At 36.9% G+C, this 57671-nt stretch carries 35 protein-coding genes (2 of these 35 running past the window's edge); 11 read left to right on the top strand and 24 right to left on the bottom strand.

The window, feature by feature from the left end; translation table 11 throughout:
- The 8 genes from CSW08_RS13655 to CSW08_RS13620 form a co-directional block, all read right to left on the bottom strand.
- A protein-coding gene (locus tag CSW08_RS13655; protein ID WP_157831491.1) for a Gfo/Idh/MocA family protein crosses the window boundary here: on the bottom strand, window positions 1–900 show its 5' portion. The gene continues 345 nt to the left of window position 1, outside the view; 900 of the gene's 1245 nt are visible here — the first part of the coding sequence; its start codon is at window positions 898–900; the stop codon falls past the left edge of the window.
- 378 nt (window positions 901–1278) lie between these two features.
- Window positions 1279–3240: a glycoside hydrolase family protein gene (locus CSW08_RS13650; RefSeq protein WP_106660425.1), complete on the bottom strand. Its 1962-nt coding sequence runs from the start codon at window positions 3238–3240 to the stop codon at window positions 1279–1281.
- Window positions 3241–3387: 147 nt separating this feature from the next.
- The gene (locus CSW08_RS13645) at window positions 3388–4596 is read right to left on the bottom strand and encodes a glycoside hydrolase family 172 protein (protein ID WP_203226899.1); all 1209 of its coding nucleotides are present in this window, start codon (window positions 4594–4596) and stop codon (window positions 3388–3390) included.
- A 546-nt stretch (window positions 4597–5142) separates the two neighbouring features.
- On the bottom strand, window positions 5143–5709 hold the full coding sequence (locus tag CSW08_RS13640) for a GTP-binding protein (protein WP_106660423.1): 567 nt from the start codon (window positions 5707–5709) through the stop codon (window positions 5143–5145).
- Between the two features lie 58 nt (window positions 5710–5767).
- Window positions 5768–8431, bottom strand: a complete 2664-nt coding sequence (locus CSW08_RS13635) for a GH116 family glycosyl hydrolase (protein ID WP_106660422.1) — start codon at window positions 8429–8431, stop codon at window positions 5768–5770.
- A gap of 340 nt (window positions 8432–8771) precedes the next feature.
- Window positions 8772–10058, bottom strand: a complete 1287-nt coding sequence (fucP, locus tag CSW08_RS13630; protein ID WP_106660421.1) for an L-fucose:H+ symporter permease — start codon at window positions 10056–10058, stop codon at window positions 8772–8774.
- 16 nt (window positions 10059–10074) lie between these two features.
- On the bottom strand, window positions 10075–11844 hold the full coding sequence (locus CSW08_RS13625; RefSeq protein ID WP_106660420.1) for an L-fucose isomerase: 1770 nt from the start codon (window positions 11842–11844) through the stop codon (window positions 10075–10077).
- A gap of 8 nt (window positions 11845–11852) precedes the next feature.
- Window positions 11853–13088 (bottom strand): DUF6786 family protein, encoded by a 1236-nt coding sequence (locus CSW08_RS13620; RefSeq protein WP_106660449.1) that lies wholly within the window; start codon window positions 13086–13088, stop codon window positions 11853–11855.
- A 790-nt stretch (window positions 13089–13878) separates the two neighbouring features.
- Here CSW08_RS13620 and CSW08_RS13615 point away from each other — a divergent pair.
- The gene (locus CSW08_RS13615) at window positions 13879–14910 is read left to right on the top strand and encodes a formylglycine-generating enzyme family protein (RefSeq protein ID WP_238987268.1); all 1032 of its coding nucleotides are present in this window, start codon (window positions 13879–13881) and stop codon (window positions 14908–14910) included.
- Window positions 14911–14995: 85 nt separating this feature from the next.
- Here the strand turns inward: CSW08_RS13615 and CSW08_RS13610 are convergent, their stop codons facing one another.
- The 6 genes from CSW08_RS13610 to CSW08_RS13580 all read right to left on the bottom strand — a co-directional run bounded on the left by CSW08_RS13610 (window position 14996) and on the right by CSW08_RS13580 (window position 27628).
- A complete protein-coding gene (locus CSW08_RS13610; protein ID WP_106660419.1) occupies window positions 14996–15544 on the bottom strand; it encodes a YceI family protein in 549 nt (182 codons plus the stop codon).
- A 262-nt stretch (window positions 15545–15806) separates the two neighbouring features.
- Window positions 15807–16904, bottom strand: a complete 1098-nt coding sequence (locus CSW08_RS13605; protein WP_238987267.1) for an SGNH/GDSL hydrolase family protein — start codon at window positions 16902–16904, stop codon at window positions 15807–15809.
- 20 nt (window positions 16905–16924) lie between these two features.
- Complete coding sequence (locus tag CSW08_RS13600; RefSeq protein WP_157831490.1) at window positions 16925–19984, bottom strand: DUF5107 domain-containing protein; 3060 nt, start codon at window positions 19982–19984, stop codon at window positions 16925–16927.
- A 492-nt stretch (window positions 19985–20476) separates the two neighbouring features.
- Window positions 20477–22555 carry an alpha/beta hydrolase family protein gene (locus CSW08_RS13595; protein WP_106660416.1) on the bottom strand — a complete coding sequence of 693 codons (2079 nt, stop codon included), beginning with the start codon at window positions 22553–22555 and terminating at the stop codon, window positions 20477–20479.
- Window positions 22556–22604: 49 nt separating this feature from the next.
- Window positions 22605–25481, bottom strand: coding sequence for an exo-rhamnogalacturonan lyase family protein (locus CSW08_RS13590; RefSeq protein ID WP_106660415.1), 2877 nt, complete (start codon window positions 25479–25481; stop codon window positions 22605–22607).
- A 257-nt stretch (window positions 25482–25738) separates the two neighbouring features.
- Window positions 25739–27628 (bottom strand): alpha/beta hydrolase, encoded by a 1890-nt coding sequence (locus CSW08_RS13580; protein ID WP_106660413.1) that lies wholly within the window; start codon window positions 27626–27628, stop codon window positions 25739–25741.
- Window positions 27629–28336: 708 nt separating this feature from the next.
- Here CSW08_RS13580 and CSW08_RS13570 point away from each other — a divergent pair.
- A complete protein-coding gene (locus CSW08_RS13570; RefSeq protein ID WP_106660411.1) occupies window positions 28337–29536 on the top strand; it encodes a glycoside hydrolase family 88 protein in 1200 nt (399 codons plus the stop codon).
- 144 nt (window positions 29537–29680) lie between these two features.
- Here CSW08_RS13570 and CSW08_RS13565 read toward each other — a convergent pair whose 3' ends face one another.
- The 6 genes from CSW08_RS13565 to CSW08_RS13540 form a co-directional block, all read right to left on the bottom strand.
- Window positions 29681–30640, bottom strand: coding sequence for a mannonate dehydratase (locus CSW08_RS13565; RefSeq protein ID WP_106660410.1), 960 nt, complete (start codon window positions 30638–30640; stop codon window positions 29681–29683).
- A gap of 76 nt (window positions 30641–30716) precedes the next feature.
- Window positions 30717–32489: a sodium:solute symporter family protein gene (locus CSW08_RS13560; RefSeq protein ID WP_106660409.1), complete on the bottom strand. Its 1773-nt coding sequence runs from the start codon at window positions 32487–32489 to the stop codon at window positions 30717–30719.
- Window positions 32486–33202, bottom strand: a complete 717-nt coding sequence (locus CSW08_RS13555) for an SDR family oxidoreductase (RefSeq protein ID WP_106660408.1) — start codon at window positions 33200–33202, stop codon at window positions 32486–32488. Before CSW08_RS13555 ends, CSW08_RS13560 begins: the two co-directional genes overlap by 4 nt.
- A gap of 221 nt (window positions 33203–33423) precedes the next feature.
- Complete coding sequence (locus CSW08_RS13550) at window positions 33424–34455, bottom strand: glycoside hydrolase family protein (protein WP_157831489.1); 1032 nt, start codon at window positions 34453–34455, stop codon at window positions 33424–33426.
- A gap of 77 nt (window positions 34456–34532) precedes the next feature.
- Window positions 34533–36053, bottom strand: coding sequence for a SusD/RagB family nutrient-binding outer membrane lipoprotein (locus CSW08_RS13545; RefSeq protein WP_203226898.1), 1521 nt, complete (start codon window positions 36051–36053; stop codon window positions 34533–34535).
- 72 nt (window positions 36054–36125) lie between these two features.
- Window positions 36126–39347, bottom strand: a complete 3222-nt coding sequence (locus tag CSW08_RS13540; RefSeq protein ID WP_106660405.1) for a SusC/RagA family TonB-linked outer membrane protein — start codon at window positions 39345–39347, stop codon at window positions 36126–36128.
- A 625-nt stretch (window positions 39348–39972) separates the two neighbouring features.
- On the opposite strand from CSW08_RS13540, the gene CSW08_RS13535 reads away from it, so the two are divergent.
- The 7 genes from CSW08_RS13535 to CSW08_RS13505 all read left to right on the top strand — a co-directional run bounded on the left by CSW08_RS13535 (window position 39973) and on the right by CSW08_RS13505 (window position 47428).
- The gene (locus CSW08_RS13535; protein WP_106660404.1) at window positions 39973–41097 is read left to right on the top strand and encodes an SIS domain-containing protein; all 1125 of its coding nucleotides are present in this window, start codon (window positions 39973–39975) and stop codon (window positions 41095–41097) included.
- 199 nt (window positions 41098–41296) lie between these two features.
- Window positions 41297–42244 (top strand): carbohydrate kinase family protein, encoded by a 948-nt coding sequence (locus CSW08_RS13530; RefSeq protein WP_106660403.1) that lies wholly within the window; start codon window positions 41297–41299, stop codon window positions 42242–42244.
- A gap of 5 nt (window positions 42245–42249) precedes the next feature.
- Window positions 42250–43077 carry a class II fructose-bisphosphate aldolase gene (locus CSW08_RS13525; protein ID WP_106660402.1) on the top strand — a complete coding sequence of 276 codons (828 nt, stop codon included), beginning with the start codon at window positions 42250–42252 and terminating at the stop codon, window positions 43075–43077.
- Window positions 43078–43197: 120 nt separating this feature from the next.
- The gene (locus CSW08_RS13520; RefSeq protein WP_106660401.1) at window positions 43198–44322 is read left to right on the top strand and encodes a M20 family metallopeptidase; all 1125 of its coding nucleotides are present in this window, start codon (window positions 43198–43200) and stop codon (window positions 44320–44322) included.
- Window positions 44319–45356: an NAD-dependent epimerase/dehydratase family protein gene (locus CSW08_RS13515; protein ID WP_106660400.1), complete on the top strand. Its 1038-nt coding sequence runs from the start codon at window positions 44319–44321 to the stop codon at window positions 45354–45356. The genes CSW08_RS13520 and CSW08_RS13515 overlap by 4 nt, the downstream gene beginning before the upstream one ends.
- Window positions 45357–45376: 20 nt before the next feature.
- Window positions 45377–46432, top strand: a complete 1056-nt coding sequence (locus CSW08_RS13510) for a dihydrodipicolinate synthase family protein (RefSeq protein WP_106660399.1) — start codon at window positions 45377–45379, stop codon at window positions 46430–46432.
- Window positions 46433–46543: 111 nt separating this feature from the next.
- Window positions 46544–47428 (top strand): DMT family transporter, encoded by an 885-nt coding sequence (locus tag CSW08_RS13505; RefSeq protein ID WP_106660398.1) that lies wholly within the window; start codon window positions 46544–46546, stop codon window positions 47426–47428.
- Between the two features lie 490 nt (window positions 47429–47918).
- On the opposite strand, the gene CSW08_RS13500 is transcribed toward CSW08_RS13505, so the two are convergent.
- A complete protein-coding gene (locus CSW08_RS13500) occupies window positions 47919–51191 on the bottom strand; it encodes a VCBS repeat-containing protein (RefSeq protein ID WP_203226897.1) in 3273 nt (1090 codons plus the stop codon).
- Window positions 51192–51836: 645 nt separating this feature from the next.
- Here CSW08_RS13500 and agaR point away from each other — a divergent pair.
- Window positions 51837–52610 (top strand): transcriptional repressor AgaR, encoded by a 774-nt coding sequence (agaR, locus tag CSW08_RS13495; RefSeq protein ID WP_106660396.1) that lies wholly within the window; start codon window positions 51837–51839, stop codon window positions 52608–52610.
- A gap of 133 nt (window positions 52611–52743) precedes the next feature.
- Here agaR and CSW08_RS13490 read toward each other — a convergent pair whose 3' ends face one another.
- The gene (locus CSW08_RS13490) at window positions 52744–53970 is read right to left on the bottom strand and encodes an Nramp family divalent metal transporter (RefSeq protein ID WP_106660395.1); all 1227 of its coding nucleotides are present in this window, start codon (window positions 53968–53970) and stop codon (window positions 52744–52746) included.
- Window positions 53971–54263: 293 nt separating this feature from the next.
- Between CSW08_RS13490 and CSW08_RS13480 the strand changes: the two genes are divergently transcribed.
- Entirely contained in the window at window positions 54264–55484 is a 1221-nt protein-coding gene (locus tag CSW08_RS13480) for a hypothetical protein (RefSeq protein WP_106660393.1), read from the top strand.
- Between the two features lie 42 nt (window positions 55485–55526).
- Here the strand turns inward: CSW08_RS13480 and CSW08_RS13475 are convergent, their stop codons facing one another.
- Both CSW08_RS13475 and CSW08_RS13470 read right to left on the bottom strand, forming a co-directional pair.
- The gene (locus CSW08_RS13475) at window positions 55527–56435 is read right to left on the bottom strand and encodes an FAD:protein FMN transferase (RefSeq protein WP_157831488.1); all 909 of its coding nucleotides are present in this window, start codon (window positions 56433–56435) and stop codon (window positions 55527–55529) included.
- 239 nt (window positions 56436–56674) lie between these two features.
- On the bottom strand, window positions 56675–57671 hold the 3' portion of the coding sequence (locus CSW08_RS13470; RefSeq protein ID WP_106660391.1) for an L-serine ammonia-lyase. The gene runs 428 nt beyond the window's last position; 997 of the gene's 1425 nt are visible here — the last part of the coding sequence; its start codon lies beyond the right edge, outside the window; the stop codon is at window positions 56675–56677.

Below are 57671 nucleotides of genomic sequence, written 5' to 3'. Positions count from 1 at the left end.
GCGGCTTGGATAACCTTCATGATGAGCCATATTTCCAGTCAAAGCATTAATTCGACTATAAGGGCGAGGTGAAACAACATCGTGTTGCAGAAGGATAGATCGTCCTTTTACTGTTTTTATCAATGAACTATTCATATCCCCATGGGAAAAGTTTTTTTGATTATAGAAATCGTTATCAGGTGAAGATTGTTCAGCATATTGATGTAAAGATTCCTCTGAAGAATCCATTGACACAAGATAATCGAACCTGTCACCATTACCTATGCCCATATAATTCGCTATAGGTCCTAATCCATGGGTAGGATAGAGATTTCCATGTGTTTCGGCATGTAGTCTTAATCTCCATTGTTTATAATAAGCATTAGTTGCTGGATCATCACTTTTAACGAACAATTTTTGCAACAAGGAATGAATATAGCCTCCTTCTGCATGGGTTAATGAGCCAAAAACATTGTTATTAACCATATTTAAAACCCAAAGCTCTTCTTCCCCATAACAGCAATTCTCAAGCATCATACAATGACGTTGGGTTCTTTCAGCAGTATTTACAATATCCCATGACTCTTGGATAGTAAGTGCTATTGGTACTTCTACTACAACATGTTTACTTTGCTCCATTGAATAAACCGCCATACGTGCATGTTCGGTAGGAGGAGTAGCTACAATTATTAAATCAATATCTGTTCGTTTTACCATATCTCTCCATATTTCTTCATCTCCAAAATATAGGTCAATATCCTTTTCTTTATTGTTTAATTCATTCAAAAATTCAACAGCTCTTTTAGCCCTACTTTCTCGAGTATCAGCTATAGCAACTATCTTCGCATTAGGCTGTAACGAATTAATATTTTTTAAATGTTCGTATCCTCTATTTCCAACTCCTATAATGCCTATTCTCACCTGCTTTATCGGTGGGTGTTTTAACCCAATTACAGAGTTACCGACAGCTTCAGGTGAATCTTTAAGACTATTAATTCTATTCTGAATTTTATCATATGTAAAAGCAGCTCCTGCCGTAAATCCTAAAAAACCTGCACTCAAAGCAGAGAGCTTAATAAAGTTCCTACGATTATTTTTCATTTGATACTTTTATTTATGTTATATTTTTTAGTTAATTTATTGAATTTTAGAAATTCAGTAATCCTATCAGAAATTGAGCATAATATTGAATTGATTTTAAGCTATATGTGGCAACAAGATTAAACTATAAATAATTTAACCCTGAGTTTTTTATATTTAAATATTTTTTATGATGGTGTCTCTAAGAGTAAAACCATCTTAATTGCTTAACAAAATCTCATCCCCAAGATGATCCAAAATACGATTATAAGCTTCAGCTGCAGCACCATTACCCCAATCATATATAGTAAAATCTCCAATACCAATTCCATTGCTATTGGTTGTGCCACCATGACCATAATTTTCCATCATAAAACCATAGTCCTCTTTGTCGAAGAAGTCCCATTTTTGCTCCCACTGCTCTTTAGTTTTCGGGTTTTCTGGGCAATACATCATCACAAATGACGCTTTTAAAGCAGCAATCCCTCTTTGCATATACTCTTTATTGCCTAATTCTTTTCCGTACTTTAAAATTAATTCAGAAAATAGACTTTGTCGAGAATCATTCCATTCTCCATCAGCATTCATTACTCCAAAACCCCCTAAAGTACTTACATACATGTAAGGTGGTTGCCAGGTTGCTTGAGTCATTAACATTTCATCCAAAGTTCGCTGACCATATTGAATATATTCTTTATTCCTGGTTGCCTTATAGCAATTAAAAAGCGCCTCGGCTGTCCAATACATCGAAAAATTATTCTGCTTATACATGTTATTTCTTTCCACCTTTTTGTTGACCAAATTATTTGATCCGTAGCGGCTGCATGACCAATAGGTCTCAAAATCCTCCCACCTTCCTGTTGGGACAATATTTTTCATTACCGCTTGCATTGCCTTTAAGCCAGAATCCAGATACTTTGTATTCTTTGTAAGCTCAAAAAGTTTCAATAGAAAGGTAACTGACATGGAGGTTTCTGGAGAACGATTAAGATGTTGCATTGGCTCCAATGAATCTGTAGATATCCACCCTGGAAAAAAGCCCTCCATATCCTGGGTATTTAACAGGGCATCTGCGTAGGTAGAAGCATAATTTAATAGCCTTTCGTCTTTCTCCAACTCATCGAACCAAGTCAACATTAAATATGCGGTCCAACTCATATCGATTATGTGGTAGGGAGCCAATTTTGGGTCTCCTGTGTAGGGATTTCTATTTGAATTCCCAAAATAATGAGTTTCCCAACCTTTTGATCTATTATAATTCTTACCATCTATAACTACCTCCTCCATTTCTGTGGCGATCAATCCCTTAAAGAATCCTTTTTTTTGAGGAAATGACAGTGCAAGTTCTTTGCCCATTCTCGCCTTCTCCTTTAGGTTTGTGTTTTTTGTTCTGCTGGCGTACCTATAGAGACCCGAAGCAGATCTTAATGAGCTAAACCATACTTGGTTCCAAATAGATCGAAATTCCCGTTCGTCAATTTTATCTGGATAGTTCGGACTTTGGGTTGCATTGACAATAAAAACGGGTGCTCCAACTTTTTTACCATTCAACTCAAATTCTTGCCACACAACATCTTTCCAACTATTAAAAGCCCAATCATACGTATGTTTAACAAATAATTCGAGATCTGTACTCAATGGCATGCCAGATTCATAGAGTGGTGCCCCCCAATTTTTCCAAAAATAAGCAAGGGGCTTGCGCCAAGGATTATTAATTTCATCAGGGTTATCACTAACCATTATGGTAAAACTAAACTCAAGCTTTTGAGGGAGATATATATTTCCATTTTTTCTTTTAAAAAGAACGTGCTCGTCAACCTTATTATCACTCAAGCCTAAGGTGAGCTTATTTTTAGGTGCATCCATATCCATATACCATTTTACTGGAGTTCCATTCTTTAAAAGATCTAGATTTGGCATTACAACTAATTGCTTTCCCTCGCCGGAAACAATAAGTGCCGGAGCTCTAAAAACATGTTGAGCAATAATATGTTGATCAGTGGGTGTTAAATGCGGTGCCCAATGAAAATTTGGTCTAAAATTGGGTGTGATATCTAATCGCCAGTCATTTTGCTTTAAGGTATCCTTGATGTCAAATTTTAAATTTACCGTAACAATTGTTTCAGAAACCAGGTCTACAGTTATTTCAGGCCTATAACTACCCATAGCGGTTATTTCCATGTTACTGATAAATTTTGATATTTCTATCGGAACACTCTCAAGAATGGACGATTTATTTTCTTGATTCGTACATGAAATCAAAAACAATAAAATGACTAGGAATATGTAAATTGAAAATATCTTCATATTTTGTAAGGAAAATTGTTTTTATTCACGTTCGTTACCCCAAAGCTGCCTTTCATAACCCTTACTCTTTCTCCATGCATCTCTCCAGATATGAATATCTTGTGCCGACGGGATTGGCATCGGTTTTCGTTCCTCTTTATCTTGCAATTTTGGAAATTCAGTAAATGGTTTATCTTGGTACCAGTAAGCCACACTAGCCAAATCAAGGGTGAGATTATTGTTGTGTCCATGCTCAATGGTAAATTTGAAAGAAGAATCAAAATGAATTGGATCAGTTATATGGTAACGATATACATGAGTCCTTCCTAGCCATCCTATATCCCCATTAACTCTTGGATACCCGAAATAAGGATGTGAAAAAGGAACTTTGGGGCACCATGAAGTGTTGAAATAATCTTCAGTTCCAGTACCATGTAATGACGGCGAACTTTCGCCATCTATGTACATCATGTCATCTCCTTCTCCATACCACATTGGTGTAGGGCTATTTACATAATAATTAACTCCCACGAAATGACCCTTTCCCTTTGTTTCCATTATCAGATAATTGTCCTGCACTGACGAGTTAGCCCTAGATTCTCCCAATAGCCCCCATTCATTCTCGCCATCTGGAAGACTCTTTGTCAGTTCATGATTATACCATGCATGAAAATATAATGTATTATTGGGCAATTTATCAACTTCAATGTAATCTACATAATAATAAAATGCATCAATTTCGGTATCAGATTGGTTCTCAATTTCAATTCTCGCACTTTTATGGAATGGCATTTGAAAATAACTTACCAACGCTGCACCGTTCTTCGGCCCGGCACTAAGAGGCAATGATGAAAAATCATAGGACTCTTCCCAGCCTTGCCCAAAAAAGGCACCAATTGGTGACTCCACCGAAGGAGTTTCGCTGCCATCCCAATACATTCTAAGCACCACATCATTTCTACTCATTTCATCAGCAGTAGGCGAAATAGTTATCCATATATGATTGATAATACCGGTACCTTTTATATCACACAATGTGAAAAATTCCCCAGGTTTAATAGGGCCTTTATAGTCACTATTTTTACCCGTTTCATCATAACTGCTCACTCTCTTACTTTTAACACCTTCTTTATCCTGTGTTAAGGCCGAAAGGGAGTTAGAAGTGTCCTGTGCGACAAGGTTCATAGTAAAAAACAAGAAAATCATCGATGTGAGTTTCAATATTTGATTCATTCTAAGGTTATTCAACATGATCATAGTTTTTATTTAATGTTAGTATAGATTTTATAATGTGTTTAATTTTGTCACCTTTTTATAATTCTCGTTGAATTCTTTGAGTACAAAGAGTATAAATCCATTCCTCTTGTTTATTAAAAAAATAAATGTAATTCATTTGTCCAACTTGCCTTTCGAATAAAATTAAGTTCTATTGAATTACTCTTTGTAACGAGCCTAATGATTCTTTCGATTTTCCAACTTATAGCCTTTCTTTTTTCAACAGTTCTATGGTGTTGTACTTGTAGTTGCCAACTTAATCTGAATGTCAATAAATATAAAGGAAATACTAATGTATATACTTTATATTTATGAGAACTGCCAGGTCTTATATAAGACCCGGCAAAACTCAAAACAACTAAACTAACTAAATAACTAACTAAATTTCATAAAACTGGATAATTGTAACATTACATAATGTCAAACCCCTATTATTAAATTATCACCAAAATAAGGATTCAAAATTCCTCTAAATAATACATACCTCTTCTTCTCTATAATTTTAAACAAACAATCCTCATATTACCAAACCTCATTATGCCTATAACTTGGATTGGAATATTCTAGGATGAAATGTTTTACTGCAATAATTTCAAATCTAAAACCTTGTTCTTCAAAAGTTTTAATGACATCCTTGATAATTTGGTCATATGCGGATCCAACCTTGGTTACACAATCGTTAATAAGAATTCTTTGCAACTTTAAGGGATCTACCATAACAGAAAGAGTTCCTAAATCTATATAATTGCGATATACTGATTTTAAGCGTTGTATTAAGATTGCAGACAGATCCGTACAGCTGCCAACAGGTTCTGCCAAGATTATTTCACAATTAAAAGAGTTTACTAGACTAAAAATTGCATTAAAAAATCCTTTAAAATCACAACAAAAACAACTTCTTGAAACCTCCTCTACTTTAAATCCATCATGCTCTAAAACATAAGTGTCGACCAAACCTGCAGCTTGATCTTTGGTTATAATACCGACCTTTCTATTCTGGGATTTTAATAATTGGACAGCCATAGATATAAGTGTTGTTTTGCCTGCACCCAAGAATCCTCCAATAAGTATTAATTTTGGTTTTTCCATATTACTCTGATCATATTTTTTCAATAAATTTTCAATTCAGATCAATAAAAATTATAAGTTACACCTTAAAACGTTTTCCCGATACTATAACATTTTGTAGATCGATAGTTCCGTACTTTATGTCGATTACAGGTTTACCCTCCTTTAAACCGATATTCCCAAACCCCTTGGCAGTAGAAAGAAACGATGTAAAGTTATCCCCAATTCGGGAATCTATGTAAAGCGTTTTGTCCACAGCGTCATATTTAATCCCAGTCAATCCTTGTATAAGCCCATAACTTGACATAGCACGCGCATACCAACTTCCACACTCATATTCGTTGAACGGGTTGCGAATACGTCCGTCGTACCGATCACGACAAGTCCGTACAATTTCCAATCCCTGTTCAACTTCTCCCATCATCATAAGATGGGAAGCTACTTGATATTCGATTCCCGTCCAAACCTCATTACTATAGACAAATGGTAAGGAAAGTTTTCCTCTCTTTGGCCAAGAACACAAAAGTAATCCGCCTTCATTTCCAAGTGCATATGATGGACGTTGTGGGTTAACATGATCCGTTAGGTCTCTTTTGAGGTTATACTTATGTACAGCAATCAAATGATTTCTTGTTTTTTCTGCATCAACTGGGTCTTCCAGTCCACACATTCTTGCAATCCATCCTCCCAATATACCATCCGAAAGACACCCTTGTCCATACTGGTATTTTGGACCCTCGTTCTTCAATATTATAAGGGCTTCCTCTGAATAACTGCCACCCACTGATATTTCCGAAGCTTTTACAGGATCGGGGGCTTGAAGCCCGGTCCACTGGATCTTTTGAATAAAATATTCCCCATTATATAATTCATTCTCCATATACTTTTTCCCCTTTGAATAAAGCAGGTCATAGAATGATACATCTTTTTTCAACGATTTCCCCATTTTGCTTATCGCTAATAAAGCGCCCAAATAAAAGCTGGTGCACATTCCATCTGGCCCCCAGAATTCAATGTCATAAGTATTATGGTGCGGCTCTTCTAAAACACCTTTGTTTAGGGGATCCCAAGTTTCAACGCAATAATCCATACTGACCTTTACTAATGGGTACATCTTTTTGAGCCAATCGTTATCCCCACATATTCTCCATTCCCTATATACTTTCATTATTCCTCCCAGTTGTCCATCAGATGCAGCATGGAAATCATGCTTGGTAGGAGAAATTGGTAAATTAGACCTAAAGGTCTGATGTCCTTCTGGACTTTGACTTTCGCAGAATTCTGTATGTCTCAAGCTCCTTTCCAGTGCAGGAAAAAGATGAGGAATGGCCTGTGCATAGTTCCAAACATGTGTACATGAACCAGGGCAGCAACCGTTGTCATCACCACAACCCTCCCAACTCCATAATCGACCATCGAATTGCCTCATTACTGTGGGCGATTTAAGAATAGTCATATTCGCTGCTACGGCTTCAATTACCTCAGATGGGAGAGTACTGTTATAAAATGCATCTCTAAAAAGAGAAGATCGCTCATAGAGATTATCATAGTTGTCTCTCCAATACTTGACAACTTCTTCAATATTATTGAACTTGCTGCTATACCAAGGTTTATAGGTTTTAGATGGAATGATTTTTATGCCCTTCCCAAGACCAGAATCCATAATGGAAGAACAACAATCAACAGAATCATTACAATTTTTATTAGATGTGACATCTCCAAAATGAAGATCGGATGCCGGGACATACCAGGCCATCATCACTCGAATGGATTTTTCTTCTCCCCCCTCTAATTTAAAAGGCACAAACAGAGAAGCGCCTGGAGCCCCTTCGTCAACAGGAGCATTAGGCATAACCTTTCCTTCTTTTATTGTGTTCCAAAGCATAGTTAGTGGATCAAACCAGGCTCCACGAAACCAGCAGTGATCTACCACTGTATTTTCATCATCAGAAAATATAGCAAAATTTGTTTCTAATTGAGGTGCATCCTTTGAACCTTCCTGCCTCAGGACAAAACCTTTTATCACACCCTTAATGCTGCCCTTATGTGCACTGTCCAGAACAAAATTTCTTGAATTATAGGAAAAAACAGCCTCGATAGACTTATTGCTCCTATTCTTGAACTTATACTCTAATGCTCCTAAAGGAAGACTTGAATTATCTTCATCCGTAGGTATAAAGGGGCTCCAACCAAGCACCTCAACATTTAGGGGCAGGTCTTCGTCTTCAAGTTTAATGGTTGCGAAGGGGAAGTTTGTTCTAAAATTAGTTTTTCCAAACCGTGGTAACCCGTAGTTTGCTCCAAAGGATCCGTTCCCTGTTCCTCGTTGTCCGAACATTTTCCAATCGGGTACGGGTCCCTCGATAATTTTAGCACCTTTATCCAGATCTTTCACCGAAATGGCAGCAAACATGTTCGGTTCATGGAATATCTCTGGTCGATTACGTATGGACATGTGCGATATAGATCCCGTCCCTTCTAGACAGAACATCCCCGCACCCATTCCCCCGATTGGAAAAGCAACCCTATCTAAATGTTTCCCAAAATAGTCAACATTATAACCCCGGGTTCCCCCCGCAAATTCCTTTGAGCCCGGATAAGTAATTTTATTTTCTTCACTTTCGTATGATTGCAGCACCGATTGGGCAAGCAAGGAACTAGGTACCACTGAAGCGCTAACGCCCCCAGCAACAAGTTTTTTTAAAAACGATCGACGATTTTTGTATCTTCCTTTATTCTCCATGATTACATATAGGCTTAGACTATCAGCATATTTTTTTAAAACAATTAAATTCTGTAAGGGTACCAAAAATTATTAGTTCTATCTTCCAACCCATTATGAATTAAGTCAAAGATTTAAACTTAATAAAACATGATGAATTCCTGTCAACCCCACAAATCCTATCTCTTTAAAAATTATAATTCCTTTTTAATTTATTTCAGTAAGAATGCATGACAACATCTTAACTAGTTTACTCAGAGTTTTCTATATATACAGAGATTAATATTTAATAAACTCCAGTTAACTAGTCTTTAACTTAATTTTTTATTAATAATTTATAAAACATGGTACATTAAACGTTTCAAATTAAGCCTTTTGGTTCCAACTTTCTTTGGATTCCAGCATAAAGCAATACTACAAAAAAGCATATTAATGGGATAATAAAGGATATTTTGATACTTTGAGTCCAATCAGAAATTTGACCCTGTATCGTAGTAAATACCGCTCCTCCCAAAATAGCCATTATAAGTCCGGATCCACCTATTTTAGTGTCCTGTCCCAACCCCTGCATACCCAACCCATAAATTGTTGGGAACATCAATGACATAAATCCAGAGATTGCTACAAGAGACATTACCCCTATATACCCTCCACTATTAATTACCAAGAGAGTACTTATTCCTCCTCCAATCGCACTGATAAATAGCAATCTTCTAGGTGCTATATATTTCATTAAACCGGTGAATATAAAACGAGAAATAGAAAACAAAATCAAGGAGGCCATATAATAATTGGCCGCATTGTCCTCGTTAACTCCAAGTTCCTGCATTACATATCGAATAGTAAACGACCATACACCGATCTGCGCGCCCATGTAAAAAAACTGAGCAATTACCGCCCAACGATAATTTAACTTTTTTATGAGTCTTTTTATACTGTTCATCAGATTCAAATTAGCACTTTCATCTGAGGCTTTGGGCATATTAGTATATTTCACCATAATCCAAATAATCAAAAGACAGAGAGCCAAACTAACATATGGTCCCATTACGGAAACAAGTTCTTCTGATTGTATAGCCCTTAACTTGTCAGGCACCATACTTGCACGTTCCTCCGCACTCGAAAGGTTTAGATGGGAAAGAATAAAAAACTTGCTCAATATAACTCCCGTTATTGAACCCAAAGGATTAAATGATTGTGCTAGGTTTAACCTTCTAGTTCCAGTTTCTTCAGGCCCCATAGAGATTATATAAGGGTTGGCCGCGGTTTCCAAAATGGAAAGTCCTCCTGCTAGAACAAACAATGCCACCAAAAAATGGCTATAAGCCATGGTAATGCTTGCTGGATAAAAAAGTATCGAGCCTAGAATAAAAAGACCCAAACCCACCAATACTCCTGTTTTATAACTGTATTTTTTAATAAGAATGGCTGCTGGTAAGGCAAGCAAAAAATAGGAGCCATAAAAGGCAATTTGAATCCAGGATGTCTGGAAATCTGTCATGCTCATAATACGCTTAAAAGCCGCCAATAACGTATCAGTCATATTATTGGCCAGCCCCCACCAAAAGAAAAGACTTGTCACTAAAATGAAAGGCCATAGATTTCCTGGCTTTATCAAAGTATATTTGGTCGATATATTTTTTGTCATTTTCTTTATAAATAATTTAATACAATGATCCGTAATTACTACAGGCTCTGTAATCAGCTCCTTCTATGTCCATGCCGAAGGAGTTCCAAGCTGTAGGCCTAAAAATTCTCTCTGGAGCTACATTGTGCATACAAACTGGAATCCGCAACATGGAGGCAAGGGTTATCAAATCATGTCCAATGTGCCCATAACTAATGGCCCCATGGTTTGAACCCCAATTGTTCATTACCGAGTAGACATCGGTAAAGGCACCTTCTCCTGTCAATTCTGGAACGAACCAAGTGGTTGGCCATGTTCTGTCAGTACGTTCGTCCAAAGTGTTATGTACCTTTTCCGGAAGGTCAATTGTCCATCCTTCCGCAATTTGAATGATTGGTCCCAGACCCTTAGTCAGGTTAATTCTACACATGGTTACAGGTATCCCACCCTTTGTGAGGTAATTAGAGGAATAGCCTCCACCTTTGAAATACCCCAAGTTTGCTGGGTACCATGTGGTCGCATCGAGGCATTCCTGTTTTTCTTTTTCGGAAATTTCCCAGAATGGCTTCATCACAGGCTTTCCATTTTTCTTCATTCTTCCAGTCCCGTCTAGGGTAGCCGAACCCGAGTTAATCAAATGGATAAATCCTTGACTAGCTTTATCTTCAGGCTTCCAGCCGGTTACACGTTCCACGGCATCGGGGCTCCAATAGGTACGCACATCGGCGAATATCTGGGCAGTGTTGGTCAAGAGATAGTTGAAAAGCATTGAGACACCATTCAGGGAATCGTTCTCCGTAGCCACTATGTAAGGCATCCGTATTCCGTTCCAATCAAATGAAGAGTTGAGAATCGCTTCCGAAAAATCTCCATTGGGTAGAAAATCCGTCCATTGCCTTTGACCTTGGAAACCAGAAACCAATGCGTTGTGCCCCAAGGATTCCTCACCAAAGCCCATTTTTTTCAACTTTGGGTTACCCTCCATAAGATCACGAATAATAAGCGTCATCTTGACTACAAATTCCCAGTCACCATCTTTTTGTTTTCGAGACCTTTGTTTACCTATTTCATTATAATCTTTTCCTTCCTTGCAGTTCTTCTTAGTCCATTTTAGAGCTTTGTCGTATTCGTCCTTGTCATATATTCCTTGTTCTATCCTTCTAAAAACCTCAGTAGAGTCCACAAATTCGTTACGCATACCTAGATAGGATTGAAAAAAGTCAGGTTCCACAGCAGAGCCTACGATCCCCATGGATACGCCTCCAATAGCCAGATAAGATTTTCCTTTCATCAAGGCCACTGCCATACCGGCTCTGGCAAAACTCAAAAGTTTTTTCTTTACATCATCAGTTATAGTTTTATCGTCAATATCCTGTACATCGTGTCCATAGATTCCAAAGGAGGGCAATCCTTTTTGGTTGTGTGCCGCCAAAGTGGCGGCTAGATAGACCGCTCCTGGCCGTTCTGTCCCATTGAAGCCCCAAATGGCCTTTGGAATATGCGGATCAGTGTCCATGGTCTCGGTTCCATAGCACCAACAGGGGGTAACCGAAAGAGAAACTCCTACATTTTGGGATTTAAATTTTTTATCACAGTCCGTGGCTTCCTTAACACCACCAATGCAGGTATCAGATATGACACACTGTATGGCCGTTCCATCAGGATACCTTAAATTTTCATTGAATAAAGCCGCAATGTTTTTTGCCATGTTCATGGTCACTTCCTCCAAGGATTCCCTTACTCCTCCAAGCCTTCCATCTATTATAGGGCGGATTCCTATCTTGGGATATTCACTTCTTTCAGACATACTATTTTTTATTTGATTTTACCACTTTGAAATGCATCCTTTATAGTTTGCATACTTACACCAAAAACACTTTGTATAATTTTATTCAATTCTTCATCATCTCCTGTGAAATGAAAAACGCTGTGATTGTGTATCAGACTTTCCTCAGGCGAAAGGAAGGCGGCGGGTGAGGCACTTTCAATTTCATAAAACGGCCCCATCTGTGAACCATCTTCCAAGGGTCCGTCGTTATAGGCGTTAATTACATCTCCAACAAAAGGATTCTTTTTAGTTGTCCATTCCTGATTTAGGAAAACGGATTCTTTCTCCACATCAAAAATGGCAATGGTTAAAATATTGTTTATAGCGTCATAACTTCCCGCAACGTTTTTGGCTATTTTTGGAGAAATACCCAACTTGCCTCTTGATTTTCCATCAGCCCTGAAAAATATGGTGCTATCTAAATATTTAATCCTGTCTAATGAAATTTCCCCAAAATAATCTGTAGTGACAAATTTGTCCAAGTCTCCTTTATGGAATGGTATTAATATTACTGTATTATCGGAAGGGGGAAACATATCTAATATCCAGATACACGGTGCCCCAGTTTCTTTAGTCCATGCAAATTGCCCAGTATTTATAATCTCATTGTAAGTTTTGAATCCTACAAAATTCAAACTCCCAAGATCTATATGCAACAAATTCTCAATTTGGCTAGCTCCCAATATTTCAACCCTCCTTACAGCTTTAATATCAAGTTGAGTATCTGCGTAGTTCCTCAAGGACATTTCCTTTTCCATAGTAACACTAATTTCATTTATGTCTGTCACTTTCCAATATTCCGAGTCGATTGGAGGAGGAGTTTTCCAATTATCAAAATTCATTTTGTCACCAGGCTTAAAGAATAAAGAAAATGCACTCCCCTCGGGTCCCAGCCAAAATCTGTTTTCTCCACCATAAGCATTCATATGATCGTCTTTTTCATCAAAGGCTTTGTAATTTATCCATCCAAAACTTTTTCCATTTAACCCCGATGCTGTAGAAGTGAAAACCTTACCTTGAAATTTTGGAGAAATCACTACCTGAGAACTATCAATTTTTAGAACAACAAGTTCCTTGTCTCTTTTTTGTAAAAATTTTAAATCATAACCTAAACTTCCTTCTTTGTATATAAGTTCATCCATTTTTTGTTCATTTTTTACTTGCTGTACACAGGAAATTAGTGTTGTAATTACCACTAGGATAATATGTTTGTTAATTCTCATAAGTATATTTTTATAATGCTCCATTTACTTTAGTTTATAAATGTTTATCCGACCCTAAGATGAAATAATTATTTATACTAATAAAACAACTGCTAATCTCCACTTTTAATTAACTTCCAATAGTCCTTTAAATCAATTTTCTTGCGGGCAGGCAAACATCTCGTTCCACTCACTAATTAGTCAATACCTGCTTCCTAATTCATCTGTAAATTTCTCGTAACTTATAGTTCGGTGCTAGGCATTAGAAAGCAAAAAAAATAGTCCCTAGATGTACTTCCCTTTATTCTTCGTCATTATATTAAGACAATAAGTATAAAATGAAAAAAAACCTTTTCATAAATTTAAGCTTTTAAAACAACTGTACATTAATTAAAAATGACACTTATTTTTTCAAAAATATGCATAATCATATAAATAACAAAAAAAAATGCACATTATCTTATTTTTTATTTATTATTATTTATAAAACCTTTAATTTTATTTATAAAACCTTTTTTAGTTAAATATAGTTAACGAAGTTTTATCTTACAATCACTTATACATTTTTAACATAATTATTAATCCAGTTTCTGTATTCAAATACTCCCAAGTAAAAATATTAACAGACTTATTACTCAATTCAGCCAAGGGTTTTCTTGTATAAATCCGTAATCAACAAGTATATAATAGTATTTATTATCAATGACTTATTTAAAGAAATTTAAATTTTAGGAGGATTATTATGACTTTGATACACTTGATTTGAATTATTTGTAATATTTTTATAACCTCAAACAAAAAACATTCTAAAGTGTATAAAACAACACAACAATCAGATAGCACCACATACCTTATTTTTTTTCTTCTTTTCCTTTCTATTATTGGACTTGAATCCTGTAAAACTTATAATCCCATGGTTGATAAGCAAGATAAGCAGCCAGAATCCCGAGAGGGATATAAAGAAGAAATCCCTGCCACTGATATCACTTTCGATATGGTTATGATTCCTAAAGGAACTTTCATAATGGGGAGCCCAGATTCACAGAAAGACAGAAATGTTGATGAAGGCCCTATGAAAAAAGTTGAAGTGGACGCATTTTATATGGGAAAATATGAACTGGTCTGGGAAGTGTTTGAACTTTTCTATACGCAAAACCAAAAGCACTTCCAGACATTGGAGACAGATAAGCTTCATTCTGTTGATGCCATCACGAGACCCAGCCCTCCTTATGAAGACCCATCAAACGGCATGGGAAAGGCAGGATATCCGGCAATAAGCATGTCCACTTATTCCGCGCTGGTATTCTGCAAATGGTTAAGCACCATAACTGGTCGGTTTTATAGATTGCCGACTGAAGCGGAGTGGGAATATGCTGCTAAAGCGGGCACAAATACGGCCTATTCATTTGGGGACGAAGTGACCGACCTAGATAAATATGCCGTTTATTATAAAAACTCTAAAAACCAATACGCCAAGGTTGGAAGCAAACTACCCAATCAATGGGGGCTCTATGATATGCACGGCAATGTGTCCGAATGGACAATGGATGAGTATAGGGAAGATGCCTTAGCCATTACGGAAAGCAAAAACCCATGGGTCAAACCTACGTCAATCCATCCAAGGGTTATAAAAGGTGGATCATGGAAAGATGACGCACATCATCTAAGATCTTCGGCAAGATTTGCCTCTAGTTTAATATTACAAAAAAGAGACCCACAGATACCAAAAAGTTTTTGGTGGAATACCGATTCAAGTTTTATTGGTTTTAGATTGGTGAGCCCTAAAACAGAACCCTCTCCTGAAGAACAAAAACAATTTTGGAAGACCGTTTTGGATGAATAGAACATGAACGTGTAAGCAACAACCTTCCATAAAATGCTTTGCTTACTTATTACTAAAAAAGTAACTGTTGATAGGAATAGTATTCCTATTCAAAAATCAGATTAAAATCAATTGTAACTAACTCGCCAACGACGATTTGTCCAAACATGGCGGTTGGGGGCTCTATATTAAAATCCCGAAGCTTGATCTCTTTAAAACCTTTAAGAATATAGCCCCCTCCAAACTGTTTCAATATTGATTTAATATCAATTTCTAATCCTACCCCCGCAATGTTAAGTATGCCAGTAACGAGATAAGTATTCTCCATACCGTCCATCTTCTTTACCACTTTAGACTCGAAATAAATATTTGGGCACTCTTCTTCCTTTAGGGCAACATGCATTTTCTTATCCATGGCTGCCCCAGGTTCACTTTTTATTTGAGCCACTTCTACCTGTATTTTTAAATTATTTGGTTTCCCACCATCCAGAATAATCATCGATCCCTCTTTGGAATTGGCTGTAACCACCCAATCATGCAATGTGGAGGAACCGTTTATTTTAAGAATACTTTTATTGGATAATTTATATGATCCTTGGGAATTACCCACATAAACGGAACATATCAATACTACTAAGAAAAGTCTAATTTTCATCTGTCTTTATATTTAATTGTTGGGAAAATCACGTTTGCTATAGTTCACTACTTTGCAGTCAACAAATATTTCTCACTTATTCCCATCTCCTTAATTTATGCTCTTCCACATAAAACCTTTTTTCTACCAAAACGTTTTGGCGCATAATTCTCTGCCATGAAAAGAGGTAGTCCAACTTCTCAACGGCATTCCGAAGCCTAACTTAAATGTCCTTTCCAATATGCGTAATTAATCTTCAAAATTTCAAATCCCAACAATAGTTTCACCAAACAACATTTTCATCAATAAACGCAATCAATTTTTGGGCCATTACTTTCTGTTCTTGTTTACTGGGATGATTATCGGTATTTTTATAAGGTATTATAAGCACATCTATTTTAGGGTCGTTTAAATTATTGACCGCTTTATATATGAATTCCGGCCATTTTGAATCCTTTTTAGTTGCATCCATATTCCCGAGAGCACAGATAATATGAGCCCTGGGATAATGTTCCCTAATCGAAACTATAAAATCTTGGTAAGCTGATATAATCACATTTTCTTTTGGAGCCTTATTACCAAACCGTCTCTTAAATTCCTGGTGATCCGGCATATCTATAAGCCAAGAATCGTTTTGCAGTAAATTTATAACCACAACATCTGGCGAATATAGGGAAAAGTCCCATTTACTTGTAGTATCTTGCGGCACTAACCGATCGTACATTTCAGGCATTGTCAGTGGTTCCCAACTTATTGTTATTCCGATGCCGCTTCTACATATACATCTATATTCGGCCTTGAAATGCCTAGCAGTTATGGCCGCATAACTAAGATAATTATTGGTGTAGGTACTATCTGGAGAGTCCTTCCCAGAATAGTCTTCCACTGCATAGCCTGCGGTGATGGAATTCCCATAGAATTCCATTTTTCTTTTTGGGGAAGGTGAAGGCCCCAAGACTTTAGCCCTACCGTTTATTCTAAATCCTTGAAAAGTAGAATTCCCTCTGTTCCATTCCGTTCTTTTAAAGATTTCAACAGTGTGATTTTTTTTGGACAGACCCGAAGCCAATAAATATTCCCTTTGCACTGTGTCGGGTCGTATTACCCCAACAATATCATTGTCTATACTGATATTATAATAGTTATCCCCGTCAGAATCTTTCATATTGGCAGCAATTGAGGCACCATGAAAATTTAACTTAATAGAGGTACCTGACCAATATAATTGCGCCCCATTTACTTTAGTCGTATCTATGCGCCCTTCATAAACAATATGTGGATCATTATACGTTACAAATACCGCCTTATCTGTATTGCAACTAGAAAGACTAAGTGCCATATTGGCCGATATCAACATTTTTACAAATCTAATTGTACCCATTTTAACCATGTTAGTCAACTTTATTCAATCCTTGTGATATCCAAAAAATCCTTTACTAATAAAAATTGGTTTTCTAAAGGATTTTCAATGATTTGTTCCATCCCTTCTTTGGTAAGTGTGCCATTGGAACTATCTCCTTTATCCATTGCAATGACCCATTGGATGTACACGTTTTCAGTATCCTTACTAAAAGCGTCATTAATAAGTTGTTTTGATTTGGCTACCTCACCAGTTCTTCGGAGTGCCAGTACCTGCAGGTATAATTTTGAATTTTCTCTATCGTTCCGATCAAGCAAATAATCAGTGACCTTTAGATTGTATTTTAAAGCCAGTCCCCTCTTCCCCATTTTTTCATAGCAATAGGCCAAAATAGCATTTTCAAGACGCTCATCAACATTATAGGGTTTCCCGCTCCCTAATTTCTTTGGCCATAGTTTTGCCTTCTCCACATATTGTATGGCCGAAACATAATCCCCTTTTTTCAAAGCATCGAAAGATAGACGAATTGCAGCCTCATGGTAGATCATCCTACCCTCTATAGCCCCTTCAAATGGGATGATTTCCATCCCTTCTAAAAAAGACACAGTTTCTTTGTATTTTCCCAATTTCAGCAGGACATTCACATACCTAATTCCCATAATCGAATTCTCTGGGTTGGCAGAATAATTTTTTTTGGCAATTTTGGAAGCCTCCAAGTATTTTTTTTCCTTCATCAACTGATCTACGAGGGCTAGTTGTACCCGCCAATCACTGGGGGAAATGGCTCTAGCCCGTTCAAGAGAAGATTTTATTATGGGGCTGTCATCAGAAAATAATTTGGCCTTTGCCAAATAAAAGGGTGCATAGTCAGGTAAATCCCTACATTTCAATACAAGTTCTTTTGCCTCTTTGGTCATGTCTTTCTTCCAAAGAATTAATGCTGCGTAATATTTAAGTTTCCAATCATCACTTAATTCCATTAATTCGGTTAGAGCCTCATAAAGTTCCGTCCTAAAGGGAAATACCAAGTATGGGGAGGTTTTCAAGGCCATTTCAAGCCAGTCGTTCCTATTGGAAACATCTAAAAAAGCCAGCAGTAATAATACTTTTACATCCCTTGGACTGGCCATTAGAACTGAGATGCTTTCTTTATCACGGCCAACACCATAATATTTCAAGGCTAAATCAATATAGGATTCAGCCTGCAGTTCATTTGTAATCAAGGTTTGTAAATCTTTAGATTCCGAATTACCAATCAATATTTTTTCATTTACCACGAATGAATTAGTATTGTCTAGACCATAGAGCTCATCCAAGATCTCGTCAGCTTCTTCCGATTTTTTTTGTAAACGGAAAATTAGCGCCTTTATTTCAAGGGCTACCATATTAGACCTGTTATAATCCAAAGCCTTGCTGACCTCTATCATCGCCTTGTCTAGGTTGTTTTGCTTCATATATAATTTCGCCAATTCGGTATAAGCCGCGCTTCTATGGGAAGTGGATTGAGAGGCAATATAAAACCCGCTCAGCGCATTGGCCAATTCGCCGATTTTGGCATTTACAATTCCAAAAAGATAATTTGCCTCTGGATCATAGGTGTTTATCGAAAGAGATTTCTTGATATATAAAAGCGCCTTCCCGTATTGCATAGCCCTGTAATGATTGAAAGCGACCCTATTTAGGGCAGGGGCATACGCCGGATCCAGTTCCAGAGATTTCATATAGAGTTCCTGCGCAACTTTCCTGGGGTACCCCCCCTTTACATATGCATATTGCTTTTCCGTTTCCAAGCCTTTGGTAAATAATCCAACAGCAGAATTCCAGTTAAACTCTTCATTAGCAATGACCGGCCTATCGACAATATAATTTTCCATTTCCATTTTGGAACTGTATAATAAAATAGAATTCCCTACTTCTATTTCAAAATCCTTATCTACCCCTACGTTCACCTTACCAGTAAACAGGTCCAAAGGCTTAAGTTGTAAAGTGAAAGTTGCTATTACTTTATTTTTAGAACGTACAACCAAATTAGCATTCAGCGGAGCCAAGGCACTTAACCGTATCCCAATAATGGAATCGTTTATGTCATTTACATTGAGTACGGCATTTCTATTGGCTTTTACCATTCCACCCGTTTTCTTTAGAGGAAAATATATTTCGGAAGAAATATCACTATCATAAGGTGTAAATTCACGGTGCTTAAAAGGCGTAAAAGTACTTTCATCCATGGCCTGATTGAATGTAGACCCTGTCTGAAATTCAATGTACTGTCCGTCAGAATCAGTTAAGAGGTCTTCCCATATCATTCCTTCATCCGAAAGACCCCAGATCCAAAGTTTTCTACCCGGCATTTTATCGTACTCATGAATATTTCCAAAACCAAAATCATCATCGTGATAATATCCTCCCATAAATTCGGCAATACTATTAATGATATGATAGGATTTTGGCCCTCCAAAGTCATTATTCCTATAAAAGGAAATATCCCTATTGTCATCTTTAGGCCATTTGCCTACTTGACGATCATGTCCAATATGATGGCTTCCAGGAAAAATAAATTCCAAATCGCCATCAACCTTGGCTGCGGCATTGGAATAGTGGTAAAAAGGAACAGGGAGGTTACCCGTATTGAAACAGGAACTGATGGTCTCTACAAATGCCTTGTCTTTTTGAAGGTTTATCTCTACATTCCACTTGGTCTGGGTATGTAGGTCGATCGCACCTATAATACAGGAAACACTTCCATCTTCATTATTCTTGATAACATAGTCCTGGGGAGTGGCACAGGTCGAGGTATGACCCATAATACCATAATTAAATTCAAGGCCTCCTGATGTCCAAGGCCCCCGATGAGCAACATCCCTAAATTTAACCACTTCATTATAATACAAAAATTCACCACCAGTAGATTTTTCGATTGCACCCCAAATTTTACCCCCTACATCGGTATTAACAAATACTTTTATGTAGTCGTTCTCCAGAATCACCATATTCCATTCCTTTTGACTGCTCTTATTCGTAAAACCTTCATATTTAAAATAAGGATAGTTCTTTTCCATATCTGGAACTGGATTTGGATCGGAGAACATATATGTTTCCATAACTATCTTTTTTTCATATATACTTGCTTTTTGACCATAACCCAACTGTATAAGTAGAAAACAAATTATTAAAGGTGACCATCTATTGTTCATCGAATCTATTAATTAAATTAAAAATAACGAAATATAATAACATAACTATTTAAAAGCAACTATTTAAATATAAATATCTTTCATAAGCTTATTTTAATAAAAATATACTCTCAAAAATTATAAAATTAACCTTCATGCAAGGAGGGATTTTTAATGTAATGGCATCTTCAAGAAAATTTAGAAGTAAACGGAACGACTATAAAGATATTTCTACAACGATACTGTTAGATTTCAATTACATGATCTCATAACAAAGCCTTTCTATATCTAAAAAAGAAATCTTCATATTAAGAAATAAAAGCTATCTTCGGATAGATCGCACTTTTAAATGTTTTTCCTAATGTATGCCATTCATTAAAAAATATTTATTGATTGGCAATGGATAAACACATAAATGCTTCAGGGCTTCCATTCAGAAAAACTATCAATGATCTGGAAATTACTGGGATTTAAAGTTTCGTAAACCTGTTGAGTCCATTTATACGTCTCGGGCAATTCCCCAATTCCTATAAACTTGGTAGACATATTCATCCCAGCAACTTGCGCAAGATCCGTGACCCTTAGGCAGTTCAACATCTCTATAGCCTCTCCCCTTCCATCAGGACTACTGGCCATATTTTGGCTCTCTGGTGGATTTTTGACAAGGATTGTATTTATATTTCCATGTAACAAAGATGTGTACAATGCCACTACAGACATTTCCCCCTCGGCCGCAAGACTGAAACTAAGCTTGTCCTTACCCAAGCCAGGAATTGACGCCAATGCTTCCATACATCTAAGAACATCATAAACCCGCATTGAGGCAATGGTTCTCCCTGTCCAGGCCAATGACCTTCGAATATGCCATTGCATATTTGGAGACCAACCTGTTTCTCCTATTCCTCTGGCGTCTAAATAGACGATGGTCTGATTTGGGTCAATTCCAGACACAAATTTTCCAAAATCCATAAATGGTTCGTCCGGGTTCCTGAGGACCAATAAAATTGATTGTTCTTGTTCAGGAGGCTTATTCCAATATATGGTAAAGTTCAACCTCCACCCTTCTTCAGGAACAAAACTATATGTCTGTACACCATATTTTGCCTCTTCCGTCGTTCTGTACTCCCATCTAACATCAAGAAGACCCGGCTTTTTCGGGAAGGCCCTAAATGTCTTATTCTTCAAAAAATCAATTACCTTGCTCTTGTAATCTTCCAGTTGGGCATGATTCTTTACATTTAATGGTTTTGCCAATTCAATGAACGATTCCTGAATGGTCGTGGTCCTATCGTCCTTGGGTGCGCCTTTAACATATACCCTTAATTGTTCTAAGGACAACTGTGCTTTTTCTGACTTGTTTATATCTCCTATTTCATTTGGATGAACGATTTTCCCCATTAGATGTTTCATAAAAAATGAAAAAATCTTTGGGCGCAATGTCTCACGATCCCCATGACCACCATCAGCTTCTATCAAGGAAATGTTTTCGGATGCGCCATATAAATCATACACGTGCTTTACATCTTCATGAAGCTCCCTCACCGATTCAATCGCAAATAATGCATCCCGGTTTGGTGCGGCGATCATGAATGGTCTTGGAGCGATTAGAGCTCCTATATCGGAAAAATCCCTTTGGTAGGTATTCAACGGTCTCATACAATCGCATTGGTGATCAATAGTCTTCTGACATATTTCCGCATATAGTTTTTCTCCACCAGCCGCAGGGGCAGCTGCTTTAACCCGATCGTCGAGCGCTGCCAAATACCAGCTCTGCGACCCTCCTCCCGAAGCGCCTGTGACCCCCAGCGCCTCCGAATCCACTTCAGGCATTTGAGTTAAGAGATCCAAGCCTCTGATACCATTCCACAACTCCACACCTCCTGGATTGTATCCCCGGCTATACCAATGAAACCAACCATTGGTATTGGTTCCCCAGTGCTCTCCGCGAACTTCCCCCCACTGAATCGTTTCAATTATAAGACATACAAAACCGAGTTGGGCAAATTTATGGGCCAGACCTTGGTAATATACCTTTTGGGTATCGGCATGTCCACACAGGTACAATATGGCTGGTACTGGTTTTTTAATACCATTTGGTATATATAAATTAGCTGGCACATAGAGATTGGGAAGTGATTCATAGTAAATTTTTTCTATCCTATAGCCGGACATATGGATAGTTCCCACCTGTTTAATATTCAAAGGAGACCGAACCCCTTTTAAAGGAACGTCGTTCAACCCCAGCATCTCAACAAGTTCCTGATAACGTTCATCACGGACCGCCTGCCAGTCCTCAAGCGTATTTATATCATTGAAAAAACTATTGGAAACTTTTTTTGCTGACTCCATCAAATAGTTATGAATATTATTGGGCTGATCCTGTATGGGACAAAGGGAGAAAGGCATTTCCTGTGAATAAATTTCCCTCCCTAACATCCCCATAACTATAATAAGGAACAGTTTACTTTTTAAGGAAAGGTGTATTGAAAAATTTCTCATATAGTAAAATTTTAATAATTGAACCCGGTATATAGGCATAATAATGAAATTAATATAATGTGAATTTTTTTATAATCCTATCGTCGCCAACCTGAAGCCGAACAAAATAGACTTCGGACAATCCTTCAACCATTTCCTGATCGCTATCTCCTTTAAACGAAATCGGCACCTCCCCTTTGTGCAAACCTTCCTTCTTAAATTGCCAAATAACTTTTCCAGTCTTATTAAGTACATCCAACTGAATGTCCGACAGCGCTTTCAAGGTAACCATTAACTCTAATGTATTCGAGGTACTCGAGGTGACTCTTACATCAAACTCCTTTTCCTTATGGGTGGGTGGGGCAAAAGGTTCCCCATATTCCCGATAGTGATCAATAACGGCCATTCCCAATGGCTCATCCCATTGTAATTGCATAATATCATCTTTTGCGCGCCAATATTTGGGAGCTACCGCATTGGCCAAATATACCATATCACAATTAAACAGTCCCGATATTCCTAGATTCTCATATAAAGTCCTTTGTGCCGTTATTCTTGGACTCTCCTGACTTTCTATACTCCCCAAAGTGGAGAGCTCGCTGTAAACACTTTCCCTTATTTCCTTCTCGTTACGTGCCGCCCAATAAACTGCCGCCATAGATTCCCTGTGCCAATACAACCCCCACATATCCTTATTATGTTTATTAGCCTTCCACCAATCCAATATAGCCTCTTCCACGACGGGGTCTTCCTCATCCTGTAAATAAAGCCCATATCCCATAAACCATGTATTGTCTCTCCATTCATCTCCTGGGATCGATGTTCGTTTGACCGCTGAAACTAAAAAATTATCTGCTTCCTTTTTAGCCTGTTCGTAACCAACAACACTACCAAATGTTTTCAAACCAACGTAGGCACCTCCCGAAAGTTGATCAACGTCCGTGTTTCCCCAGTGATTCCATGCCGATCTTATTTCGTTCATTACTTCGTAGGTTCTCCAGTCTCCTGTTAAGTTCCAGTGCAAGTAATGACCAAGCCAATTAGTGCCATATCCATCCCACGCCACGCCACCGGTTCGGTCATTTTCATCTTGGGGTGTAACACCCCAATAGGCCGAATGCCTCCGTCCAAAACCGACTACTGTACTATCTTCACTACTGTAATGTTTAATCAAAGCATCCCTTATAAATTTAAGATGAGCCGATGCCGATTTCCAATATTCATACTGACCAGTCCGCAGATATTGCATAAATTTCCGATAACTTATCATTGTATTACCCCTTCTCCATCCGTCATAATCATCCTTCCTATTGGAAATTCCCCATGTTCCCAAATCCTTATTTCCAATTTGATAAGCATACATAAACATCATATCCCCATAATTCAACATTCCCAACCAACCAAACTCAATAGCAGATCTATCAATAAAAGTGGTACCTGTGGCCAAAAAAGCTTCAGTTTTAGGAAATTTAATATTGTCCTGCGGCATGATCATACCCGCGGCTTTGGTTCCTTTATACCCATACCACTCTGGATTCACGAACGGCTGAGGTGAATCCTCCGCTAATGAAGCAAAAACACCCTCCTTTTCTTGATCTTCAGGACCATGAAAAGCGTAAAAAACATCATGCGTAAAACTTACTCCCTGCATGCCCTTTGACCAGCCAGATGCCCGAAGGTCCAGCACCAGATCCCCATGATCAGGCCAGAGCCATGCATTCAGCGTTTTGTTCTCACTTATATAAGATAGTTCCTTGGGATACATATACGCCATATCCTTAATAGAAATGGTAACCCCAAACTTATCCGAACTAACATCTATCCAGCCACTGGTCTTTTCGGTTCCCTGTGTGACTTTTTTTCCAACCCCTACTTCCCAGTCCAAAGTAAATCCATTATGCTCTAGGTTGAACACATTATGGGGCCCTGTATTAAAAAGATAAGCCGTATCCTTTTTGCTCAAAAATTCACTTTTCGGCAATCCTGCAGCCTGAAACCTAGGAGGTGTTTTGAAATTCAAAGGAAGACTTAATCCCATTCTTCGGATATTGGTGATTTGTGGATCCCCTCTAAAAACAAAGTTATGTTGCACCCTTATAAAAGATTTTCCTTTATAAGCATGTACCCAAATGGTATAATCACTGTCCTCTTCCGATGCCCCCAAACGTCCTTTAATTTCAACAACAGTCCTAAGTGGCCCAGCCTCAATGACCTTTGCTGAGTATTTGCCATCAGCAGCTTTCTTTCGTCTCTCTTCCCCTCCTCCTTCGCTACGCATCCATTCAGGCCCTCCTTCAATCGTAGGGATAGCATTAGTAGCCGGAAAGGAAGTTCCCAACCTCAAATTACGGTTTGAATATGGAGTGGTGGCCCTAACTGGATTCGTTGTTTGCAAGTCCATGAAATAACTTTGGCCACTTTTGCCATTGACCAATTGTTCATCAGGCTCATAGATACCATTTTTATTTAGATCTAGCCATGCTTCGTCCAAAAAACCAAACATCCTTTTACTGATTGAAAATTTCAGGATCCCAGTATCCACAGTAATAAAATCTTCTGTCTCCATATGCATGGCCAACCCGTTTGTTTCCTTTTCTGATAACAATACCTGATCGATTGCTTTCCTATTTGCCCCCAGATCTTTTTGATAGTCCAATAATACCCATTTAATTGACCCATCGGACCAACGGGAAAGAATTCTTTTTTGGGAAACAGCACCAGCAATTCCAATTTGATTGATGTCAAAAATCGCCCCTTTAGGAAAAGGTATACCGCCTGTTATGGGCCACATTTCTCTATCAAAACCTGAATGATCCTCAATATTTAGATTTGGCTGGGACCACACACCATTTACGGAAAACAATACAAAAATACATCCCAGTTGTATTATATTGGTTAAGATGTTCATATAGCCATTTCCATTATTTTTAATTATCTCAGTTATCATAATAAAGTTTAAAAATTAATATTTCATTTAATAAGCATTTCTAAATGACACTCCCATCCGATAAAAAACACACAACCATAAAAATTCTCTCCTTTCCTATCTTTGTCCGACCCATTTTCACTCCTAGAAAAATTTGAGCAGTTGTCTCTGTTACTAAATATGCTAGATTCCATGATTTAAAGGAGTATCTAGACAGCCATTTATTACAAATAAGCCCCAGCAAAAGAACGAGATGAAAAAACGCCCTTTTCAGATCATTATTTTCCAACTACAAGGTATATCCTACCCCACGTCACACTTCTCGATATCGGATTGTTTGATTTGGTTTCGCTTTTGGCAAGTAATTTCAACTGATGACCCTTGGGACAATTTTCAGATATCCTAATAATAGAACTAAAAGTGATTCCATCTGTTTGCCAAATAGCAGGCAAAGCTTCATCGAACAATTTTTCCCCAATAATATAGGGGTCGTCATAGTAGAGCTGTGTTCTACGTCCGTCGGCATAAATCATAATTTCTTCGCCCGGAGATACCATTCCGTCCCCATTTCCCACACCCACTATAGTATCCTTTATAAAACGACCATCATCAATCGCTAAATTTTCAAATATAGGCACATCAAAAAAAATAGGTACCGAAAACACATTCTCAAATATGGTATTGTCCAATTGCAATTTTAGATGAACCTTTACCCCAAATGGACTCCCGTCTTTTGGCGGTTTCTTGTTGCAGTGAACCATAATGGGAGGAATATTCACGTTTCCATTGTGATCCACAATACCCTTAATGGAAGAAGGTTCAAAAATCACACTTTCATCCCCGGAATCAACATTGACAATAATGACTTCATTTTCTTCAACAGCTTCACCAAGGTTGACGATTTTAAGACTTAATTTATTCTCACCCTCCCAGAGCATTTTTCCGTTTTCTCCAACTGTATAATCCACAAAGGTTAATTTAGAGCCACCCCCTTGTTGATATATACCTATTTCATGGCCCTCCCCATCAAACTCGAATTGAAGTCTACCATTTATATTACTTTTAAGGTGCCGATTATGGATCTCCCCATCTTTCCTACTGTAATCCTTTATGAAATAAATCGTAGCTGGCTCATAGATTGGGCCTGTAGTTACGGTTGTTTGGACATTTCCTAGAGTCGGCCCATTAGGAAGCCATTGATTTGTATAAAAACCAAATCCATTTTTGGAAACGTTTGAAAGAAAGAGGAAGCCTGGTTGGTTTTTATCGCTTTCAACATTATAATCCCAAACCTCAAAATTGTCATATAGATCATAATGCGACCAACTTTCTTTTCGAGGTATACATTTTTGTAAGTAATCAACTATAAAGACCAATGCTTTTTCAAAAGAATCCGTTCTTCCAGGCTTATCAATTTCATGACCTCCATTAAATTGCCAGTACTCATAAGTCGAATTTCCTTCCCAAACAACACCATTATTGACCTCCTCATTAAGACCTGAAAGTTCTCCATGGGAACTATTATGAAAACGAAGCGGCACATCACTTAGATTAGTAAATGTATATTTCAACGGATAAAAAGTATAGTTCCTTGGGGTACCAATATAAAACTCCGTACTTCCTGACATGTTAACCGCCGCACCTATCTTATCTGGATACTTTCCAGATAAATAAAACGACATCATGCCACCCATACTGAACCCCATAAGCCCCCTTCCACACCTATTATCCAAGGTTCGATATTTGCTATCAATATACCCCGTCAATTCCGTAAAATAATCCTTCATTTGGGCTTCGTAGACCATATGCTCATGGTAGCCCATATTATAGGGCCTTGGATTGGACTCTTCCATCCGACCGTTTGGCATTACCAAAATAATCTGGTATTTGTCCACTAACTTACCAATCAAATCATAAGCTAAATTTGCACTGTCCTCATAATGGCGTCCGCCCCAGCCATGAAAATAATAAATAACGGGATACTTCTTTGAGGTGAAATCCCCATAGCCTTCAGGCAAGTAGACCCTAAACGATTTTTTTCGATTGAAAACTTTACTAAAATGACTCAAATCCTGATAAGGAGGGGTTTTTGTATAATAGAAAATACCAATACCGACTATAAGTAAAATTAGTATTCCTACCCCACTCCTTTTAATAAATGTGTTCATTTCTTTATTTTTACCACTCCAGATTCTTTAAATCCTAAAATCTTTGTACAATTTGAAAAGGGTTAAGCTTACTTAAGAATCAAGCATCTCCCATTGTAAATCGGATAGCATCCCCTAGCAAAAAGTATTATAACGAATTCAAAAAGTTCATCTTTACACTTTTTTAAAGCTACCATAACCTCAGACCATTAAGCATAATGCCATTTTACTCCTCTAATTTAAAAGGATTAAAAATCAAATTTAATATTATTAAAATTAATATAAAAGTTTTTGAAAGGTTTTATATTTCAAATAGTTTGCTTAAATGAGATGAATTACATCCCTCTCTTCTTCACTCCACACTTAGATGCCTTATACACCCTCGTTGGGCTTAAGCAAAATCACTATCCAAAATTTCAAAACAATAAGGAAAACAAAAAGCCATGGAAGTCTATAACTAAAATTAATTCATTCCCAACACCCCCAACCAATTTATTGCAAAACCTATTACTTTTGCATAGTAAACTGCAAATGACTACTAGATTTATGGATTTGAAAAATTAATTAATCATTTAATGAAAGTCTTTTACTTATTTTTTCTTATTTTTGATTTCTTTAAAAAATTTAGTTCAAAAATCACTTATCCTATGGTTTCTGCAAACATTTCCAAGATAATTTAAAAAAATTTCAACTATTTAATAATGAATTTTAACTTTTAATCCAATCAAAATGAATCTAACCACCATACAATATACTATGTTCTTATTGTTTATATATCTCATAACCTCTGCAATGAGTTGCAAAGGGCCTCAAATTGGTGCAGAAGGGCTTACGTTAATCCCGAACATGGAAGTCCAATTAGACACACTTCAAAAAAATATAGGACACGCAAAAGAACGTCTTAAATTTACACCACGCACCTTTACAAAAGGCGAAGTAGAATTGGTTGATATATATGATTGGTGCAGCGGCTTCTATCCTGGTACACTCTGGAACATGTATGGACTCACAAAAGACCCCAAATGGAAGGATAGAGCCTACTTTTACACAGAAAAACTCGATTCCATAAAATATCATACAGGTACCCATGACCTAGGTTTTATTATGGAATGTAGTTACGGTACCGCATTGAATTATATTAAATCAGGGAAGTATGAAAATGTCATAGTGAGCACAGCCTCCAGTTTAGCAACAAGATTCAACCCTAAAGTTGGAGCCATAAAATCTTGGGATTGGAGCACAAAATGGAATTTTCCAGTCATAATTGACAATATGATAAATTTAGAAATTTTATTTCATGCAACCAGAATCTCAAGAGACAGCAGCTACTATAAAATTGCCGTTTCCCATGCCGATACTACTTTAAAGAACCATTTCCGAAACGACAATAGCTCTTACCACGTTGTAGATTATGATCCCACTACAGGGTCTGTACTCCAAAAGAATACTCACCAAGGTTATTCCGACGAATCTTCTTGGGCCAGAGGACAGGCTTGGGGGCTTTATGGGTATACCATGTGCTATCGAGAAACAAAAGACCCCAAATACTTGGAGCAGGCCATTAAAATTGCTTCCTTTATAAGTGAGCATCCGGAATTACCTAAAGATAAAATCCCCTATTGGGATTATGATGTGGATAAAAAGGAAAACACTCCTAAAGATGCCTCAGCAGGAGCCATTACCGCATCTGCTCTTTACGAACTCGCTACCTTCGTGGACCAGTCATTAAAGAAGAAGTATACCAATTTGGCGGATCAAATCATCAAAAACTTGAGTTCACCAAAATATTTGGCTTCGAAGGGAGAAAACGGTGGATTTCTTCTTAAACATTCAACAGGCCATCTTCCGGGCAATAGTGAGATCGATGTTCCCTTAAATTATGCGGACTATTATTTTTTGGAGGCGTTATTAAGAAAAGGGCCAGAATAACTCTTTATTAATAAGATTTAATTAATGAACTCCCTGGTGTTAATTGTACTTATCGTCACAAATTAGATTGACCTCTTGGATACTAAATCGGATTCTATAGTATAATAGAACTTGGAGAACATTTTACTGTTCAGATTATAAGAATCATCTCAAAGCGTGCAAAAGACCCTGCATATAGCCAATCGCATGAATTCTACCCAAAGTTTGATAACCTGGGTTATCGTCTCCTTCACCATCAAGTGTAGGTACATGATCTGGACGAATCACAAACTCCCTAGGACACTTTAAATAGGCTGCCATACAAGACGCCATATCCGTTTTACCATTGTCTATAAAGGTTTCCTGGAAAGAAGGCATCTGTCCTTTTACATCTCTAAAATGAGCCATAGTGATATAAGCTGACAATCTTTCGATTGCACTCGGAATGTCAATTCCTCCCTTGGATGCAAATGTTCCTTGGCAAAAACAGATACCATTGAATTCCGATGGCACCAGTTCAACAGCACGTTGCATAGCCTCGGGAGAAGTTATAATTCGGTCTTGACCAGCCAAATTTTCCACGGGCGGGTCATCCGGATGAAGGGCAAGATTCACACCCGATTCCTCTGCAACAGGGACTACTTCTTTTAAGAAATTTTCCAGGTTTCGCCATAGTTCATCCGCAGTCGTGTGAACAAAATCTTCAGGTAGGGAATAACCAGTTTTTGTTGGAACTTTTGCGTTATTGAGATTACACATGTCGAAACCTGTTGTAAGCGCACCCCCCCTTTCAACAACATTTAATGAAGTCCGTTGCCAATCATCATCGGGCATCCAACTATAACACAATGTCTTAACACCGGCTTTGCCCATATTCCGTAATAAAGTTTTAAATCCTTCAATTTGTTCATCTGCACCCTCAAGATTGTGTACGAACTTCAAAGTGGGTATCAAACGCTCAATACAGGATATCGTCATTCCATATTTCTGCACTTGTTTTTGCCGCTTGAGGAGTTCATTTAAATTCAAACCTGGGTAGCTAATAATAATATCCGTTGCTCCGACTTGACTAACCAGTTTAAGGTTATGATGGGACATAGGTGTGAGTAGAACGCCAATTTTCATAGAAAACTATTTTTATTTGTATAATTATTAAGTAATTTGACCACTGTTTCCATACCGATTAAAATGAAAAATCCACTTAAATGAATAAAAAACGTAATAACCAGGTTAGACCAATAAGTGCAAAACAACAAAAAGTTATTTTTAGAAAGCCCGGATAATACCAAGGCAAACTAGGCTCCCTTCTAATCTCCAAATTATTGAATATCTTATCCTGACAATCAATTTCGTAATACTGATTAAGCTTTAGAATATCTATTTTTTCTTCCATCCCCTCGGAAATCAGCCCATTATCAATTAATGCCGGGAGTACAATGCCTGTATCAACCAATCTTTTTTCATCCCCTATAGGTGTGTTTAATATCAGATGAAACCTTTTAGTAATGATTTCATCATCAGGCTTCCCAAAACGAATTCCTATTAACATTCCTATAATAGATAAGAAGGTCGGAAGAAAAATTCCCCATACAAATGCTATATCTTTTGAAGCAAATAATTCTCCTTCTCCATAGGGGCTAGACAAAATAATCACATAAGATATTATGCCCGCCATCAATGAAAGCCAGACACCCGTTTTATTGGACTTTTTTGTAATCAAGGAGAAATAGATGGGAATCCCTGAAAAAGACAAAAGTGACATTGCAATAGTTATATAATCGGCGATACTAGTAATAAAAAGAGTAGACACAGCACCTATAATAATAGACAACACTGCACAAAATTTACTTAAATAGAGATAGTGTTTTAACTTCTTCCCTATATTAAGAACCTTCCTGTAAAAAAAATCTACAAACATAGCGGAGGAAGTAGTTGCAAAGGTATCAGCCGATGACATAGCAGCTGCAAAAAAACTGGCTATCAGCAACCCAATCAAACCAACTCCCCCAGGCAATATTCTTTTCATTACAATACCCCAGGCCATTTCTCCGTCGGGTTTCCCAGAAAGTGGGTCAATAGGTAATTCAATGCCATGCTTGTTAATGTATAGTGCAAATAGAATACCATAAAAGGCAAATACCAATGTTAAAATACGCTTCCAAAGGTGTCCCCATCCGGTTTGAGTGGCAGCTTTCTCATTTTTAGAAATAGAAATCCAATTAAATATCCATGGAGCTGCAATCCCTCCGGCTATTGCAGAGAAATTCAATGCCATAACTTTACTTAGGGGCATACCTTCAGAGGTAAATTCCCAAGTTTCTTTTGGAGCGGACAAAAGAGCTTCATAACCTCCAGCGGCATTCCATAGAAATGGAGGGAATATAAAACCTAACACAATTAGGCATAATACCCCTTGCATTAAATCCGTTAATAAAGCAGACATCATGCCTCCTGAAAACACATATGCCCCAACAATAATAGATGTGACCCAAATACACATCCATAAATCAATACCTGTTACACCAGCCAAAATCTTTCCTATAGCCAACATGAACATCCCTATAAAAAGTATACATATTATACCTGCGGTCAAAGCATATAAGGCTGCAACTGGCCTACCAAAACGCATACTTAAAAATTCAGCCAAATTATATATCCGGGCTCTTTTGTAATAGGTCGAAAAAAGGTAATAAATGGGTGTAGCAAACAAAAATCCCCAAAAATACCATACGCCTGATATTCCTGAGGTATAGGCCTTTCCAGAAACAACGACTGCCTCGTTGCCAGCTATTGCCGATGCAAAAACGAATATAAAGGAAACTAAAGCGCCCCAATTTCCACCGGCAACAAAAAAATCTCCCAATGTCTTAGTCCTTTTGTTGCCTAAATACACACCCAAGTACAAGACGGCTGCAAAATATATGATTAGAACAATCCAATCAGTTATATGTATTTCTAAAATTTGATTCATCATAATGCCTGTTCTCCGGGTAAAATCATCATTACTGGAATACGCACATGGTCCGGCTGTTCGAGGATAAAACGAACTGCTCGAGCAATGTCAGAAGGATTTAAAGATTTTTCTATCCCCAACAATTTAGCTGGATGGACTTCAAAATGGTCTTGTAATTCAGAAATGGTTACCCCTGGCTCTATAACTGAAACCCTAATATTTGTTCCTGCCACTTCCATACGTATTGCTTCGGAAAAAGCTTCAATGGCAAATTTAGAACCGGCATAAACACCTGTACTAGGTCTCACTTTTGTACCCAAAATACTGGATACATTAATCAGGAAGCCACTGTTTGCTATTTTAAAGTGTTTCAAAGCCGTATAAGCCATTCTTATAGTGACTTCAAAATTGACACGTGCCATTTCGCACATTAGGTCAATGTCTATTTTTTCTATAGTGCCTGCGTGCATAACACCCGCACCATTGAAAAGTATATCGAATCTACCGTATGAATCAAGCGCTTTTTTTACTAATTGGCTCGGTAAGGCTTCATCCTTTATATCTCCAGCTAAGTATACTGCATTCTTTAACTTATCACACAACACCTTAAGGCGATTTTCCCTTCTAGAAGTAAGCACTAATCTAATGCCAATAGCATCAAGCTCATAGGCAACACCTTCGCCTATTCCGCTGCTAGCTCCTGTAATTATTGCTACTTTAAAACTTTCTTCCATATATTTCTGTTTTATATTGGATATAGTTCTACCTCACTATTTTCAATATGCTTATCGTTAAAAAATCGGATTGAACGGATAAATTGTTAATCATAAATACCATTTCAAAGTAAAGAATGCTGTATTATACATATAAATGTATTTCTTCGCTTTTTAAACCGATAGCACTATAATGAAACAGAAGATTAACTACTTGTTCTAGGCTGCCCCTCATAAGGAGGCTATTCCCACTTTAACTTGATTATTCGGACACCATTCAGTTCTGGGTTCAAAGCTGCTAAATAATACTGCCCATCCTCTATTATAATTTCAGGGGCTGCTATTGGTAGGGTACAGACCTTCCTCGAATCATCATCAACCCCAAAATATAGTGGGTTTTGGGAAGCGTATACAGTAGTCTGACTATCCTTTCCATATTGTTGCGTGACGAAAAGATAATACAGGTTATATTCCTTAAGGTAAACCACCTGTGGGCATTCATCTGAAAATCTAGGATCACTACCCTTGTGTGCAGGAGTATGTGAAATCATAACAGATTCACTCCAATCCCTCATATTTACTGATGTCCTAGCAAAGGCGGCACCATCATTAATTGGTTCATCCGCATGACTTGTATAATAACAATAGTAGGTATTTCCTTTTTTTACTACCATAGGATCCCTAGCCTGTGTGTAAAAAGTATTTCCTCCATAGCCATATTCGGCAAATAGATCTGGTTGGCCATTGCCACCCAATACACGTTCAAAATTCTTTCCATCGAGGCTTTTTGCAAGACTAATTCTTTGCCAATCACCATAAAAAAGATAATAGAAATTATCTTCCTTAAAGACATATGGAGCCTGCATACCCCCGGGGGTTTCCCCTAAAGAAGGCTCTGCAGTCCATTTAATCCCTTGTGGCTTCCAGTCCTTTTCAAAAAGCGATTTACCTTCCCACCCATATAAAAAGCGGGTAGTACTATATTCTGAAGAAAGTGGAGTTCCTGGAGCAAAATTGGAATTCCGGATGCAGGACCACAATTGCCAAGTACCATCCTTTGCTTTCCAAATACCAAAATCAACTGGTTGTTGTTCCTTAGTGTTATATTCCCCCAAATCAGGGGTGCTGGCTATTTGCCACCATTCTCCATCAAGCACAGGTATTGGCACCTTGTCTGATTGAGCTCCTAATCCAATAGATATTAAAAAAAAGATCAACAACAAACAGTTATTTTCAACACCCTTTAGTTTCATTTTTCTGTGTACTAATTCCATATTCTTTTTAAAGTTATGAAAGCATTGCCGTTTTTTTATTAAAACGGCAATGCTTATTTAATTTAGGCCTTCTAATCTTATTTTTTATCCCACCATACCTTGGTACTGTTTTTATCGCCTTGAGCCAATTCAGGCATAGTCAATGCTTCAGCATACCCAATCGGATTTGTATCGGCTTCCAGATCTGGATACGTAATCCTTCTCATAATTTCGGAGACACCTACATCTGGATTATCTGAATAAAGGCGGTCATATAATTTTGGATAACCCGTTCTTCTCAAATCAGCCCATGCTTCCCATCCATTTGGATAGATAGCAATCCATTTTTGTGTCATTATTTGTTCAAATTGAGTTTCTGGATTTGACGAAAATGCCACAGGAATATCAGAAAGTGCATTAGCACCTGCCTCATAAGGAACTGGAGTATTGAAACTATTGGTATATTCACCGATGACTACTTCATTAGATCCCGCTTTAGACATAAGAGAAGCACGTATTCCCGCCTCATACATATCTTTCGTTGATCCACCCATATTCCACCCTTGCAATGCGCCTTCAGCTCTTAAAAAATAAATCTCCGAAGCGCTCATTATTTCATAAGGACCTTCAGTACCGCCGTTTTGTCTTAATTTATAAGCGGAACCCATATTTGAAAAATTATTAGGAGATATAACACTGCTCAAATCGGCTTGACTTTGACCATTGAGTAACCCCTCATATACAAATCCATCTCCGTCTGTATCTCCCGATGCAGCTGGAGAAAAATAGAAGGGGGCTCTAGGATCTTCATATCCCTTCAAGACACTTTCCATTGCAGCACTCATACGAAATTCGCTCCACCCAGTAAGAATACCATAGGTATGTCTTCTTATACGATTCAAAGGCAAAATTGCATTGTCATTATTGTCAGTAAACACACCATCTTCAATGGCTTTTTCAGCTTCTACCCTAGCCTTAGCAGCATCTGCATATCTTATATGCATAGCTAATCGCAATCGTAAGCTATTGGCAAATTTTAACCATTTATCTGCACTGCCACCATAAATACGATCATTCTGCCCAAACATATTAGCGCCAGGGTTAACCTTCAATATAGCAACCGCATCATCCAATTGATCAAAAAAGTCCATATAAATAGATTCTTGAGAATCAAATGGCACTGTTAATTCATTATTCCCATATTGAGAATATATTATCGGCCCATAGTAATCTGTCATTCTTGAGTAAGCCAGTACTTTTAAAATTTTAGCCATAGCATTTCCAACAAAATTTTCATTTTCAGAGGTAATGTCTTCTACGGCTTTTACATGCGGGGCACATTCCGTGTAAAAAGACAACCAAGTTTCACTAGACCAACCATCTGTGAAATCATTACGATCTGGTTCTGCATAGGAGACACATATTGCAAAATATTGTGAATACAAATCCGAAGACCAGTTTTGAGCATATTGAAAATAAAACGGACTATCAAACATACTCCCATATTGGGCCTGAGCAAAGACTTGCCCCAATAAAAGTTCATCATCTTTAATGGTAGCTAAAGTCAATACCTTCTCATTTGTATTCAGTTCAGTAAAGTCATCTGTACAGCTAAACATAATAGTTCCGAAAACTAACGTATAACAAGAACAAACTAACAATGATTTTATATTTTTCATATCTTTTATTTTTTAAAATCCAACTTTAATATTAAGACCCAAACTTCTTGTTAGTGGGGGTGCATTAAATTCAAAACCCTCTTGATTTGTAGCAGTACCCGTAGTCACCTCAGGGTCAAAAGATGAATTTCTGGAAAAGAAAAACAAATTACTTCCTACTAGACCAATTTGTGCCCTCTCAAACCCAGTTCCTTTAAGAAATTTTGAAGGAAAAGAATATCCAAGGGAAAATTCTCTTAACCTAACATTTGAAGCATCTTCTACAAATGGCTCACCAATTGGCTGTTCTGAATTCCCTAACATTTTCCATAATGCTTCTGAGCTAACTTGAATATCGTTTGGAGAGCCATCTTCTTTTACAGCTCCATTGGAACCTAAAACATTGCTGCCTACCACTAATGTACCATCTCTCCCATTTACAGTTCTTTCCAATAATCCATTTGAAGCCAAATTAGCAAGTGTCTGCGAAATAACAGTTCCTCCCTGCCTAATATCTATAAGAAAACTCAAGTTGATATTCTTATATCTAAAAGTATTTCTAATTCCACCCAACCAATCCGGATTGAAATTTGCAACCAAAACGCTTTTTCCATCGGTAACCAATGGTAGTCCATCTGAACCCACAATTATCCTATTCTGACTATCCCTTAGGAAACCTCGGGAATAAAAGTCCCCAAATTGGGACCCTACACTCAATTGCATATTCCTTATCCCAAAATTAGTATTACCAATTGAAAGTACATCTATACCATCCGCCAGTGCCAGAACCTCACTATCATTTTTAGAAAAATTAGCAGTAAAATTCCAATCAAAATCAGTTGTCCTTATAGGGTTTCCAGTCAGTATCACTTCAAATCCTCTATTTTCAATATCAGCTCCATTGATAAATCTCGACCTCGCACCAGAACCGAGTGGCACATCTTGAGCAAATATTTGATCCCTAGAATTGGTTTTATAATAGGTAAAGTCCAAACCCCACCTGTTATTAAAAAAACGCGCATCAAAACCTAGTTCTGTAGAAATTGTACTTTCCGATTTTAAATTGCTATTTGGCTCTGTCGTTGTAATAAAAATGAGCTCTCCAATTCTCAATTGAGCTGCACGATCTAAGTTAAACGCACCAGTATCATTACCTACCTCCGCATAAGATCCACGTAGTTTTAAATAACTGAACCCATCCCCAAATTTAAAAAAATCTGAAACTACCGCGCTAAGACCCGCTGAAAAATAGCCATAACTTCTATTAGCTTCCGGCAATGTAGAACTCCAATCATTGCGATATGTTAAATCCAAAAATAGAGCATCTTTGTACCCGATATTTCCAAAGCCATAAAGTGATTGCACTTCCTTCCGGTTGATTCCTTCTTCTGTACGAGGATTAAGGGTGTTGGCTAAAGCAAATAAATTAGGAACACTTAAACCGTTACTAAACGTGGTTAATGACCTTCCATTTAGTTGACGATTATTTCCGCCAAAATTAAGGCTATACTTAAAATTATCATTAATTTTATTGTCATAGGACACTAAAAAATCACTATTCCAATCATACGAGCTTAAGCTTTGTGTGCCATAATTGCCATTAACTGCAATTATGTAGGTATCATTGAATTGTCTTGTCTCAAAAAATGATTCAGAATTCTCAAAAGCGCTACGTGCCATAATTTTGAGATTGTCATTAAAATTATAAGTTAGGGAAGCGTAGCTTAATATTCTATTATCAGCAGTATTTGAAGGGTTTCTATTTGCTAACCAATATGGATTATTCCCTAGGCTTGCTCCAGGCGCCCAAGAACTTTGCCTAAGTTTTCCATTAACATCGTAATACTCAAAATCGCGTACATCCTGAATTCTGAAATTACTTGCTAAATTATAAACCTGTCCCCAACTGCCTACTCCAACTTGATTATACAAGTCTGTTCGAATAAAATTGATTTTAGAATCCAACACTAATTTATCATTAATAAACTTTTGATTATTCTTTACCGTAATATTGTGCCTCTTAAGCTCATTACCTGGAAAAATACCCTTTCTCACTTCATAAGTATATCCGAAATATGTTTGAGATTTCTCATTACCACCACTCGCTGTCACATTATAAGCTTGCGTAGAACCAGTTTGCATGAAATCACGGAATCTATTTGGATTGGCGCTATAAGGTATAGTAATTCCCTGTTTTGAAGGGTCTGCTGACCAGTGAGGCGTATCGAAACCATCCAAACGCTGCCCCCATGATTCTAAAGAGCTAGTTAAAGGGAATCCTCCATTGTTGTAATATGAGCCACCTACTCCTTGACCATACTCATTCTGATAATCAAACAGCATTTTGCCCGTTTCTAATGTAGTTGTAATATTAAAATCTATTTTTAAACGATTTCCGGTTCCCGATTTCGTTGTCAGTACAATGGCTCCGTTATTTGCTCTTGACCCATAAAGTGCAGCAGCATTTCCACCTTTAAGAACACTTATTGAAGCTATGTCATCCGGGCTAATATCTGAGATATCACCTGCAAGGGGTACGCCATCTAAAACATAAAGTGGCTCACTACTACCTGAGATTGATCTGTTTCCTCGAAGATTTACCCTAGAGCGGCCCGAAACACCACTACCTGTTCTAACCATGGAAAGACCAGCAATTTTTCCTGATAAGCTATTAACAAGATTCTGTACTGGTCGCACCTCATCTATCCCATCCAAATCTACATTCTGAGTAGAATATGTCAAGGACTTTTTCTGCCTTTTAACTCCAAGTGCCGTCACTACCACTTCACCCAAACCGGCTGCATTACTCTGCATTTGCACATTAAAGACCGTTCGGCTTCCTATTTCCAGCTCTTGGGTGGCATAACCTAAATATGAAATAATTAGCACAGAATCATTGGCCGAAATATCAATATTAAAATTACCATCAAAATCGGTAACCACCCCATTATTGGTACCTTTAACAAGTATAGATGCGCCGAGAAGCGGCTCTCCCATCTCGTTTGTTACTATACCCGTAACTGTTCTTTGTTGCAGACCCTCTGCCAAAACACCTATATTGATCTTTAATAGGTTGTTGTTGCCACTGAAAATAATGGAAAGGCCATCATTCTTTCCCGTCTCCATTTTATCAGTGAGCGATATGGAATTGCCAAAGGCCAGTGAAGTACCCACAAAAAAAAGGGCGACCACTCTTTTTAAGCTAAGATAATAAGAACACATCTTAAATCTCTGTAGTTGTAATTTACTTTTCATAATTGTTGGTTTTTGCTTTAGTTTTCATAGTGAACATTTAAAAAGATTCGCTAAAGATAATATATAATATATCATAAAAACAAATTATTTTGTAAAATAAATTCAAAAAACAAAGTTTTAATAAGTTTATTTGATTAATAAAAAGGTATTTGAAAGATAATAGTACAAATAAAAAGGTATTTGAAAATTATAAATTAAGCGGTAAAATCAGTGAGGCAAAAAAAGTAATAAAACATAAACTACTGATTATCAACTAACTAAAAGTATAGCACAGATAAAAAAACTTTTTGCATCATGTTAAAAAACAAATACAAAAATTATCTCCTCCAAAACTCACTCAGTATTCAAATATTAGCAATTAAATCTTGGCACAAAACTTCTTATAAGTCTGTAAATACTTAGTTTTTAATAAGATACCTCATATGAAAGAATCGTTCCAAAGAAATTAAATTCCAAATTCATTGTCATACAAAAACCTTTTAATATTATAAAAACCATTTTAAATTTAAATTATAGTAACTAAATAAAAGTTCATTTCTTTCATATCGTTATATTTTTTATATATTTGCTTTTTATTTATTTATTTTAAGTTCCTATTGAAAGATTATTAACTACCATAAAAAATATGAAATCAAGTAATACAGAGTTGGAAATTACAGCGCAGCCAAGATTATGGCTCGAAACCTATTCCATAATAGAATCGCAAAGAGCAGAGCTTACAAAATTCATGAATAGTTGCCTTCCTTCAAAGGACTTGAGCATAATTATGACTGGAGCTGGTTCATCGGCCTATATAGGAGAGGTATTGTATAAATATTTCCAGCGTAATTTACAACGAGAAACAAAGGCAATACCCACAACTGATTTAATTTCTCATCCTGCGGATTACTTTAAGGAGAATACCTTAACATTAATGATATCATTTGCACGTTCCGGAGATAGTCCTGAAAGTTTGGAAGCCATGAACCTAGCAGAAAAAATCTGTAAAAATATATTTCACCTTATCATTACATGTAATCCAAACGGCAAATTGACCTTGAACGCAAAAAGCAATAACTCATATATTCTATTTATGCCAAGAGATGCAAACGATAAGGGACTAGCAATGACTGGGTCCTTCACTACGATGTTGTTAGCTGGGCTTTTGGTTTCGGATTTGAATAATTTGGAAAAGAACAAAATTTATATAGATCAATTAGCGAACTATGGAAATATAATTTTGACTAAGTTCAAACAAAAAATCAAAAAAATTGCAGGACTTAGTTTTAATAGAATCGTATTCCTTGGTTCTGGTGCGCTAAAGGGAATCGCCAGAGAATCCCAATTAAAGGTGACAGAATTAACAAATGGACAGGTCATAGGCCAATATGATTCTTTTCTTGGATTAAGACATGGTCCAAAGGCGGTTATTGATCATAACACACTAGTAGTCTATTTGTTTTCCAATGATGATTTTGTGAATAAATATGAGTATGATTTAGTACGATCTATTAACACACAAAAAGAAAAAATGGCTGAAATTGGCATAGTTGAAGTTCTAAAACATCAACAAGAAATCACATTAAACCTCTCTATAGAAGTATCAAAAACCAATTTAATCCCAGAGGAATATTTTGCCGTTTGCGCTGTCCTTCCTAGTCAGTTGTTAGGTCTTTATAAGTCCATAAATCTTGGACTTTCTCCAGATTCCCCATCAGTCAACAAATCGATAAATAGAGTGGTGCAGGGTGTTAAAATATATCATAAATAATTTGACAATGACTCTCTAGCTTAAAAAATTATCCAAATAAAACAAAAAAAGGTCCCTTTCAGTTTCAAGTTACTACTATAAAACAGTTAAAAAATCGTTGTATTGATACTCAAAAAAAGACCACAATAAATATTTCAACTATCTTGAACTTGTATATCAGAATACTTTCATAAAAATTGAATAAAAAAAGCTAAAAAAAATGGAAAAGAAATATGATGTAATAGTTGTCGGAGAATTGAATGTAGACTTAATTCTAAATAAAATAAATGGTTTCCCAAAAATTGGAACAGAAATACTATCAGAGGAAATGGAGTTCACTTTAGGCAGTTCATCTGCTATCTGTGCAAGTAATCTAAGTTCTTTAGGGTTAAAGGTAGGCTTTATAGGAAAGCTGGGGAATGATATTTTTGGTCGGTTCATTATAGACAAGTTACAGGAAAAAGGAGTGGATACTTCTATGATACTTATGGACTATAAATTAAAAACAGGTGTGACAGTAGCCCTTAGCTACGAGGAAGATAGAGCCATGATAACACACCAAGGAGCCATGTCCAGTTTATCAGTTGATGATATAGACCCAGACCACTTAAAACAGGCAAAACATGTTCATTTTTCATCTTATTTTTTTCAACCAGGGTTTAAAGACAGCTTGCATTTATTCTTTCAAAAAGCCAAAAGCACAGGAGCCACAACATCATTTGACGTTCAATGGGATCCTTCCGAAAAATGGGATCTTAATTTGGAAGAAGTACTTCCTTCAGTAGATATATTTATCCCCAATAAAGTTGAAATTCAAAACCTTACGGGACATACAGATGTTGAGGCAGCAATAAATAGTATTCAAAACAAAAGCAAATACGTTGTAATTAAATGTGGGACTGAAGGCTCCATGCTTTTCTACAATGGTATACAAATAACAAAACAATCGTTCATTCATGATAAGGTAATCGATACCATAGGTGCCGGCGACAGTTTTAATGCTGGTTACATATCGAAATATATACAGGGAAAAAGCCCAGAAGAGTGTCTAGTGTTTGGCAATCTAATGGGTGCCATTTCCACTACAAAACCAGGTGGAACAGCCGCATTTAAAAATCTAGCAGATATCATGCAAATCGCTAAAAATAATTTTAACTATTCCGAATAAGTAAAATGAAATTACAAGAAAAATTTTTGGAATTAAGGAATAAACGCCAAGGATTACTGGCAACCAATTTTTATAATCTTGAAACTTTACAAGGTGTATTAATGGCCGCAAAGACCAAAGATCAACCAATTATTTTACAACTTACAAGAAGTTCGATTGAGTATATGGGACTACCGGTGGCATTCAATTTGGCTAAATCAATGTTGCTCCATCACGGGGTGGAAAGTTGGATACATCTCGACCATGGAGATTCGTATGAATTGGTGGCGCAATGTTTGGATATTGGGTTCGACTCGGTTATGATTGATGCCAGTGAAAAATCCTTTAAGGAAAATATTGCCATTACTAGCAAGGTTGTAAAATTAGCCGAAAGTTATGGGGCAAATGTAGAAGCAGAATTGGGATATATTGCCAAACTGGGTCAGGATAAAAACCAAGGGGGGTTTACCCACCCAATGGAAGCCAAAGAATTTGTGGAAGCTACAGGTGTAGACGCTTTAGCAGTTGCCATTGGAACCTCTCATGGATTTTATGATCAGGAACCTGAATTGCAACTAGACAGATTATCCGAAATTGCTGAAGCCACCTATGCCACTTTGGTATTACACGGGGGCTCAGGTATCCCAGGGGATCTGCTTAGGAAAGCAGTGGATAGAGGTATATGTAAAATAAATCTTGCAACAGAAATTAAGAATATTTTCATGCAAACATTGAAATATACACTACTGTCTACCAGCGAAATAGATTTAAGAAAGGTGTTTCCCATCGCAACGGAAAAGGTTACCGAACTTGTAACGGAAAAGCTTGAAATTATGAAGAATTCAGACAACTAAAAGTATGGCAGCTACTGGTAAATTGAATATGGAATTTATGTCATTGCATCAGTGTAGCTACAATAAATAAAAAAGCATTTTGCCGTGTGGCGAGCCCTAACCAATATTTGATTTTAAACAATGGATGTCGTTTCACTAACACAAGAATTTATAAAATTCAATACTGTCAATCCTCCAGGAAACGAAGAAGGCTTGGCTCGCTATATTGGTAGCATTTTGGTAAAACACGGTTTTAAAGTGGAATATCAAAAGTATGCCAAGCACAGATTAAATTTAGTGGCCACGAAAGGACTATCAAAAGAGAGCCCTCCAATTGTTTTATCCGGACATTTGGACGTAGTACCCTTAGGAGCAGAAAAATGGTCTGTAAATCCTTTTGAAGGGGAGATTAAAAATGATAAACTGTACGGAAGGGGCTCAACGGATATGAAAGCCGGGCTAGCTGCTATAATCATTGCTGCCATCGATAGTTTTGCGGAAGAACCACCCATAGGTGGTGTGAAAGTTGTTTTTACTGCAGACGAGGAGTTGGGATGCAAAGGTGCTAAATATTTGTTCGACAGTGGGTATGATATTGGAGCCGCTTGTGCCATAATCATAGGAGAGCCCACTTCCAACGTACCTTATATCGCGCACAAAGGTGGACTCTATTTAAATGCCAAAACGATAGGACGCACTGCACATTCCTCCATGCCAGAATTGGGAGACAATGCAATTTACAAAGCGGCTAGTGCAATCTGTCAAATTGAAAACTTAAAATTTGATGTAGAAAACGATGATACATTGGGGTTTCCTACCATAAATGTAGGAGTCGTGAAAGGTGGCTTAAATCTTAATTCCGTACCTGATAAGGCCGAATTCACGATTGACATTCGATCTACTACCAAATTATCAAACAAAATTGCACTTCAACAATTATCTAATATTCTCGGAAATCAGGTAATACTTGAAAAATTAGTCGATTTAAACGCCGTTTCAACATCAGTGAACCATCCCTTTATACAACTTATCTCAGATATATGTGCTATTGATTATAAAAGTGGTAGCATTAAGAAATCGGTTCCCTACCTTACTGACGCCTCTGTATTGACCCCTTGGTTGGGCAATGCACCCACCATTATCCTAGGACCTGGCGAACCCGAAATGGCGCATAAAATTGATGAATATTGTTACATTTCCAAAATCAGGGAAGCTTTAGTACTATATAAAGAAATTATAAAAAAAAACGGTAAAAAAAGATTATGAAAAAATATCCCAAAAAGTATGAAGATGAAGAAGCATTGGAAGAAGCCCTGTCCAGACCTACTTCAGAATTGGTTGCCATGATGCTGTCATTGGAGGGTGATATAATTTTCCTAGGTGTTGCAGGAAAGATGGGCATTTCAATGGCAATAATGGCTCAGCGAGCTTCAAAAGAGGCCGGTATAAAAAGAAGAATTATTGGTGTTTCTAGGTTCAGTTCTATGAACAGTAAGTCTTATTTGGAGAATAATGGTGTAGAAACCATACAGGGCGATCTTTTAGATATTGATTTTGTCAGGAGCCTTCCCGATGTAAAAAACGTTATATATTTGGCTGGATTCAAATTTGGTACGGGAGAAAAACAGGCGACTACATGGGCTATGAATTCGTTTTTACCCGGTTTAATAGTCGATAAATTTAAAGACTCCCGAATTGTAGCACTTTCCACCGGTTGTGTTTACCCTTTGGTCCCGATTACTTCTGGGGGATCCAAAGAGTCCGACATACCTAATCCGATAGGCGAGTATGCACAATCCTGTTTGGGAAGGGAACGATTGTTTGAATTCGGAAGTATTGAAAATGGTACAAAAATAGTGCTTATCCGATTAAATTATTCTGTGGAAATGCGTTATGGGGTCTTGGTAGATATTGCTACAAAGGTCTATAACAACGAACCAATAGATGTTGTCATGGGACATGCCAATGTTATTTGGCAAGGTGATGCCAATGCGATGATTCTTCGATCACTAAACCTCTGTGAGTCTCCTGTAAACTATCTCAATATAAGCGGGAACCAAACAATAGCAGTGACGAAAATTGCTAAGAGATTTGGTGAGTTAATGGGCAGGGAACCCAATTTTTCCGGAACCGAAGCCGATTCTGCCCTATTGTCCAATGTATCCAAAAGCCAATCGCTTTTGGGTTTACCAACCGTACCTTTGGACACAGTGATTCAATGGACAGCTCAATGGATCATGCAGGGTAAACCTCTTCTGGGAAAAGCTACCCATTTTGAAGTTCGGGACGGCAAATATTAGAATTCAAAATCAATACCAACATGAGTAATAAATTGCCGAAAGAGTTACAACAGTTATTGCAAGAGGGCTTGGCAATCCCCGCCAATCCCACAGCGCTTACCAAAAATCTCAAATTGGATGAACGAAGGCAACGTGCCTTGTCACGGTATTATCTTGATTCGGGATCAGGGGGTTTGGCTATCGGTGTCCATACAAGCCAATTCGAGATACGGGAAGTAGGACTCTACCAACCAGTTCTTGAACTGGGAAAAGAAGAAATGGATGCATTCTGCATGAAAAGCGGAAAGACAATCTTTAGGATATCTGGGGTATTGGGAAACACTTCACAGGCCCTAAAAGAGGCTCAGATATCGTCAGACATGGGATATCATGCTGCCCTATTAGGACTTGCGGCCTTAAAGAGCCGGTCCAATGAAGAACTTATATCACATTGTAAGGCTGTAGCTGAAGTTATACCCTTAATCGGCTTTTACCTACAATCTTCAGTCGGTGGTGGAGTACTGGATTTCGAATTTTGGCGGGAGTTTTCAAGTATAAAAAATGTGGTTGCTATAAAAATAGCTCCATTTAACAGATATCAGACAATTGATGTTGTTAAAGGGGTAGCAGCATCAGGAAGAGCCCATGAAATTGCGCTCTACACAGGAAATGATGATAATATTGTAGCTGATCTGTTGACTAGGTTCAGTATACCGGTTGGAACGGAAAATGTAAAAATGAATATTTGCGGTGGCCTTTTGGGACATTGGGCAGTATGGAACCAAAAAGCAGTGGAACTATTTTCTCGTATTAAAAAATCTTCCTCATCAGATGTGACAGATCTCTTGACTTTGGGAGTAAAAATTACCGATTCTAATGCGGCATTTTTCGATTCCAGAAATATGTTTAAGGGATCCATAGCGGGAATACACGAGGTATTAATCCGACAAGGTTTTTTAGAAGCAAACAATACTATTAATCCCAGAGAAATTTTAAGCCCCGGTCAAAAAGAGGAAATAGATCGTGTTTATCAGATTTATCCTGAGTTGAATGATGATGCCTTCGTAAATGAAAATTTGGATAAATGGTTACGTTAAGATTCCTTAAGAAATCCTAAGAAATTAATATAACTAATTCACTAAACCAATTTAATGATTACTGGCAGGATTGAATATAAATATATAATTTGAACCTAAAAACAAAAACCCATGATTAAGAAGAAAAAACCCTGGTTATTATTCGCAATTATTACCACTATTTTCTGGGGAATTTGGGGAGCTTTTATAGGACTTCCCGTAGAAAACGGATTTCCGAACACACTCATTTATTGCATCTGGTCACTTACTATGATTCCTCCTTCAATATTCATTCTAGAAATGAACGGCTGGAAATTGCAAACTGACAAAAAGTCAATTCTATATGGATTGACTATTGGAATATTGGGTGCCGGTGGACAAATGCTTTTATTTTACGCTGTCACAATTGGTCCAACTTATTTGATTTTTCCCGTAATATCCATATCTCCTATTGTAACAATTCTCCTTTCTTTTATTTTTCTAAAGGAAAGGACTGGTGTTATTGGGACTATAGGAATTGGATTGGCCCTTTTATCACTACCTCTTTTTGAATATACTAATGAAGAGGCTGTAGCCGATGACAATCAAGTTCTGTGGTTCATTTTAGCTCTAATAGTACTTGTAGCCTGGGGAGTACAGGCATTCTATATGAAATTAGCAAATAAAACCATGAATACCGAAAGTATTTTTTTCTATATGACGCTCTCGGGACTGTTATTAACCCCTATTGCGTTATTCCTTACCGATTTTAGCAAGGAAATAAATTATGGGTTAAATGGGCCATATCTAACCGCTGGTATTCAAATTCTAAATTCCGTGGGTTGCGTGTTTCTTGTATATGCATATAGATATGGTAAGGCAATGGTTGTTTCACCTGTAATCAATGCAGGAGCACCTCTTATGACTGCAATCATATCCATGGTAATGCTTGGAATCTTACCCAACGAATACAAAATATTTGCGATCATATTAGCTATTTTGGCATCCATTTTACTGGCTTTGGATCCAGAAGAATAAAGCCGATTATTTTTTGACAAGTTCCTCTTCAATCATTCATCAATAAACTATCATGGCTTATTAAATGATTTACAATCGCCAAGGATATTTAACATTTTCATACAAGCAAATAATGCCATGTATCAAAACCACAGGTATTATTCTAATTTAAAAAAAAGTCTCAATTGATTATCATTATATAAAACTACTACTTAGACCATACCGTAAAAAAATCCTTATATTTATTGATAAAGAAGGATTTCAAAAATTAGCCGACAATCATCAGTGTCTAAACATCACCAAAATCAGACTTTAATAATTAGAAAAAAGAATTTACTCTAAATAAAAGTCATTCTGTTTTTTAAATTACACATTTATTGATAAATGTCAACGATGAAGAAAGGATCTGATAAATACAAATAACAAAAAATTGGTCTCTACTTTTACTGTTTTATAATTGTTTACAGACATGCAAATCTTGTTGTAGAAAACCATACAATCCCTTATATTTCTAACGATTGCTTTTATATATTTTCAATTTTCCATTGTTCATGGCAAAGATTAGCAATTGAGTATTATTGGCCATCCGCACATCCAAAATATCCCTTAACTCTCCTTCAATTCGTAGTCCACTTTCCAAATTATCCACAGTTTGGAACTGACCGCTTCCGTTACCCAACATTAAAAGTCCTTTGTTGGCATCATAACGTCCATATTTCACCCTTGATCCAAAGAAATTTCCTCCAAATAGAATATCCAGATAGCCATCTTTATTAAAATCCCTAACAAGGATGCCATATATTGGGGAGAACTGGGCAGTATAAGGTAGAGCGCTTAGCTGAAACCTATTATCCCCAAGATTTTCTAAATAGCTTGTTTCAAAATTGGTTGCTTTTAGAATATGCGAGCCCTTTAAGTCTTCTTCACTGAATATGTCCGTTATCTTTTTATCTGCATAGTCAGAATAATTTACATACCTGCTTTTGAGTTTACTCAATTGTCCTAATAGATCGTCCTTTGAAAATACCGGATAGTTTTCCCCTAAGATATAAGAACATAAAATGGGATCAATGGAACCGTTTTCATCGAAATCCTTTGCAAATAAGGTTACTGGCTCAGAAAGGGATGCTTTTAACTGGGAATTCAACCCTAGGTTACCAATTATATAATCCATATCACCATCTTGGTCAAAGTCACCTTCTTCAATACTATTCCACCATCCTTGGGAATTGTCTACCCCTTCCCTATCTGTAATCTCTAAAAATTGGTTGACGGAATTTTGAAACATTCTAATGCCCATAAACTCTCCCACAATAATAAGATCATCCCTACCGTCACCATTAAAATCGCTCCATATTGCATCGGTCACCATTCCAGGATTTTCAAGGCCCTTATTCATTTTCTTTGTTACATCCACAAAATGACCATTTCCATCATTCTCCAAAATATAACTCCTAGGAGTGGTGGGATATTTGCCTGGTACCAGTCTGCCACCTACGAACAGGTCAACATCTCCATCCCCATCAAAATCACTAGATTTGACACAAGACCCACTGTAGAGCATAACAGGAAGGTTTGTAAGACCTTTTGTGAAAATTCCTTTTCCATTGTTTAAGTATAATCTGTCTTGAAGTTCAGGTGCATCCATTTCATATTCGGAACCACCACTCACAACATATAGATCCATATCACCATCGTTATCCGCATCAAAAAAAAGCGCATCTAAATCTTCGCAACCACTATCCTGCACCAAAGCATTCTGCTTCAATTCCTTGAAGGTGCCAGAAGTTGTCTGCAAAAAAATCTTACCAGAGCTTCCTTTAGAACCCCCTATAAAAACATCCTCTAATCCATCATTATTCACATCGGCTTTGGCAATTCTTGGCCCCTGTGTGGAAAGCTTTTGTGGTAACAGTCGCTCGCGTATAAAATCGTTATAGGAGTTCTCATAATGCACAAAATCCAAAATTGTTTCAGTTGGGACATTCACAAAATACGGTTCTAATTTCTCAATTTTCCGTGGTTGTTGGGTATAGGATTCATTTTGTTTCAATACTAAGGTCTGGTTAGCTTTCAAATCTTCAATGATCTGAACCCTACCGTCGGGCCACATTACCTTTACTTGGCTTATATTATTGGACTTACCAAGACCGAAGACCAATGTATAATCTACTGATGACTGAAATCCCCTAGTCGGCATAACTTCCTGTGTGAGGACCCTACCCTCTACTTCCAACATTACCTTCGCACCAATTCCAAAAGTATTCATCCCTTCCCCCATCAACTTAATCCTTAAAAAATTGTTATTGTCAAAAATTTGGGTATTGTTCCTATAAACAAAAGCTTTCCCATCAATGTTATTGACTACCAGGTCCAAATCGCCATCATTGTCCAAATCCGCATAGGCTGCACCATTAGACAGGGATTCCTGATCCATTCCCCAATCAGCATTAACTTTTTTAAATGTTAGGTCTCCATTGTTTTTATAAGTATAGTTTTGTACGATGGTTGAAGGAAGGTGTTCCAGCAATTCAAGCATCGTGGTCTTTTTTCCTGTTTTATTTTCCTTTAGTTTTTCATTCACCGCATAGTTCATAAAATCCATATTGGTAAAGTCTCTTTTATACCCGTTGGTTATAAAGAAATCCTTAAAGCCATCATTATCCAGATCCATACAAAGTGAAGACCAACTCCAATCAGTATTAGAAATTCCAGAGAACTGCCCTATTTCTGAAAAAAATTGTCCTTGGTTGTTTAAGTGTAGCATATTACGCATGCTTTGATTGTAAAAACCAGCTTTGGCAAGAAGACTATATTTGTCATAATTATCAGGTCCTGACACCATTTTTTGACGATAATTCCCCTCTGGAAGCATATCCAGTGTCATAATATCCATATGGCCATCGTTATTGATATCCGCAATATCGGAACCCATTGAAAAAAAAGAGGTATGCCCTATGAATTCTTCCAACCGCTCCGTAAAGGTTCCATTCTTATTGTTGATGTATAAGTAATCCTGCTCATTAAAGTCGTTAGATATATAGATATCCTGCCAGCCATCGTTGTTGATGTCAGAAATTGCAATCCCCAGACCAAATCCAAGAACATTGGAAATCAAACCTGCTTTATCACTTACATCAATGAAATGACCATCCACATTTTCGTATAATTTATCCGAAAAGGCATCATTCCTCATATTCTTGTAAGTCGCGGTTATTTGACCTAGGCCCGCATATTCCTGGGTCGAATGGTTGAGTACATATAGATCAAGATCCCCGTCATTATCATAATCAAAAAAAGAGGCCTGAGTGGAATAACCTGAATTGTCAACTCCATACTCGGACGCCCTTTCAGTAAACGTAAGGTCTCCGTTATTGATAAAAAGTAGATTTTTTCTTTTTTCCTGATCCTTTGCAGTTGATCTACAAACATAAATGTCCAGTAAACCATCACCATTAACATCAGCCATTGTGGTGCCCGTGTTCCAAAGTCCCTCAGCAAAAACACCTGCCTCTTTTGCAACCTCCTCAAATTTAAATCCACCTTTATTGATATACAAATGGCTTCCCACCATATTACCTGTAAAATAAATATCTGGAAGCCCATCGTTGTTTACATCACCAATTGATACACCTCCACCATTAAATAGGTACGCATATTCCAAGACATTAAATTCTTCTGTTTCCTTTAAAATATTTTGGAAATTGACACCTGTCTCAGCAGATGTTAGAAGGGTGAATTTTTTATCGGAGGTCGCTTTTTGGCATGAACAAAATAAAGCCATAAAAAGAAAAATTGAAAAAGAAATTCTCATGTATATATAATTAAATTGGTTATAATAAAGAACGAGGAACCTACTAACAACCCTCACAATACATCTCTCACTAGACTGAAATCAGGAAAAGAACCAACTAGCGACTACTAAAAATCATTAAATTTTTAAATATTTAGAATCTTTGGACGCCAAATAAGCCTACCTAAATATTCAGCCTTCAGTCTCGTGCTAACTTCATTATTGATAAATTCTTGTTGAATTATATAGTTGCATACAAACATTTAAGCCACAACAATCAAAATCTTAATTTTCACGACTATTGAATCAATGATTACTAAATCAAATATTTATTTTATCCCTAGAATAATTATTATCATATTAATCAAAACAAGTTTGGCTAAATTCGGAATCAATTGGTATTAACATTTAAATCATTAAAATAATACCGACTGTTATATATAAAACACATTTTAGTTTATAAATATAAGTTTTTTTAACTTTATTAATAATAAAAATAATGAAAAATAATGAAAAAGAAAGCTTTTGAAAGAATAAATTTTATTTAGCTGTTTTTTTTTGTATATCACAATTATAATTATCTTTGATTATTAGAAGCAATTAATTTTATATAGTTCAATTCAATACTTCATATCTATGCAAAAAAAAAAAAAAACAGTCGATCGAAGATTCACCATAGTCCAAGAACTTGATCAAAATGGCAAAGTTGATATTAGTGAACTAGCAAAAAAGTTTGATGTTAGTGAGGTCACCATAAGAAACGATTTGGCTCAACTAGAGAACAAAAATGTTTTGATTAGAGCGAGAGGAGGAGCTTTAAAGATAGACCCTGTAGGTGTTGATCATAATATTCATGAAAAGAATAAAATTAATATTAAGAAAAAACAATTAATTGGTTTAAAAGCAGCGGAATTTGTCAATGAAGGTGATACTATAATGATTGATTCGGGCACAACTGTGATGCAACTTGTTAGGAATCTTACTAATAAAGTTGATTTAACAGTCATAACCAATGCACTAAATGTTGTAAATCAAATACATAACAATAGCAATATACAAGTCATAATCCCTGGTGGTTTTCTTAGGAACAAATCCTTTTCGTTAATAGGTACACCTGCCGAACGAAATATTAGAAATTATTTTTGTGACAAATTATTCTTGGGAATAGATGGCCTTGATGTAGATTATGGCCTATCCACACCCAATGTGGAAGAAGCCCACCTAAACGGAACTATGATAGAAATGTCAAAACAAATTATTGTACTTGCTGATTCCAGCAAGATAGGCAAAAGAAGTCTTGCGTTTATATGCCCCGTATCAAAAATAAATGTTTTAATTACCGACAGTGGTATCAGCAATGAACAAAAAATAGCATTGGAGAGTACGGGCATCATGGTAGTCATTGCATAATAAGTCGTTTAAGATTCAGACATCATAAATCTAGTATTGAAATAAACTGCCTGGCCCCAAGGATATGAGGTATTAAAAAGTAATTCCCTTTATATTTTGACGCAGAGCATAGGGGAATTAAAACCAAAAATGTTTAAAGGGAACTGAGATATCCTATCAACCTATCGTACATAATATATACCAAAATACAAATCAATACAAAACCAATGACCGATAATATATTTTGGTAACCCGAATTAGTATGCTCCCCCATGATACTTTTATTGTTAAGCACCAAAAATAACCCTATTGCTATTAGCGGCACCGCCATAATGGAAGAAGCCTGTGCCATGATCAATGAATAGACTGGACTTCCTGTAGCACTGGCAACATACATTGCGGTTCCCATGCCTACTAATAAGATTATCATTGTAAAAATTTTGGGAACTTTTTGTTCCATAGATTGCCCTAGGCCCAACCCATCCGATAATAACCCACCTCCAATCACTGCATTGACCAAAAGAGAAGAAAAAGCCGCAGCACTGAAACCGATAGCAAAAATGTATTTTGCATAACTTCCCATAAGCGTTTCCAACTGAATTGCCATATCGCTTGCGGAGTTTATCGTTATTCCAAATGGTTTAAGAGCACTTGCCGCCGTGGCAATAACAAATACAGTCATTAAGGCCAATAGAAAAATACCGAGGTTTGAATCTCTTGTAGCTTTGGCTTTATCCGCCAACCCCCAACCTTTGTTCTGAACCAAATACGACTGATACAAAGCACTATTCAGCACAAAAGTGGTGCCGGCAATGGCGGCCAATTCACTTAAATTATCTTTTGAAAAAGGTTTTGGCACAAAGCCATTCACGATATCCACAATATCAGGTTTGATAAAAACAAGGTTGACAACAAATGTCAAAATCATGATTATCACAACATACATCATGATCTTTTCCAAAATCTTATAAAGATTCTTTGCGTAAAAAATTAATATAATTGCCAAAAAGGTAAATATTATTGGCCATATTCCAGCATTAATCCCTGTAAGCGTTTCCATACCCATTCCAACACCTAAATTGTTGCCAAACTGAAAACTTAAGGTTGCTATAAAGGAACTTATTCCAATGGCCATTGACAACCATCTTCCATATTTTTCAGAAATAACATTTAATATAGATCTATTGTGCATCAGTCCAAATCGAGTGCTCATGTTCGTATAAACTATCATCGATATAGCAGCAATCAGGATTACCCATAAAAAATCATAACCAATGGTAGATCCTATTTTGGCCGCTGTCGTAAGGCTCCCCGGCCCTAATACCACCGCGGCTATTATAAATCCTGGTCCAAATGATTTTATAATACTTTTGAGTCCCATATCAATCTTTGATTAGAAATTTGTACAGATACCACTCCTCTATTCCTCCCTGACACTTTGTCGTTGTCATTTTTCTCATAAACAAATAAATCTCAAGTTTGGTTATTAACTGTTTAATATGTAAATTTTTCATGTTATAAAACAATCCCGATTTTGAACAACCAAAAACGTTTTTTTTATGATTTATAAATATTTTTAAAGCTTTCATTTTTAAAACAAAATTATATATTACCTTTATTTTATTCAAATATATATTATTTTAACTTATTTTATTAAATTATAATAGTTCATTTATGTTTTCATTTCATATTTTAAAAATTACCGATAGATCCTTCTTTACGATTGCATTAGTAGCAATGTTTCTTTTCTCCAGTTGTGGTACCCGTTCCAAGAAAATAAAAATAGTCATTGAAGAAAATACTGGTATTTCAAGGAATCTTGAATATATACAAATTGCGTTGCCAGGTTATTTCGAAAAATTTATAACTCTAGAAGAGATTGGATCTGATAAGTTGATTTATGGTGAAAAACTAAATGGATCACCATCAAGAAAGGAGGCAGGTAGGTATATTTTTCCTATTACTATAAATGCCTATGAAAAGAAATCCTTTTTTGTGAACGTTTCGAAAAAAAAAACAAAATCATCCGACCTGAAGATTACAGGTAAAGGCATGGCCATTACAATTGAAAACAACCATTTTAAGGCCAACTTTGGCATAACTAATGAAAAAAAGGCAGAAGGTCTATACCATGGACAATTGTCCACCTTGTTTCTAAAAAAGAAAAATGTTCTCTTCGAAAGAGATGAAAACAATATACATTGGTCTCCCAACTTTCAGAAAGAAGGATTAGAGTATAAAACAATTGGGCATTTGAACAATGAAAATACTCAAGTGACAGAAAACAATGACTATCTCTTTTCTTTCGTTAAATCAGGAAACGTAAAAGGGTATGAAGAAATCGATCTCACTGGGGAATACACTTTTTATTCCAATTTACCTTACTTCACATATTCATCCAATATGCAAGTAAATAAAAATGTCACACTTACATTACTGCGAAATGATGAGATGACCGTAAATAAAATTTTTACACATATAATCTATCCCGACACTTCTGGCATGGTAAATTATATTGCCTTGTACAATAATCCACAGTTGGATTCCTTAACAAAATTACCTCTTAGAGACAATCTATCATGGGTAGGCTTTATCAATAAAGAGCATGAATATGGTTTGATCAGCATAAGGTTGATATATGACAATTCTAACCTTCAAGGGAATACATCCCCCCTATATGATCCCCACACTAAAATCTCACTTGGAGACAATGAAGGCCGATACTGGGATAGAAGGTTGATAAACGACCATATTACACACGTCCCAAAGGGTAGTAAATATTACGAATTAAATACCTATTTAGTCATAGAAGATTTGGATGAAATATATGGACAAATTGAATATTATAAAAACTGCCTTCAAAATCCTTTAAAAGTATCTTACTATAGCGAATAGTACCAAACTGTAAATGTAGATATTCCTAAGTAATCATTGTGGTCACTCTTCAAGTATATAATCCAAAAATCCTTTGCTGTTCCACTGTTTATATGCACTGGGCATATCCATTATAATGTAGACCTCTAAAGCAGGTGTTTCACGTACCACTTTTTCACCTTCCACCATGTCCAATACGCTTATTCCAGAGGCATAAGCATCCGCCATAGTCCCAGTGGGAGCAATTACGGTTACCTGAATATTATTGCTAAGGGCCATACCACTTTTTGGATCAATAATATGGGAATACCGCTTACCATCAAGTAGTTCATACTGATATAGATCCCCAGATGTTGCAACAGCCTGGTTCCTGAGCTTTAACTTATTAAACACCTCTTCTCCATTCTCATTAAAAAAACTAAAACCTAAAGTCCAATATTCCTTATTTGGTGGGGGATCACCAACTGTAATGTCCCCTCCCATATCAACTAAAGCAATTCGCACACCATGATTCGCCAACAAAGCAATAATCTCATCAGCAACAAAACCTTTCCCAATCCCACCAACATCCAATTGCATACCCTCTTTATTTAATTTTATCATGTCTACGGCTGGGAATTCCATATGGCCATGACCAGTTTTTCCTAAAGCGAAATGTATTTCCGACTTTAATGGAATTTTTTTGTTTGACTTGGCCTTTTTCCAGAGTTCTATCAACGGACCAAGGGTAACATCAAAAGAACCAAAAGTCTTTTGCGAGTATACCGAAGAAATAAACAATAACCGAAAGAGATCCTTGCTTACTTTAACATTTTCATATGGTGTCTCACTCAGTCGGTTAATTTCACTATCGATTAGATAATTGCTAAAGATCCTATTTAATTCATCTATTCTTTTAAAAACCAATTTCGCAAGGAAATCTGCATTTTTATGATCTTTGTCATAAAATACCAGACCGATTTGGGTCCCCATTTGCTCATAGTTATATTCAAATCTAGTCTGAGCCCATAAAAATGATTGAAAAACAAAAAGAAAAACAAAAATTGGAAGATATATATTTTCTTTCATTTTTAATTAATTTAAATTTATGGCGAAATTACTTAATCTTTTAAGTGACGCAAACGAACGTGTGGGACCTAACCCATTGCTTAAACTATCATTTGAACGTCCTTCTATGTTGATATACTTTCTAACTAAGTCCCAAAATCCAGTTAACACTCGCTCATGCCTACTGTAATTGCCAAACCCCCTTCCGCAGTTTCCTTATACTTGGAATCCATGTCTTTTGCCGTCTCCCACATTGTTGCGACAACCTTATCAAGAGACACTTTAGCTTCTTTGGGATTTGAATTCAAAGCTAGTTCTGCAGCATTAATTGCCTTTATAGCCCCCATGGAATTACGCTCTATACAAGGAATTTGTACTAATCCTCCAATCGGGTCACAAGTGAGCCCCAAATGATGTTCCATAGCAATTTCGGCAGCCATCAACACCTGAGCAGGGTTGCCCCCCATCAGTTCAGTTAACCCTCCAGCCGCCATCGCCGATGATACGCCAATTTCTGCCTGACAACCCCCCATTGCCGCAGAGATTGTAGCGCCAGTCTTAAATATACTTCCAATTGCTCCAGCAACCAAATAAAATTTTTTAATCTGCTCAAAATTTCCACTCCGATCTTCAATGGCCAAATAGTATAATAAAACAGCCGGAATCACACCAGCACTACCATTGGTAGGTGCGGTCACCACGCGTCCAAAAGAAGCATTTTCTTCATTTACTGCCAACGCAAAACAACTTACCCATTGAAAGATCTGACGAAACCTCATAGGGGTCGCCCGGATTGTATCCAACCATTCGTGTGGATTGGAATAACTAAGAGAATTCTTTAAATTTTGATAGATTTTAGGAGCACGTCTTTTAACATTCAGGCCTCCTGGTAGGATGCCTTCATTATGGCACCCCATGTAAACACAGTCGAGCATGGCACTCCAAATATCCTGAAATCTCAGATTTATCTTGGCATCGCTGCGCAGCGAACGCTCATTTTCCAAAACCAGTTGAGAAATGGAAAGATTTTTTTGTTCACAAAATTCCAATAATTCTCCACCCGTCCTAACAGGAAATGGAAGAGAGTTGAAGGTCTGTAAATTAATTTTGGAAGCAATTTGACCCGCTGCTAACACAAAACCGCCACCTATCGAATAATAG

Origin of the sequence: Confluentibacter flavum (assembly GCF_002843175.1) — a bacterium.
Lineage (GTDB): Bacteria > Bacteroidota > Bacteroidia > Flavobacteriales > Flavobacteriaceae > Confluentibacter > Confluentibacter flavum.
The sequence above is the reverse complement of the archived record's forward strand: the minus strand, read 5'-3'. Positions and strand labels throughout refer to the sequence as shown.

Excerpts from the sequence above, each read along its gene's own strand:
- CSW08_RS13650 (WP_106660425.1), bottom strand. The coding sequence starts at position 3,240 with ATGGAAATAACCGCTATGGGTAGTTATAGGCCTGAAATAACTGTAGAC.
- CSW08_RS13645 (WP_203226899.1), bottom strand. The coding sequence starts at position 4,596 with ATGTTGAATAACCTTAGAATGAATCAAATATTGAAACTCACATCGATG.
- CSW08_RS13640 (WP_106660423.1), bottom strand. The coding sequence starts at position 5,709 with ATGGAAAAACCAAAATTAATACTTATTGGAGGATTCTTGGGTGCAGGC.
- CSW08_RS13635 (WP_106660422.1), bottom strand. The coding sequence starts at position 8,431 with ATGGAGAATAAAGGAAGATACAAAAATCGTCGATCGTTTTTAAAAAAA.
- fucP (WP_106660421.1), bottom strand. The coding sequence starts at position 10,058 with ATGACAAAAAATATATCGACCAAATATACTTTGATAAAGCCAGGAAAT.
- CSW08_RS13625 (WP_106660420.1), bottom strand. The coding sequence starts at position 11,844 with ATGTCTGAAAGAAGTGAATATCCCAAGATAGGAATCCGCCCTATAATA.
- CSW08_RS13620 (WP_106660449.1), bottom strand. The coding sequence starts at position 13,088 with ATGAGAATTAACAAACATATTATCCTAGTGGTAATTACAACACTAATT.
- CSW08_RS13610 (WP_106660419.1), bottom strand. The coding sequence starts at position 15,544 with ATGAAAATTAGACTTTTCTTAGTAGTATTGATATGTTCCGTTTATGTG.
- CSW08_RS13605 (WP_238987267.1), bottom strand. The coding sequence starts at position 16,904 with ATGGGTACAATTAGATTTGTAAAAATGTTGATATCGGCCAATATGGCA.
- CSW08_RS13600 (WP_157831490.1), bottom strand. The coding sequence starts at position 19,984 with ATGGAAACATATATGTTCTCCGATCCAAATCCAGTTCCAGATATGGAA.
- CSW08_RS13595 (WP_106660416.1), bottom strand. The coding sequence starts at position 22,555 with ATGAGAAATTTTTCAATACACCTTTCCTTAAAAAGTAAACTGTTCCTT.
- CSW08_RS13590 (WP_106660415.1), bottom strand. The coding sequence starts at position 25,481 with ATGATAACTGAGATAATTAAAAATAATGGAAATGGCTATATGAACATC.
- CSW08_RS13580 (WP_106660413.1), bottom strand. The coding sequence starts at position 27,628 with ATGAACACATTTATTAAAAGGAGTGGGGTAGGAATACTAATTTTACTT.
- CSW08_RS13570 (WP_106660411.1), top strand. The coding sequence starts at position 28,337 with ATGAATCTAACCACCATACAATATACTATGTTCTTATTGTTTATATAT.
- CSW08_RS13565 (WP_106660410.1), bottom strand. The coding sequence starts at position 30,640 with ATGAAAATTGGCGTTCTACTCACACCTATGTCCCATCATAACCTTAAA.
- CSW08_RS13560 (WP_106660409.1), bottom strand. The coding sequence starts at position 32,489 with ATGATGAATCAAATTTTAGAAATACATATAACTGATTGGATTGTTCTA.
- CSW08_RS13555 (WP_106660408.1), bottom strand. The coding sequence starts at position 33,202 with ATGGAAGAAAGTTTTAAAGTAGCAATAATTACAGGAGCTAGCAGCGGA.
- CSW08_RS13550 (WP_157831489.1), bottom strand. The coding sequence starts at position 34,455 with ATGGAATTAGTACACAGAAAAATGAAACTAAAGGGTGTTGAAAATAAC.
- CSW08_RS13545 (WP_203226898.1), bottom strand. The coding sequence starts at position 36,053 with ATGTTTAGCTGTACAGATGACTTTACTGAACTGAATACAAATGAGAAG.
- CSW08_RS13540 (WP_106660405.1), bottom strand. The coding sequence starts at position 39,347 with ATGAAAAGTAAATTACAACTACAGAGATTTAAGATGTGTTCTTATTAT.
- CSW08_RS13535 (WP_106660404.1), top strand. The coding sequence starts at position 39,973 with ATGAAATCAAGTAATACAGAGTTGGAAATTACAGCGCAGCCAAGATTA.
- CSW08_RS13530 (WP_106660403.1), top strand. The coding sequence starts at position 41,297 with ATGGAAAAGAAATATGATGTAATAGTTGTCGGAGAATTGAATGTAGAC.
- CSW08_RS13525 (WP_106660402.1), top strand. The coding sequence starts at position 42,250 with ATGAAATTACAAGAAAAATTTTTGGAATTAAGGAATAAACGCCAAGGA.
- CSW08_RS13520 (WP_106660401.1), top strand. The coding sequence starts at position 43,198 with ATGGATGTCGTTTCACTAACACAAGAATTTATAAAATTCAATACTGTC.
- CSW08_RS13515 (WP_106660400.1), top strand. The coding sequence starts at position 44,319 with ATGAAAAAATATCCCAAAAAGTATGAAGATGAAGAAGCATTGGAAGAA.
- CSW08_RS13510 (WP_106660399.1), top strand. The coding sequence starts at position 45,377 with ATGAGTAATAAATTGCCGAAAGAGTTACAACAGTTATTGCAAGAGGGC.
- CSW08_RS13505 (WP_106660398.1), top strand. The coding sequence starts at position 46,544 with ATGATTAAGAAGAAAAAACCCTGGTTATTATTCGCAATTATTACCACT.
- CSW08_RS13500 (WP_203226897.1), bottom strand. The coding sequence starts at position 51,191 with ATGGCTTTATTTTGTTCATGCCAAAAAGCGACCTCCGATAAAAAATTC.
- agaR (WP_106660396.1), top strand. The coding sequence starts at position 51,837 with ATGCAAAAAAAAAAAAAAACAGTCGATCGAAGATTCACCATAGTCCAA.
- CSW08_RS13490 (WP_106660395.1), bottom strand. The coding sequence starts at position 53,970 with ATGGGACTCAAAAGTATTATAAAATCATTTGGACCAGGATTTATAATA.
- CSW08_RS13480 (WP_106660393.1), top strand. The coding sequence starts at position 54,264 with ATGTTTTCATTTCATATTTTAAAAATTACCGATAGATCCTTCTTTACG.
- CSW08_RS13475 (WP_157831488.1), bottom strand. The coding sequence starts at position 56,435 with ATGGGGACCCAAATCGGTCTGGTATTTTATGACAAAGATCATAAAAAT.